The sequence below is a fragment of the Paenibacillus sp. FSL W8-0194 genome (genome assembly GCF_037969745.1).
Classification (GTDB): Bacteria; Bacillota; Bacilli; order Paenibacillales; family Paenibacillaceae; genus Paenibacillus_AQ; species Paenibacillus_AQ cookii.
On record NZ_CP150205.1, the window covers coordinates 1,222,844 to 1,280,514 of the forward strand.

The following is a 57,671-nucleotide window of genomic DNA, read 5'->3' on the forward strand; positions in this document are numbered from 1 at the left end:
AGGGTTATGAGATGGCCCGCTTCAACGACGGGCGTTACCTTACCGTTTTCAAATACTCCGACGTGTGGAAGTCCTATTCCGTCACCTGCATTCCCGAATCGGCGGTACTCGGACCGATCCAGACGTACAGACGATGGTTTTTATGGGCATGCGGCCTTGCGGTCGGGGTAGGGGCGTTTTTCTCCTATTCGCTTATCAAGCTGATGTACCGTCCGTTAATGAGGCTGATCCACGGTTTCAAACGGGTGCAAAAGCTGGAGCTTATCCCGCTGACCATCGATCGAAGGCGGGACGAATTCGGTTATTTGTACCAGGCCTTCAACGACACGGTCCATTCGCTGAAGACGCTGATCGAGCAAAATTACGAGCAGCAGATCCGGAACCAGCGCTCGGAGCTGAAGCGGCTGCAATCGCAGATCAATCCGCATTTTTTGTACAATTGTTTTTTTGTGCTGTGCAGGCTGATCAAGTCCGACAAAAAGGAGAAAGCTTACCAGTTTTGCCTCTATATCGGTGAATATTTCCAATTTATTACGAGAGATGACGAAGATATTATTCCGCTTGAGCTCGAGATCCAGCATTCGCGCACTTACGTCGACATGCAAACCGTTTGCTACGGCGATCGCATCCAGGTCCGTTTCGAAGCAGCGGCGCTTCCGCTGCGGGTTCCGCGCCTCATTCTCCAGCCGATTATCGAAAATGCCTATAAACATGGCATCGGCGGGATGGCGGGCAGAGGCGATCTCCGCGTTTTCAGCGAGCAGAGGAAAGACCGATTCACGATCTGCGTCGAGGATAACGGGAACAGCCTGGACGAGGAGAAGCTGGAACAATTGCGGATCCGATTGGCCCATGCCGGGGACCGCATGGATGAAACGACGGGGCTGATCAACGTGCATCGGCGAATTCAGCTTCATTACGGAAAGGAATACGGGCTTGAAGTATCACGATCTTCGCTGGGCGGACTGAAGGTGCTTATACATCTTGGCATGGAATAAGGAGGAATCGGTTATGCGTAGGCTTTTGATCGTAGACGATTTGCCGATCATCGTTGACGGTTTGCTGGAATTGTTCCAAACGACGGAGCATTTGGAGCTCGACGTGTTGAAAGCGTATTCGGGCGAAGAAGCGCTCCAGTTGATGCGGGAGGGGCCGGTCGACATCGTCATATCCGACATTAAAATGCCCGGACTGGAAGGCATCGAGCTGTTGCAGATCATTCAGGCCGATTGGCCTACCTGCAAGGTGATTTTCCTGACGGGATACAACGACTTTCATTATATCCGGAGTGCGATGGCTTATGGAGGATTCGATTATATCCTGAAGGTGGAAAGCGACGACAAGATTATCGCTTCCGTGGAACGGGCCCTCGAAAAGCTGGAGGAGGAGGGAAAACACCTTCGGATGCTGGAGCGGGCCAACAGGCGGATGCGCGAGGCGCTCCCCCTGCTTCAAAAAGAGTATATCTGGGACCTGCTTCAAGGCAAGCAGGAGACTCCCGAGGAGCTTGCGCGCCATTTCGAGGAGCTTGGCATTTTGCTTCGGGCGGACCGGCCCGTCCTGCTGCTGCTTGGAAGGGTGGATACGTGGAAGGAATCGTATACGCCCATGGACAAAGCGCTGCTCCTCTACGGCATTCAAAACATTGCGGAAGAATACGCCGGAGCCGGCATGACATGTTATTCCTGCGTTTACGAAAACTCCCGCATCATATGGCTGCTGCAGCCTTGGGAGGAGGAAGGCGCCGGGGAGCCGGATGCCTGGAAGGCGGGATACGGACATATCAGCGGGTTGCTGGACACCATTCAGCAGACCTGTCGGCGGCTGCTGAGCGTGTCGGTATCTTTTGCGATCAGCAGCGAGCCGACGGCGCTGCCTTCCATCTCGGAGCGCTTCCATTTGCTGAAATATTGTTTCGTCTACGGGCTTGGCCTATCCCCTTCCGTCATCGTCTCCGACGTGGATTTGCTGAAGATGCAGGAAGGCGAGGAAGGCAAAAACGATTACTGCCATCATGCCCGGCTGCAGCTGCTGCAGCGCTGCCTCGAAAACAAGCACCGGGAAGAGTTCAACAAGCTGTATCTTCATCTGACGTCGGTCTGGACCGACGATGCCCATGCCTATGGGCGCAAGATGGAGTTGTATCACTCGATGGCGGCGATGTTTCTGTCGATGATGGACCAGAATGAAGAGTTCAAGCAGGAAGCGTCAAAAACCCTGGACACGATGCTGCTCTACCGGAAGGATGAAGGCATCGCCTGGCCGGACGTCAAGCAGTATTTCTGGAATTTGGCCGACTGTTATTTTGCGAAGCAGGAGGACCAGGGCGAGGAAGTGCCAAGCGATCTGGTCAAACGGGTGCACCGTTACATCGAGGAGCATTTGGCGCGCGACATCTCGCTGATTGCGATCGCGGAGCATGTCGGGCTCAACCCTTCCTATCTTTCGCGGTTGTATAAGCAGCTGACGGGAATCGGCTTGTCCGACTATATCAACGAATACCGCAACCTGAAAGCCAAGGAATGGCTGCTGAACAGCACGATGAAAGTGGGCGAAATCGCCGGGGAGCTCGGCTACAATTCGGCTTTGGCGTTCATCCGCTTTTTCAAAAAGCAGAACCAGGCGACGCCCCAGGAATACCGGCTGCAGCGTCAGGCAAGGGAAGTCAACAATAGTATATGAATGTACGGAAATGTCTCTTTCGGGCCTTGCGCATGGTGGCGTACAATCAGGGCATTGCATCACCATAACGAGGAGGAACCCGCGTGAAGACATTAACAGCCGTATTGCTTGGAGCAGGGAGCCGGGGACGGTATATTTACGGGCCTTATGCCGAGAAACATCCGGAGGAATTAAAAATCGTCGCGGTCGCGGAGCCCCACGAGGAGCGCCGGCGGCGGATCGCGGAAATCCATGGTATCGCGCCCGAAAACGTCTATGCGTCATGGGAGCAGGCTTTCGCAAACGGGCGGATCGCCGACGTCATGATCATCAGCACGCTGGACCACCTGCATTTTGAGCCGGCGATGAAGGCGCTTGAACTGGGTTATCATATTTTGCTGGAGAAGCCGATGTCGCCCGTGCCTGAAGAATGCATCCGGATCGAGCAGGCGGCCATCGCCCGCAAGCGGGTGCTGACGGTCAGCCACGTGCTGCGCTATTCGCCGTTTTGGTCCGGCATCAAGCGCTGCATCGAAGCCGGGGAAATCGGCGCCGTCGCGACGATCCAGCATGCGGAATTCGTCGGCTACCGGCATATGACGCACAGCTACGTGCGCGGCAACTGGCGGAATTCGGCCGAAACGAGCCCGATGATTCTGGCCAAGTCCTGCCATGACCTGGACATCATTTCCTGGCTGATCGACCAGCCGTGCACCAGCGTCAGCTCCTTCGGATCGCTGCTGCATTTCCGCGAGGAGCATGCGCCCGCCGGTTCAACCGACCGGTGCACGGACGGCTGCCGGGTGGAAACGGAGTGCCCGTTCTCGGCGCTGAAGCTGTATAACCAGCCTCCGGAACATCCATGGGCACGGTACATTACGCATGACCTGTCCCCCGAAGGGATCATGAAGGCTTTAAAGGAGGGGCCGTTCGGGCGCTGCGTTTACCGCTGCGATAACAACGTCGTTGACCACCAGGTCGTCAACATGGAGTTCGCGGGCGGGGCCAACGCGACGTTTACGCTGTCGGGCTTTACCGAAAGGGAAGTGCGAAGCGTACGGATCATGGGCACGAAAGGCGAGATCTACGGCGACATGGAGGAAGGAACCTATACGCTCCGCCGCTTTGCCGACGGGGAGAAGATCGTATTCCATTGCGGCGTTACCGGTGACGGCCACGGCGGTGGAGACGAGCGGATGGTCGCGGATTTCCTTCGCCAGGTGCGGGAGCACGGGGACGGCTCCGGCGCGGCGCTCACTTCGGCTACGGCTTCGCTGCAGAGCCATTTGATCGCGTTTGCCGCGGAGGAATCGCGGCTTCACGAAGGGAAATCCGTCAAACTGGCGGAACTCGTTCAGCGGGCGACGGCCGGTTCCGATGAGATGTTAGGCCTTCCGTCATAAAATTTTAAGGAAACTTGAAGGTTATTTTCATCTAATTTTAAGAATCGGCTTCTATAATGAAGCCATACCCCTTTTATAAATATATTTCTTGTGCCCTGGAGTCCGCTGCTCCGGGGTATGTTTTTATATGCGCGGCAACAAAAAAAGAGCCTCCGATTCGGTCGAAGGCTCTTTACTCTATTTATTTTGCAAATCGATTCTAGCTCTGTCTAATCGCCAAGCTCCTTGCCCATCCCTTTGAGGAAGCGCAGGCCGAAGCCGATGGCGCGGTTGACGTCGGGATCCTTCAAGGCGCTCATCAGGGAAAATACGGTCACCTTTTTGTCCTGCGGCTTGCTTGCTTCCTCGAGCCCTTTGGCCACGCTGCCGAGCAGCTTGGAGGTCTGTTCCGGGTCGATCTGGGCCAACGCTCCGGCCGCCGCCATCCCGTTGTTGATCATGTTCGTCACTTCGGGGCGCTTCAATTGATGCAGGGCGATTTCGGCGACCTTGGCTTTCGCTTTCAGAAGCGCCTCGGCCGCTTCCAGCACGCCGCTGCCGTACAGCTCGCTGAGAACGTCGATCGCTTTGTCGATCGCCTGTTCATGCTCCGCCAGGGAGTCCTTGAGCTGGTCGAGAGACTGTTGTTTGACTTCTTCTTCGGTTAAAACTTTCTTTTTGATAAACGATATAGGTTCGGCCATGTTCGTTCCCCCTTCCTTTAGTCCACAAGAGAAACATAATCCGGACGGCTCCATTTGCGGTGCACTTCGACGCCGTTTTGCGGATGCCGCTTTTTGTTGCGCGGATTGTTGAGCGGCAGCGGGCTCGCGCCTTTGACGTTCAGGATTTGCATCCGGACTCTCGTCTGCTTGTAGGCAGGCGTATGCGTGCGGACGTCGACGGCACCGCCCGTCAGCAGGTTGACCGCCGTCTCATGGCTGGTGGAATGCATCGGAACGTACACTTCGTTGCGGTGCACGCGGTCCGTCACGAGGGCCTTCAGCTTGATCGCGCCGTACGGCGATTCAAGGCGCACGAGCGATCCGCTTTCGACGCCGCGTTCTGCGGCAAGCTCCGGCGAAATTTCCACGAACACCTCCGGCAGCTTCGCGTTGATGCCATGCGATTTGTTGGTCATGTTGCCTTCATGGAACTGCTCCAGCAGGCGGCCGTTGTTCAGCACGAGATCGTATTCGGCCGGGAATTCCACCGGCGGGATGTAATCGACCAGCGAGAAGCGCGCTTTTTTGTCCGGGAAATGGAATCCGTCGGTATACAGCAGCGGCGTATCTTCGCCGGTCGGCGAACCCCAGGTGAAGCTGCCCCAGCCTTCGAGCACCTCGTAGCTGGCTTTGGCGAAAAACGGCGTCAGGCTGGCCATTTCCGCGAAAATTTCGCTCGGATGGGTGTATCCCCAATCAAAGCCGAGGCGTTTGGCAATTTGCGTCGTGATCCACCAGTCCGGCTTGGAGTCGCCGAGCGGCTCGAGCGCCTGATACAAACGCTGGACTCGGCGTTCGGTATTCGTGAAGGTGCCGTCCTTCTCCAGGGAAGGGGTGGCAGGCAAAATGACATCGGCAAACTGCGCGGTTTGGGACAGGAACACGTCCTGCACGACAAAAAAGTCGAGTTTGCTGAGGAGATCCTGCACATGGTTGGCGTTCGAATCCACCCAAGCCATGTCCTCCCCGACCAGATACATCCCTTTCAGCTCGCCGCGCTCCACCGCGTCAAGCATCTGGATGTTGTCCATGCCCGGTTTCGGCGAAATTTTGACGCCGTACGCCTGCTCGAAACGTCCGCGGGCTTCGTCGTTCGATACATGCTGGTAGCCCGGCAGCCATGGAGGAAGCGTGCCCATGTCGCAGGCGCCCTGCACGTTGTTGTGTCCGCGAAGCGGGTACGCGCCGGCACCCGGACGCATGTAGTTGCCCGTCGCCAGCAGCAGGTTGGAAATCGCGGCGGACGTATGCGAACCGGCAACGTTTTGGGTAACGCCCATGCCCCAGCAGATCGCGGTTCCGTCGGCTTCATGGATCATGGTCGCGATCGAAATGAGCGTCTCTTTGGAAATGCCGGTTTCTTGTTCCGCGAATTCCAGCGTGAATTTCTCAAGCAGCTGCTTGTATTCGCCGAACTGATGGACATGCTGCTGCACGAAAGCTTCATCATGCCAGCCCTGGTCGATCATGTATTTCGTGACGGCGCTCAGCCAGACGAAATCCGTGCCTTGTTTCGGACGGATGAACAAATCGGAGCGTTCCGCCATTTCATGCTTGCGCAGATCGGCTACGATCAGCTTCTGGCCATGCAGCTTGTGGGCGCGTTTGATCCGCGTCGCCAGCACGGGATGGCCTTCCGCAGGCGCGCAGCCGATCAGGATGACCAGCCCGGCCGAAGCGATGTCTTTGATCGATCCGGCATCGCCGCCGATGCCGACGGTGGACATCAGGCCGTCCGAGGCGGGCGACTGGCAGTAGCGGGAGCAGTTGTCGATATTGTTCGTTTCGAACACCTGGCGCGCCAGCTTTTGAATGACGTAATTTTCCTCGTTCGTGATTTTGGAGGACGAGATGAAGCCGAGCGCATTGGAACCGTATTCTTTTTTGATCCCGCCGAGCCGTTCCGCAACGAGCGACAACGCTTCGTCCCAGGTCGCTTCCACGAACGCGTCCCCTTGGCGGATGAGCGGCGTCGTGATGCGCTCTTCGCTGTTGACGAAATCCCAGCCGAATTTGCCTTTGACGCAGGTCGAAATCGCGTTGACCGGCGCGTCGTGGGACGGCTGGATTTTCAGGATTTTGCGGCCTTTGGTCCACACTTCGAACGAGCAGCCGACGCCGCAGAACGTGCATACCGTTTTCGTTTTGCGCGTTCTCGTGTCGCGCATCGCGGCCTCGATTTCGGAGATGGCGAAAATGCCGCTGTATCCCGGTTCCACCTCTTTGACCAGATCGATCATCGGATCGAGGATCGGCTTGTCGATCGCGGTCATGAACCCGGCTTCGCCCAGCATCGATTTTTCCATCAAAGCGTTGCACGGGCAAATCGTGACGCATTGTCCGCAGCTGACGCAGGAGGAATCGTTGATGGATACGCCATCGTCCCATTTGACGCGCGGAATGTCCGCTTCCCAATCGATCGACAGCGTTTCGTTGACCTGAAGGCTTTGGCAGACCTCGACGCATTGTCCGCAGGCGATGCACTGGTTCGGGTCATACCGGTAAAACGGATGGGACATGTCGACCTCGGAAGGGTCGACCTTCGGCCGGTAAGGATATTTTTGATGCTCGATTTCCATCATTTCCGCCGTGTTGTGCAGCTTGCAGTTGCCGTTGTTGTTGTCGCACACCGTGCAGTACAGCAAATGGTTTTCGAGGATCCGGTCCATCGCTTCGGTTTGCGCTTCTTTCGCTCGTTGCGAGGAAAGCCGGACGTCCATGCCGTCCTCGGCTTTGGTCGAGCAGGCGCGTTTCAGCTGGCCGTTGATCTCGACGATGCACGTATCGCAGGTCTGGATCGGATCGACCTCGGGAACGTAACAGATTTGGGGATGCGACATGCCGGCCAGGTTAATGGCTTCGAGCACCGTCATTCCTTCTTTGACTTCGACCTGTTGTCCGTTCAAAGCAATGCTTACCGTTTGTTTGCTCACGAAAATAACCTCTCTTCCCAACATTTTTTCCTGGAGTTAACGGAAGACTTCGGGCGCTTGTATATGCATACAAAAACATGCAGAATTTTGTCTCAAAAGTTCCGCAAACAAAAAACTCCACTAAACCCGGTCCGCTAGTTCTGGTGCGGCAGGTTGTAGTGGAGTAACCGATTAGCAATGGCCTACTAAACTGATCATTCCGTTATGAAATTAACATGCAATGAAAAAACTCACGTCTCGCCATGATTATACTACTTCCGCCCGAAAAAACAAGGTTGAAATATTCTGTACAATGTCCCTAAGATTTAGTATAGTGTTAAACTTGTGATGAGGTGATTAGGGATGAAAAAGGAAGTTGCGTTTAACGACATCATCCGGAAAGTCCGGAAAGACACGTTTGGCAAAGGGCCTGAACGCATTCATACGACCTTCGTCGAAAACATGGCGATCACCCGGATGTACGGGAATTTTACCCCTACCGAGAAGTTTATCGCGCAGACGCCGGAAGGCAAAAAGATGGTGCACAGCGCCAGAACGCACATGATCAAGGATTTGTACAAAGACCAGGTGCCCGAAGGGCTCGAAGAGCTTTGCGGCTCCCGGCTCGTGCATCTGTTCACGGATATCAAAGTCGATGAAGACGTGGCAATTTCCGTGTTCATGTTCGAAAAAAATATAGAGTGAGGAAGTGGCCGGCATGAATGCTGTGACGAAAGAACGGGGGAGCATCATCCGCTTCGAGCAGGGCCGGATCGCGCAAAAATCCGATCTCGTCGTCGCCGAGCATCCCGTCACGATCAAAATCAACGGCGAGGAATTCGCCACGCTCGTCTGCACGCCCGAGTACATCGAGGATATGGCCGTCGGGTATCTTGCGTCGGAAGGCGTCATTGCCGGCATCGACGAATTGCAGGAGTTATGGGTGCAGGAGGAGGAAGGGTTCGTCCACGCGACCGTCAGCCGCTGGAGTCCGCTTCACCGCCAGCTGTACAGCAAACGTTACGTCACGTCCTGCTGCGGCGCCAGCCGGCAGGGATTCGTTTTTTTCAACGACGCCAAAACCGCCAAGCGGCTGCACGACGTACCGGTCGAGCTGTCTTTTGACGACGTTTTCAGGCTGGTGCGGCAGATGCAGGAAGGATCGGAGACGTTCAGCCGAACGGGGGGCGTCCATAATGCTGCCCTTTGCGACAGGCAGGGCATTTTGCTGGACCGGATGGACATCGGGCGCCATAACGCGCTGGATAAAATTTACGGTTACTGCCTCAGGCGGGACATTCCCATGAACGATAAAATCATCGTGTTCAGCGGGCGGATTTCCTCGGAAATTTTGCTTAAGGTCGCCAAAATCGGCTGCGGCGTCATCCTGTCCAAGTCGGCGCCGACGGCGCTTGCACTGGAATTGGCGGAGAATCTGGGCATTACAACGGTCGGCTTCGTGCGCGGACAGTCATGCAACGTGTATACGCATCCGCAGCGCATCATCGAATGCCGGCCGATGCTGAATCAAAATACGGCAGATGCAGAGCGGCCGGACGCGTAAGTCCGGCTGCCGCTGGCACGCGAAATGGAGTGAGAGCATCATGGAAACCAGTGATTATTTCAAACGAGCGCTCCGGGACCTGCGGATTTCCGTGACGGACCGCTGCAATTTCCGGTGCCGTTACTGCATGCCGGAGGAGGTATTCGGCAAGGATTATCCGTTCCTGCCCCGGGAATCCGTGCTGTCGGTCGAAGAGACGGTAAGGATCGCCAGGATTTTCGCCCGGCTCGGCGTGCGGAAAATGCGGATCACGGGCGGCGAGCCGATCCTGCGCAAGGAGCTGCCGGAGATGATTCGCGGCATTGCCGCCATCGAAGGGGTGCAGGATATCGCCCTGACGACCAACGGAAGCCTTCTGGCCAAACAAGCCGCGAAGCTGCGCGAGGCGGGGCTGATGCGGGTGGCGGTCAGCCTCGACGCGCTGGACGACGAGACCTTCATGGCCATGAACGGCGGCAAAGCAAGCGTGCGCCAGGTGCTTGAAGGGATCGATGCGGCAGCGGATGCCGGGTTGGCCGTCAAAGTGAACATGGTGGTCCAAAAAGGCGTCAATGAGCATGCCCTGCTGCCGATGGTCCGCTATTTCCGCGAAAAAGGCCATATTTTGCGCATGATCGAATATATGGACGTCGGCAACACGAACGGCTGGGACTTGAAGCATGTCGTGAGCAAAAAGGAAATGCTGGAGCGGATCGGCGCGGAATTCCCGCTGGAGCCTGCCGCCCCCAATTACGCGGGGGAAGTGGCTTCCCGCTACCGCTTTGCGGACGGCAAAGGCGAGATCGGGATTATTTCCTCCGTCAGCGACGCGTTCTGCCGGTCCTGCACGAGAGGCCGCTTGTCGGCGGACGGCATGTTCTACACCTGCCTGTTTGCCACGAAGGGGCATGACCTGCGGACGCTGCTGCGTTCGGACGTTTCAGACGAGACGATCGCCAAGGAGATCGGTTCGATCTGGGAAGGGCGCCATGACCGTTATTCCCTGGAGCGGGACGAGGCCAGGCAGAAGCGCGACGGGGCCAAGGTGGAGATGTCCCGGATCGGCGGCTAAAACGTTTAGAGGACAAAAAATCTTGAAGTTCACATTGTTGACAAAAATAAAACGTATGTTATCATGTGTTATGTCAAGCAAATGAAGGGGTTGTAGGCATTGCAGCCGCTTTATTTGAACGATTGAACGTGTGATTGATGCTCCTATAGGATGCGTGTAGGAGGATTAACCGGCACAAATCTTTCTTTTCGGTTCTGGCGAGAAGAAAGGTTCGTGGCGGTTTTTTTGGTTTTCCCGTTAACGCTGCTCTGGTAAGCGTTTTCGGACAACGAAATGGTATTCAGTTCAACGAAATGGTATGGAGGTATGCAGCATGTCGTTTTACACACCGCAACAAATAAAGGAAATCGCGGCCGAAAACGGGGAAAAGAAAGCCAAAATCCCCGTCTCCTCGGTGCTTGTCCTTGGTTTTTTGGCCGGGGCTTTTATCGCTTTGGGATTTCTGCTGGATATTCGCGTCATCGGCACGGCGCCGAAAGAATGGGGTTCGGTCGCGGGCTTTTTGGGAGCGGCGGTGTTCCCGGTGGGGCTCATCTTGACCGTGCTCGCGGGCGGGGAATTGCTGACGGGCAACATGATGACGCTGCCGATGGCTTGGTTTTCGCGTAAAATCGGGTTCGGTGCCGTGCTGAAAAACTGGGTTCTCGTCACGGTCGCCAATTTTATAGGGGCGGTATTCGTCGCTTATTTTTTCGGCCATGTCGTCGGTTTGACCGAAGGCGCTTTCCTTGCCAAAACGGTGGCCATCGCCACCGGGAAAGTGCATGACAGCTTCGGGCAAGCGTTCATATCGGCCATCGGCTGCAACTGGCTCGTATGCCTTGCGGTGTGGCTCGCCTATGGCGCGAAAGATTTTGCCGGAAAAATCGTGGGCATCTGGTTCCCGGTCATGGCTTTCGTCGCCATCGGCTTTCAGCACGTCGTCGCCAACATGTTTGTCATTCCGGCCGCGATTTTTGCCGGGCAAATGACGTGGAGCCAATACTTCCCGAACTTTGCGGCCGTCTTCCTCGGCAATCTGGTCGGAGGCATCGTCTTCGTGGCCGGCGCCTACTTTATTGCTTACCGCCAGCCAGCAAACGCAGAGGCGCTGACGATGAAGGAAGCTCAAAAATCGGCGTAAAGCGACTTCACGTTCAGCTTTAAGGTTTGAATAAACTTCAGCACCGCCATCACAGCCGGTTCTTCCTTGCTTTGCAGCAGGGACAGATCCCGGCTGATTTTTGTTCCCCGGATCGGAATTTCCTGCAGTTCCCCGCTTTCCAGCTCCTTGCGGACGACCCAGCGCGACAAAAGGGCGATGCCCAACCCGCAGCCGACCGCTTCCTTGACCCCTTGGCTGCTGTTGAACACGAAGCTGCGTTTCACGGCAAGCCCCCCGTCCTGGATCAGCCTGTCGCTGTAGGCGCGCGTGCCGGAACCCGTCTCCCGCATGACCCATACCTGATTTTGAAGCCGGCCGAAATCCACGCTTTTTTCGGAAGCGATGGGGTGGTCCGGCGCGGCGATCAGCACCATCTCGTCTTTCATGAAAGCCGTCACCTTCAAGTCTTTCGCATCCACCTTGCCTTCGACCAGGCCGATGTGGAATCTGCCTGCGCGAATATCCTGCAAAATATTGCCCGTATTGCTGATATGGACCTGCACGTCCACCAGCGGGTACAGCTGCGCATATTCCGCCAGCACCCTCGGCAAAATGTATTCGCCGATCGTAAAGCTCGCTCCCATCGAAAGGGAACCCGTCACTTCGTCCCGGAGCATATGGATATCTTCCTTCGCTTCGTCGTACAAAGCCAATATTTGCTGCGCTTTGAGAAATAATATTTCTCCGGCCTCGGTTAGCTTCACGAGCTTCGGGGAACGGTGCATCAGTTTGGCTCCCAGCTCGTTTTCGAGGTTGCGGATATGAAGGCTGACGCCCGGCTGGGACAAGTTCAGCAGCTTGGCAGCCTGCGAGAAGTTCCTCTGCTCAGCCACCGTCACAAACACTTTTAATGTATCGGTAATCATCGGGATCTTCCTCCAGTGTGGTTCGGGATGATCGGTCATCCCTGATTTACGCATCGTCTTCGTCTTTTTGCTTCTTCCCATAAATCGTAATACATAGTTTGCATTTTGCAATAAATAAATTGCGTTCTGTCCGGTTATGAGTTTGCAATACCCCCAGGTATAAACTTCATTTCGCAGATGAACAATACCAAAAGAATTCCGCATCTTCCCAATGATAAGTTTTCCTCATGATAGGGATAGCAAATCGGTATTTCCCTTCCCCGCCGGCCGACTTTATAGTGAGCGTATGAGAACACCGAGTGAAAACAAAGGGGATGCAATGCCATGATTTCAAGGGAATCTGCGGCTCCGCGCAGAAAAAGGAACACAAACGCATTTATGTTGGGGATCGGCCTGACGCTCATTTTATCTTTGCTTGCCAAGGGGCTGTCGCTGCTTCCGTTTCTGAGCATTATGGGTCAGCTGGTTCTGGCCATTATTCTAGGCATGATCTACAAGGCGGCTGTCGGCGTGCCGGAATCGATTATGCCGGGTGTAGGTTTTTCCAACAAAAAGCTGCTTCGTTTCGGTATCATCCTGCTGGGGATGCGGCTGAATTTGGTGGATATCGCCCATGCCGGGCCAAGGGTCGTATTGATTGCCGCCATAAATATTACGGTAACGATCTTCGTTGTATACGGACTGGCGAGACTGTTTAAAGTGGACCGTCCGCTGGCGCTATTGACGGCATGCGGGACGGCCATTTGCGGCGCCGCCGCGGTTGTGGCCATCGCGCCGCTGATCAAAGCGAGAGAGCAGGAAACCGCCGTCGGCGCGGCGACCGTCGCGATCCTCGGCACGTTGTTTACGCTGCTATATGTCGGGCTTTACCCGTTCCTCGGGCTGACGCCTTCTGCGTACGGCGCGTTTGCGGGCGGCACGCTGCACGAGGTGGCGCACGCCATCGCGGCAGCGGCTCCCGGCGGCAAGGAGGCGGAGGATATGTCCGTTATCGTTAAGCTAACCCGGGTCGCGCTGCTGGTTCCCGTCTCGCTGTGCGTCGGATATTGGGCAAGCCGCAAGCAGGAGGGGACGGCGCAAAAAAGCAAAATACAAATCCCATGGTTCGTCCTCGGCTTCCTGCTGATGAGCGGCGTCAATTCGCTCGGCATCATTCCGCATGCTGTGACCGCGCAAATCATCAACCTCGCGTATATCCTGATCGCCATGGCGATGGCAGGACTTGGCCTGAACGTGGATTTTGCCTTCTTCCGCCGCAACGGGGTCAAACCGTTTGCCGCCGGAGCTTTGGGATCCGTCGTGCTCGCCGGCCTCGGTTTATTGCTGGTTCATGTGCTGGGGTTCGCATAATAAAGCAGCGTAAAAAACATCAAAACGGCCGCCGTGATCCGGGGCCGTTTTTTCATGTCCTGCGTTAGGCTTTCGTTTCTATTTGAAGAACGTCCGCATGTTACTCCGTCTCGTCGCCGTCAAAGCCGTTGATCAGGTCGGTACCATGCATATCCTCGATGGTCGCCACGGGGTCGACGGGGCTGTCCATTTGGATGTCGTCCGCATCGGGCACGTCTTCCAGCTCGGTATATTCATCCCCGCTTTCTTCGCCGCTTTCATCGGCGCCTGCCTCGACGGCTTGCCCGGAGGTTGTCTCCCGACGGCCGCCGAGCTCGTCGCTCATGTCCGAATGGACATAAAATTCCACGTCGGCCGCGTCAGGTTCCGCGGAAATGCTTTGCGCCGTTTCGGTGTTCACGTCGCGCAAATCGTCCGCGGGCAGGCCGTCCTCGGCGGGATGGTCCCCGGCATTTTGATAACGTTCATAGGTCCAGTCGGCTTCGGATTTGTAAGGTTCGGGCATTCGCTTCATCTCCTTTTCATGAAATGGTTCCATGCAATGGTCTGGGATTCATATTTACCCTTACCCGAAACGGACGGAAATAAACCTTAAATTGGGTTCGGGCTGTAAAATGCCGCATGCCTGCCGGACTTCCGAACCATTTCGGTGTCGGGAAATTGCGCAAAGTTTTGGAATCGAACATAATGAACCCAAAGAGATATTGCGGAATGCCCGGCGATTTTGTCGGTTGGCCTTACATCATTCGAACCAATTTGGGGTGTGTCCTATGAAAATATCGTTGCAAAAGCTCATCATTCTACTGGTTCTCGTCATAGGAAATTTCCTCGGCGCCATTTCTTTTTCGGCTGTGTCGGCTTCGGCCTCGGGGGAGGGGGATGCCCGGTGGGAGTGGGAGTTCAAATGGAGCCCGCCGCTTTCGGAGCCGGACCAGAAAGACGGGGGCTGGCGGCGGCTTGATTCGCTGCGGGAGCTTCCCCGGCCCGCCCATCATGACAAAGAGGCATGGTACCGGACCGTCGTGCCAGGACTGCCGGAAGGCACTCCGGCATTGCTGCTGAAAAAGGTCTACGGCGAACGGATCGTGATTTATCTAAACGAACGAAAAATTTACGAGCAGGCCCGCAGCTATATGTATGACGTCCATAAAATTTTGCTTCCGTTGCGCCCCGAAGACGAAGGGAAAACGCTGCAGGTCCAAATCGTGTCGGAGAAAGAACGGAACCGGATCGGAATCGGGGGGGACGTTCTTTCGGGGGATTACGCGTCGCTGCTTAAGCAGTACGTCCAATCCAATATGGACGATTTGATTTTGGGCAGCTCCATGGTTTTCCTCGGCGTCATGATGCTGATTCCCGCTTTGTTTATGCGCAAAAGCCATTTGGCCTCCTGGCTGGCGTTAACGGCCGTGTTGACGTCGATCGGCGTTTTGATTTTGACTTATTCGCCGCTGTTATACAGCCTGTTTAACCGATACGGACAGTGTTTTTTGGTCATTTACGACATGGCGCTGCTGACGCTGCTGCCGGCAACGACTTTTTTCTTCGAAAAAACGGTCGGCACGGGGTATAAACATCTGATCCGGCATTTCCGGAAATTCCAAGTCGTTTATTCGGCTTTTTGTCTCGTTTTACTGGCCGTTAACGTTGCGCTCCACGACCGGCTTATCGCCATTTACGACCTGTTTTCGGTCAAAACGCTCGGTTACCTGATCATTCTGCAGGTCGTTCTGCTGATTGCGAGCTCCATCGGGTATACGGCCAAAGGGAACCGGAACGCATTGATTTTTACGCTCGGGTTTGCCGTGTTCGGCCTCACCGTCATGGTTGAAATGGCCTGCTATTTGGGCAGCGGGGGGAAATACGAGCTGTTTTGGTGGAAATGGGGGGTGCTCGGGTTTGCGATCGCACTGATCGCCGTGCTTGGCCAACGGTTTGCGCAAAACCACCGTCAGATTCTCATCTATTCGAAGGAACTGGAAAGGTTCAATACGGAGCTTCAGCGCTCGGAGAAAATGGAGATCATCAGCGAGCTTGCGGCGTCCGTCGCGCATGAGGTGCGCAATCCGCTCCAGGTGACGCGCGGGTTCCTGCAATTGCTGGAAAAAAAGTCGGGAAGCAAGGAAAAGGAATATCTGAACCTCGCTTTGGAGGAGCTTGACCGCGCTTCGGGCATCATCACCGATTTTCTGACCTTCGCCAAACCGGAAATCGACCAGGTTCAGCTGCTGGACCTGGCCGACGAGTTCCGTCATATTGAAGGGATTCTGATTCCGATGGCGAACTTCCAAGGGAGCAAAATTACGTCAAGAATTCCGCCAGGCTTATATGTTCAAGGGAATTCTTCGAAATTCAAGCAGGCCTTTATCAATATCGTCAAAAACAGCATTGAAGCGCTGCGGGAGGAAGGACAAATCCTGATTTGGGCTTACGCCCAAAAGCATGAAATCGTTATCCATATCCAGGACAACGGCGAAGGCATGGAGCCCGCCGAACTTGCAAGGCTTGGCGAGCCTTATTTTTCGAACAAAACGAAAGGCACCGGCCTCGGGCTGATGGTCACGTTCCGAATCATTGAAGCGATGCAGGGGCGGATCGAATTCAAGAGCGGCAAAGGGATCGGAACGGAGGTCGTCGTCCGTTTCCCGAAAGCAGACGGGCCAAAAGGGTAAAGCAGCGGCCGGGACCGCCTTGGACCTTACACCAGAACCTCCTCCGTGCCGCCTCCCCGCAAGTCCAGCCATGCCAGATAAAGGCTGATCGTGGCCGCGATCAAAAACAAAACCGCCGCAACCAGGGCAAGCTCTTTGGTAGCGCGTTGGCTAAGGAAGTTATTGCGTTGGCCGGGGGAGCCGTTACGTTGATTAAGGGAGTTATTGCGTTGATTAAGGGAATGATTTCGCTGGCTATTAGAAGCGTTGCGCTGACTGACGGAGGCATTGCAGTTCTTTCCACGCATGGGTACAGAACACTCCTTTCATAAACCTTGATTCAACCGGATAAAACGCATAACGTACTCACAGTAGATTATGTTCGGCAAGGGGATGCAGTTCCCGCAGCGGCTTAAATTGGACGAAGAAAAGCAAAAAAGCAGAAGAGCTCCTTCTGCTTTTTTTCATGGCATCACGGAAGCATCCGACAGATAGAAGCCTCCTGCTCGCCTGTCTGCTCCTTCCATCAGGCTTTGCCAAGCGCAAAGCTGACGATCAGAATGATCAAAACGATGGACGTGATAACGACGTACAGCTTGTCGCCTTCCCGGACAAAAACCCAAATCGAAATCGCGACCCGCAGCACCGGCGTAAGGATCAGCAGCATCAATCCCACCGTGATCACGGCATAGGGCTTGAGCTCGATCAGACCGCGGAAAATGTCCGGCAGATCGTGCGGGTAAGTGTCTCCGGGGTACCCGCTTCCGCCCTGAATAAAAAGCAGGATGAGGCCAAGGATGATGACGGCGGCGCTGATGATAACGCCGATCCGGAGCCAGCGGCTGACGGCAAGTTCGACGTCTTGAATTTCGCTGTTTTCGTTCATGCTACAATGCCACTCCTTCATAAATCATTTGAAACGCGACATAAAGGAGCACCGGGATAAACAGCATGCGGATCGTTTTGCTCTTCATCCGCTGCATGATCTGAGCCCCGATCGTAGCCCCCGCAAGTACGCCAAGGGCGACGGGCCCGGCAATATGCGGATCGATATCCCCGCGCAGCAGGTATACGCCCGCGCTGGCGGCGGCGGTGACTCCCATCATGAAGTTGCTCGTCGCGGTGGAAACCTTCAGCGGCAGTTTCATGAACACGTCCATCGCCATGACTTTAAAGCTGCCGCTGCCGATGCCAAGCAACCCGGATACGACGCCCGCGCCGTACATGACGCCGAACCCTCCATACACATTTCCTACATTATAAGTGATTTGCTCTTGAGCCGCTTTGTCGTAATAGCTTCCCCCGAGCTTCAGCTTGGCGGCGGCGGGATGCATGGCGATCTGCTCCTGCTGGCCGCCTTTTTTTCTTTTGATCATATTGACCGCCGAATAGACCAGCAGCAGGCCGAAAATGATATACAGAAGATTGGGGGCGATCAGTCCTCCGATAAAGGCGCCGGTAATGGCGCCGACTGTCGTGGCGATCTCAAGGAACATGCCGACGCGAAGATTGGTGATGCGGTCGCGTATATAAGCGATCGCCGATCCGCTCGACGTCGCGATGACGGAAATGATGCTGGCGCCGATGGCATGCTCGATGCTGACGCCGAAAAGCAGCGTCAAGGCCGGAGTCACGATGATGCCCCCTCCCAGCCCCAGAACGGATCCGACGATGCCGGCCAAAATGGAGATCAGAAGGATTTCCAATGAATACATGACCAAGGTAGAACACCTTCCTCTCGATAAAAATGAACCCGATTGCTTTTTCCTCCGTAGTGCTTGTAAACTAGGAAGTAGATTGATTTGACAATCGAATCGATTACCGGTTTATTATACAACGATTGTAAAATAATTAATATACAATCGGATGTTTTAATTGCGATTTTAATTACATTGTAAAATACCGGCAGCCGTTCCGAAGGAGGCTCGCTAACATGGAAGAGGAGGAAGACCCATGCGATTTAAACAATTGGACGAAAAAGACGAAATGATCCTCAAACATTTGCTGGATAACGGCAGACTGAGCCACGCCGAGCTCGGCAGGCTTGTCAATCTGACGCGCGCGGCCGTCCGGGAACGGGTGAACCATCTGATGGAACAGGGGATCATCGACAAATTTACCGTGACGGTCAATCCGATCAAAGCAGGCAAAAACATGTCCGTATATTTTAACATCGACGTGGAATGGAGCCGGCTGGAAACCGTCGCCGAGCAGCTGCTTGGCGACGAGGAAATTACGAGCGTATATCAGATGAGCGGCGGCCCGCACCTGCACGTTCATGCCTTGATGGACGATCAGGAGCACGTCGAGCGCTATCTCGCAAGGCTTCGGAAGCTGGAAGGCATCACGGGCGTCCACAGCGAATTTTTGATCAAAAGGTTCAAGGAGCGGGAAGGCCTATTGATTTAATTTCCCTTTGTCCTCAGTATTTCCGACTTGCAGGGGTGATACCCGAAGAATGATTTTCGTTTGCCTAAAAGGCGGGTTCATGAGAGGAGTGTATAAAAATATGAAAGAAGATTGGGATGAAGACATTGATCTGCAAAAGGAACTGCAGAACATCGAAGCATGGGAGAAGGAGCAGAAGCAGGTCTTTTTCTGGGAGAAGCTGAGCCGCCTTCCTTTTATGCTGCTGGACAAAGTCACGCCGAAGCTGATCCGCGATAAGCTTGGGGATTTGCTCGGGGAAATGGGAAGGTTTATGCAGACCGGCGGGCAATATCTCGTTCAGCCCAAAAGCGTGCTCAAGCTGCTTGAGCAGAATCGGCAGCAATATAGCGGAACTTTGGCGGCAGGGGGAACGATTGACGAACCCCAAGGCGGGCTTACGCTGGAACAGGCGCGGGAGCTGCCGCTTGCGATCATGGACCGGACGGCGGAGGAGCTGATCCGCGGACGCGTCAAATTCGCAGCGGTGCAGGGCGCGACGACGGGCGTCGGCGGCGTGTTTACGCTGGCCGCGGACATTCCCATGGTATTGGGCTTGTCGCTGAAGGTGCTGCAGGAAATCGCGGTTTGTTACGGTTATGATCCCCGCACGGAGCAGGAACGGATTTTTATCGTAAAATGCCTTCAGTTCGCTTCCGCCGACGTCGTCGGAAAAAAAGCGGTGCTGGAAGAGCTTGCGCTGTTCGAGCGCGAGGACAAGGAGCTTCAGGTCTTTTCCCAAATCCAGGGATGGCGGGAGGTCGTGCAAACGTACCGGGACAGCTTCGGCACGAAAAAGCTGTTTCAGCTCATTCCGGTAGCCGGCATGATTTTCGGCTCCATCAGCAATAAAGAGACGATCGGGGACGTGGCGGAGGCGGGGAAAATGCTGTACCGCAAGCGCAGAATTTTGGCGCGGCTGAACCAAAAAAAGGCCATCAACGATTCGGATCGTTGATGGCCTTGCCCGCGGGATCAGGATTTCGTTTCGTCGCTTTCGCCGGACCACCGGTTCAGCTGCTGGTCGGAAGGAAGCAGGAACGTCAGGATGCCCAGGAGCGGCAGGAAGCTGCAAATGGCCATGACCGTATTGACGCCGGCCAGGTCGATCCATTTGCCGAGCACAAGCGCCCCGAGGCCGCCCAGCCCGAACGCAAGACCGGTAATCAGCCCCGATACGGTGCCGATTTTGCCCGGAAACAGCATCTGGGCATATACGACGGTGACCGAAAAGCTGGAGAAGACGATCAGCCCAAGTAGCGCAAGGAGGACGCCGACGCCCCATAACCCGACATGCGGCAGGAGCAGCGCCAGCGGCGCGGCAAGCACCATCGAAGCAAAAATGACGTTTCGCTTGCCGATCCGGTCCGCGACCGGACCGCCGAAGAAGGTGCCCACGGCTCCCGCGCCAAGGAACAGGAAAATGAATATTTGCGCGTCGTCGACGCTGAGTCCGAAATGATCGATCAAATAAAACGGAAAAAAGGTACTGATCGAAGAGCTGTACCAGGAACGGACGAAAACCAGCACGACAAGCATGACGATCGCAAATCTGACCTTGGTGCGCACCTCGGGTTTCAACCGGCGCGCTTGCGCCTTTTTCTTTACCTGGGCTCCGCTTTGGAGCTTGCGGCCGTACCATCTGGTGATGTACATCTGGACGGCGATGCCCGCTCCGGCGACAAGGGTGAACCAGATCGACCCGAACAATCCGAGCGGAATGAAAATCCACATCGTCAGCATCGGAGCGAGGGACTGGCCGGCGTTGCCGCCGACCTGGAAGATGGACTGGGCCAAACCTCTGCGCGAGCCGGAAGCCATATGGGCGACTCTCGAACCTTCGGGGTGGAAGGCCGCCGAACCAAGGCCGACGAAGACGACGGCAATCAGCACCGCCGGATAAGATTCCGCGAAGGCAAGAAGAAGCATGCCCGTAAAGGTAAATCCCATGCCGATCGGCAGCAGCGCAGGCTTCGGCTTGCGGTCCGCAAACCAGCCCACCACGGGCTGCATGATGGAAGAAGTGAAATTTATGGCAAAGGAAATCCAGCCGATTTGCGTGTAGTTCAAATGCATCGAGCTGCGCAAAATCGGGAAGATCGCCGGTATGACCGACTGAATCGAATCGTTGAACAAATGAACGAGACTGATCGCAATCAGGATGCGGAAGACGGTGGCGCCGGCGTCGGTGCCGGCCAGAGGCTGCCGTTCTTTTTGCGGCGCGGCGGTATTGACGGTTGGAACTGACATGTGGACCTCCTGATCTCATCGAATGGATAAGGAGATTATATGACAGATAATGGGTAGGCGTATACCCCTTACTTGATGATGACCCCTCCGAAAGGAATCACCTCGCGCAAAATCCGCTTGAAAATATGGTCCTGATCCATCTCTTTTTGCAGGCGGCTTCCTTTGGGTCCCGCATGGAACAGCACCGTTCCGCTGCCCGTCATTTTCCATTGGTAGTTCATGTGCTGGCTGGCCAGGGTGTTGCCGTATACGGTCAATTCCAGCTTGGCGTTTTCGGGATAAGCGACGAGGCTGCGGGCATCCACGTAAAGCGGTTCGCTTTGGCGAAGTTCGGCTTCGTACACCGCGCCTTCCGTCAACAGCCCGATCGTGCCCGCGCCCGAAAATTTCATTTTGACCGCGTCTTTCGTGATCAGCATGTTTTTGATGTGCAGAATCCGCGCCTGCATTTCGATGCCCGAACTGTAAAAGAAAATGTTGCGGAAATCGTACAGCAAATCGCTGCCTTCCCGAAGCTCCACCGCTTTGACGGCAAACCCGGGCGGCAGGGCGGCGGTAAACTCGCACGGTCCGCTTAGATCCGCCTGAATCAGCTTCTTTTTGCGATACATGCCCTTGACGTTCATCAAACGGTCGCTGCGGCCGTCGGAAGGCCCGCGGTACGTAATGATTTGCTCCGGATGAAGAATATGCACGGTTTCGCCGGAACGAAGCGCAAAATCAACGGCTTGGCCGACTTCTCCCCCGGATTCCCGGATATCGATATTCAAAAACGCTTTCCCCTTTCTGGTGCGATCCGAGGCTACCGCCGCACTCGGCGGTTCGAACGCCGCATCAAGAACCTCAGTACGCGTATCCCGATAAAATACCCTGCCACAAGCAAAATGACGGCAATCAGCATCGTTTTGAATTTTCGGGCTTTGGCGTCCTTCAGATCGCTTTGTTTCTTCAGCTCGTTGACGGTTTCGGCCAGCTGACGGTTTTGCTGCACGAGCTCCGCGTTTTGCTCCTCGAATGCCTTGGCGCTTTCTTTGGCCCGATCCAGCTCGTCCAGCGTTTGCCGATAGCTTTCCTTCAGTTCGTTGACTTCCCCCGGCAGACCGGAAAACTTCTCAACGCCATTATAGAAATCGTTAAAATAATTGGCGCTTGCGGGAGGCGGAAAAAGAGCCGGGCCGAAGAAGAGAATCAGAAATAGGACGGCGAATTGCGGCAAAGCGAAACCGTTGCGCCGTTTTCTTTTGGTCATGATTACACCACCTGATGCATAAAATGGAACAAGCCCCGGTTGTTTCATTCCAGGTTCGCCCGTTTAAAAAAATATCGTAAAGAAGCGGATACCTTCCCTTCCAGGATGGATCCCGCTTCCCATTCCAATGTTAAAAAAGCTTGTACACGTTTGTACATAGACAGCCGATATCCCGCAAGGCCTGCAGGCGCTGCGCGATAGGTTCGCTAAGAAGAAAAATCGTCAAACGCAAAAGGAGAGATCGTTATGGAAAAAGAACACCAATACAAAAAAATGCTGATCACGGTAAACGGCAAACCTGTCGGCAGGGAGATCTGGATCGACAAGGTCACTTACGCGCCGGTAGCGGCGAACCCGCTAGCCGACAAGGCGTCCGGTACCGGAACCGGACCGGTGGCGGGCTGAAAGCCTGCCTTCGTTTATAGGAATGATCCAGCCCTTTTTTACATCATATCATAACCGTGCGTAAAAGTCCGAAATCCGAAGGGATTCGGGCTTTTTTCGGTGTTTTTGCCGAAATGGGCCGAAAGTGTGAAGTTTGCTGCGCGCCCGGCAAAATAATATTTTTATTTCAACCCATAGTTACACAATTCGACATTTATTTTTGTGTAGTTCTTATATACTATAATGGGTATTGAGTAGGTCTTTTTGCGCATCTGAGCAAGGATGGGGGGGAATTAAAAATCGCCAAATATCTTCGCTGGCTGTTGAAAATATGCTAACATGAAAGAAATATATCATGCGAACATACGTTCCATGACATAATGATGTCAGTCGATCTTGGTACGATAGAAAGATGACATGAAGAGGGGTGAAATCCTTGCATTCAGGTATTCAGGAAAATTTTACATGGAACCGGAGTCATATTCTTGCAAGCGGCTCCAATACAGTCACTTTGTTGGTTGAGTGGTACGGGGGATCCTTCCGCCAATCCAGAAGAAGAAACACGCCCAAACTGATCGCCCAAGATGTGCAGCTGCACTTATGGCTTGAACCGCAAGTTGCTTTGGTCCGCATCCACGGAGCGAAGGCGATGAAAAACCTGGGTCAATCACTCATGATTCCTCTTGGTCATCTGTATGACGGCGTGAAGCAGTTTCTGGCCATCGAGCTTGCCCTTCAGCCCCAAAGCGCCGGCATGCATGGCGTTTTGGCCGCCCAGTGGAAATTCAAAGAAAAAAACAAGGAACGGATCAAGGAACTTCCTGTGAAGGAATTATATATGAACTACACGTACCATACCGGATTGCTGCAACAGCCAGAGAGCTTTCATGTCAGGAAACACGTCATGCTGTTGGAAACCCAAAGCATTTTGAAGGAAGCCATCCATTTGTTCGAAAACGGCGACATCGAACGCGGGGAATGGCTGCTGCGCCGAAAAGGGGACGAGATGCTGATCGAAGCGGCGCGCCATACGGACGAACGTTTGCTGGAAGAGGCGGACATGCTTTATCAGCTTAGCGAGCATTATATCGGGACGTACCGGAATCATAAGGTTCTGAAAATCAAAAATGGTTAGCCCCCTGTTTTCGAAGCGCCTGCGGTTGACGTCAGCGGCCGTAAGCGGGATCGGATTTATCAGGCAGGATTCACTTTGCTGCAAGTCGAATGGACTACATTACGCAAAATGGATATGAGTCTAATTTACTATACGAGCTAGGAGAATCCACATGACTGACAGATTGATTCGATTGATGCGTATCATTACTCTCGTTCAAGCCAAACCGGGCATTTTGGCCAGAGAGCTTGCGGAGAGGTGCAGTACCACCGAACGTACCATTTATCGCGATATGGAAGCGTTAAGCGCCATGCATATACCCATCACTCATCTCGGATACGGAAAAGGTTACAGGTTTATCGGCAGCTTTGCCTTGTATCCGCTTGATTGGACCGAAGAGGAGCTTCAATCCTTTACGGCGCTGGCGAAGGTGATGCACCAGGTCAAGCCGCTGCTCCCCGGCGGATTTGAAGGAGCTTACGAAAAGGTGATGGCAGCCCATCACAAACAACGGGCGGAACGACTGGAGACCGAGCTTGACGATCAGGACAGTCTCATGGCAAAAGGGGCCTGGAACGAGGAAACGGAGGAACAGTCGCAATATCTTATCCCGATCTTGTTTGCGACGTTGTCGCAGCAAATCATTCAAGCGGAATATTACGTTCCCGAGCGAAACGAGCTTCTGTACGGCAAAATCGATCCGTATATCCTTGTTCCTTGGCAGCACCGATTTTACCTCGTGGGACGAAATCATAATACGGGAAAACTGTATACCTATAGGTTAAAATATTTTGCGCGGGTCGTCGTGCTGGATGACGTTTTTATCAAAGTACATACCAATATGCAGCAAGAATGGCACCCACATTTCCGAGGAAATGAAGAGAAAGAAACGGTAGATTTTAAGATAAGACTCACCGCTGCGGCGATCCCCAAATACAAGGAAAAGGAATCGATCATTCCTCTGGCGCAATCGGAGGAGAAAGACGGGAGCGTCATCATCGACGTCACCGTCGAAGATGTTCCGGGCTTTATGAGCTGGCTGTCCCAATTCGGATCCGAGGCGGAGATTATCGAGCCCGCGCAGTATCGCGAAATGATGAAACGCGAATTGAAAAAATGGCTTGCGGTATATGGCTGAATGACGATGATAGGCTTTTTGGCGCGAACGATCGGGGACATGCCGGCATTTAAAACCGCCACAGCCGACAGGCTGGCCCCAGTCTCTGGCTGACTCCCTCCATTCCATGCTCCTGCAAGGGCCGACTCAATGCCCCCCACGTCTACTTCGCGTCCTTCTTCCCGCAGCTTTGAACGGTTCTTTCTCCTTCAATGAGAATCACGGCCGCTAAACGGGGCTTTCTTCCATAAGGAAGCATGCCGCCGAAGGCGTGTTTTATGGCCCGGGAAATAGGATGGGGTTGGAGCCTTCGTTTGGCCTTGTTTGGCTGCGAAGACGCAAAAGGAGATGGCGGCGGGTTTTCCTTTTAATGGTTTTATATGTTAAAATTTATAAGAGCAGGACATCGGGATACATAAAGCTTGATTCGGTAAACGCGCAGGAAAAAGGGGGAGAGGAACTTGCGTTTTTTCTTGTCCGGGAAATCGCCGGAGGAAATGGAACAGGAAAGCAAAAATAGCTTGAATCTGCGCATTAACATGTTTTTTTTCAGCACGTTCATCATTTTTTGCGTCGTCATCGTCCGGCTTGCGGTCATCCAATTCGTGGAAGCGCCGACGCTGACCGAAAAAGAAGCGAACCAGAATACGAAAAACATTCCGCTCCCGCCGGACCGCGGGAACATCCGCGACGCCGCCGGGGTGAAGCTGGCTTATTCACAGCCGGTCCAATCGCTGTATATTACGCTGATGAAGGATTACAACGCCAATTCGGATAAGGGAAAGAAAAACCGTCCCGAAATCGAGGATATGGCGAAACGGATGGCGGCCGCGTTTAAAACATTCGGAAACCCGGGCACCAAGCCGATGACCCCAGAAGATGTGATCGAAGCGATGGATCTCGAATCCAAACGGGACAGCGGTTATACGCCTCGGCGGATAAAATCGGATCTCAATAAAAAAGAAATCCAATATTTCATGGAGCATAAATCCGAGTTTCCGGGCATCGAAATCATCGAAGAAACGCTGCGGCATTACGATCCGCAGACGGTGGCCGTGCAGACCGTGGGTTACGTCAAATCGTTCAAGCGCACGGAAAGCCTGAAAGCGTACGACAAGGCGCGGCAGGATAGCAAAGACGGCACGAAACCCGACGAAACGTACACGAAAGACGAGCTTGTCGGGTTCGACGGGGTCGAGCTCTCGTTTCAGGACGAATTGAGAGGGAAAAACGGCTATAAGGTCGTATCGGTCAGCTCCGCCAACATTCCGGAAGAAGTGGTGGACATCGTGCCGCCGGTCAAAGGAAATGACGTATGGCTGACGATCAATAAAGAGGTTCAGCTGAAAACGGAACAGGCGATCAAGGACCAGCTGGAGTGGCTCCATACCCACCCGGTATCCGGCAGAACGCATCCCGAGGCCGTGACCGGCTACGCGGTGGCCATGGAGGTCGATACCGGCAACGTCGTGGCCATGGCCAGCATTCCCGATTACGACACGAACATTTGGAAGACGGGGGCGTCCTCCACGGAGGACTTCAATAAACTGAACAACAATTATCAAAACGGCGCCATCACGCCGCTGAGCTCCGGCAAATCGAAGCATGAATTCGATTCGGCCGTCCTGCTCGGCTCCACGATCAAACCGCTGAGCGTACTGATCGGGTTAAAGGAAAATCTGTTTAAGACGACGACGCCTTATACTGATACCGGAGAAGCCTTTTTCGGGAAAGAGGGACATCAGGCGCGCGTCCAAAACTCCCAGGGGCATGCCTATGGTTATTTCCGCACCCCTGCCGACGCCATTGAAAATTCTTCGAACGTGTTCATGGTGGATATGGTCGGCAATGCCCTGTACAAAAAGTACGGCAAAAAAGGCGTCGACGTATGGAACAAATATATGGAGGAATTCGGACTGGGCGTCGCTACGGGGATCGACTTGCCGAACGAATGGCTCGGGAAAAAAGAATACGGCACCTCGGAGGACATCCCCAAATCCGTCGGCAGCGCCCAAGCCGCGCTTGTGTACGCCTCCTTCGGCCAAGGCGGGAAATATACGCCGCTGCAGCTCGCTCAGTATACCGTCATGCTGGCGAACGAGGGGGAACGCATCAAGCCGCAGATCGTCAAGAAAATTACCGACGCAAACGGGAACGTCGTAAAACAGACCAAACGCGAAGTGTTGAGCCGTGTCCAATTCGATCCTTCGTATTGGAAGCTCATCCGCAGAGGGATGAACACGAACGTCAGCGCCGCCTTCGCCGGTTTCCCGTACGATTTTGCCCGGAAAACCGGTACCTCGCAGCAGGCTTCGAGGGAAGACGGACTGATCGACAACGGCGTGTTTATCGCTTACGCTCCGCGCAACAATCCGAAGCTGGCGGTCGCGGTCGTCGTTCCGGAGGGCGGATTCGGCTCGCAAAGCGCGGCGCCGATCGCCCGCAAAATATTCGACGCCTATGATGAGGTGTACGGCCTCGACGGCGTGCCGAAAAAGCAGCTGCAAAACCAAGCCGGTTTGGATACCGCGGGAAAACAAGATAGCAACAAACAGCAGTAAGTCTGCGCGAGGCAGCCCGGAACGTCCGGGCTGCCGTTTTTTTCTTGCGTATGTATGCATCTCCCATAGAGCAGCGGGGCTCCCTGGCTTCAATTCACGGGGATACGTCCCTTGAAAAAAGGCATTCCGGCTTGCGCAAAAAGGCCTTCCGTGTCGAACGGTAGGGAAAGATGCCGAGCACCCTCCATCTGTGCTAAAATATGAATGTTATTTTTAGACGAGGATTTTTCGAAAATCCGAACCGATCATGTTCAGGCAGAGAGGAGGGAGGCCGGTGACCGAATATACACCGGACAATCCGGAACAGGAGGAAACGAAGAAGAAAGGAAATTTGAACTTAAGGATCAACCTGTTTTTTTTCAGCACGTTCATCATTTTTTGCGTCATCATTATCAGACTCGCCATTTTGCAGTTTGTCGAAGGGCCTACGCTCACGGAGAAGGAATCCAGCAACATCGTCAAGGACGTGCCGCTTCCGCCGATTCGGGGCACCATCTATGATGCAGCAGGCGTGCCGCTGGCTTACTCGACCCCGACGCAATCGCTTTACATTACGTTAATGAAGGATTACAGCCAAAAAAACGGCAGCAAAAACCGTCCCGAAGCGGAGCAGATCGCGCAGCGCCTGCTGGACGTATTCAATAATTACGGGGATCCTGCCGCTGAAAAGATGACGAAGCAGGACATCATCGACGCCATGGACTTGGATTACAAAAAATACGCCGGTTATTCCCCGCGGCGGATCAAAATGGATTTGAGCCAAAAGGAAATCGCCTATTTCAGCGAGCATAAATCCGAGTTTCCCGGCATTTCGATCGAAGAGGAAAGCGTCCGCCATTACGATCCGCAGACCGTTGCGGTCCAAACGATCGGGTATATCCGCACGTTCAGCGGTTCGAAGAGCCTGAGCAAATATAAGGAAATCGACGAAAAGCAGCGCAGCAGCGACGTCACGCCCGATCCCGGCCTGGTGTACACGGAACCCGAATTCGTCGGCTTCGACGGACTCGAGCTGATGTACCAGGACGAGCTTCGCGGGAAAAACGGCTATAAAAAAGTGCCGATCAACCCGCGAAACTTGCCGGAAGGCGTGGACGAAGTCGTTCCGCCGGTCAAAGGCAACAACATTTACAGCACGATCAACAAACAAGTGCAACTGGCCACGGAGCAGGCGATCATGGATCAGCTGAGCTGGCTGCATACCCACCCGGTGTCCGGGCGTACCCACCCGAATGCGACGACGGGGTTTGCCGTCGCGATGGAAGTGAAGACGGGAAATGTCGTCGCCATGGCCAGCATGCCGGATTACGATGCAAACGTCTGGCAGACGGGCAGCGTTTCGCCGGACAACTGGAAAAAAATCCAGAACATATACTTGAACGGAACGATCCGTTCGTTTAATCCGGGGAAAAAAGGCGACCATCCGGAGTCGGTCGTCCTGCTCGGTTCGACCCAGAAGCCGCTCAGCGTGCTGGTCGGCTTGAATGAGGGCTTGATAACGACCAATACGTATTATCAGGATAAAGGAGCGGCTTACTTCGGCAAGGAAGGCCACCAGACGCGCGTGCAAAACTCCGGAGGCCACGTGTACGGCGGCATGGACCCGGCGCGCGCGATCGAAAAATCCTCCAACGCGTTTATGGTCGATATGATCGGCAAAAGGCTTTACGACAAATATAAGGACAATAGTATCGAGATTTGGGACCAATATATGACCAAATTCGGGCTTGGCGTCCTGACGGGCAGCGGCCTGCCGGGCGAATGGAAAGGACGCAAGGAGTATACGAACATCAAACAGGCGGGCAGTGTCCAGTCCGCGATGGCGTACGCGTCGTTCGGGCAGCAGGGGAAATACACGACCCTGCAGCTGGCGCAATACACGGTTATGTTGGCCAACGAAGGCAAACGGCTGAAGCCGCAGCTTGTCAGCAAAATTACCGACGAGAAGGGCAACATCGTCAAAACCTTCAAGCCTGAGGTGCTGAACACGGTAAGTTTCCCGAAATCCTACTGGAACGAAATCCGGCGCGGCATGAAAAGTGAGGTCTCCGCTTTTGGCGACTTCCCTTACGATTTTGCCCGGAAGACGGGGACATCGACGCAGCAGGTCGGCCACCAGCTGGTCGATAACGGCGTGTTCATCGCCTATGCGCCGCGCGAAAATCCGGTCTTGGCCGTCGCGGTCATGATCCCGGAAGGCGGCTTCGGTTCGCAAAGCGCCGCGCCGGTCGCGCGGAAAATATTCGACGCCTACGACCAGGTTTACGGCCTGGACGGCGTGCCGAAAGGAAATGCAAACAACCAGGCGGCAAACGGAACGACCGGAACGACGAACGGCGTCCAATAAGCCGGCATTCGATCTTCTTTTGAACTCATTGGATCGTTATGATCTCGAGGGCAGGATTCGGGGGCACCCGGACCTGCCCTTTTGCATGCCTGCCGCTTGCAGCTTTCGGAAGGGCCCGGGCAGAGCCTTTAAAAACACTTTTGTGGCCCCAAGCGGCTTATGGTAAAATGTCCGTATGTGTGTGTGAAACGTGAAAATGCGTACAAATAGGAGGAGCGATATGAATACGAAATATAAAATGCTGGCGCTGGACATGGACGGGACGCTGCTGACGGGCGACCAGACCATTTCGCCGGACACGGCCGAGTGGATCAAGCGGGCGAAAGAAGAAGGCGTCCACGTATGCCTCTCGACGGGAAGAAGCTTCGAGAGCGCGCTTCCTTACGGGGAGGAACTCGGACTTTCGACGCCGATGATCACGGTCAACGGCAGCGAAGTGTGGCGCTCCCCGCATCGGCTGCACCAGCGCTCGCTGATGGACCCGAAGCTGATCTCGGATATGCATGCCATCGCGGTCGCCGAGGACTGCTGGTTTTGGGCCTACTCCGTGGAAAGAGTCTATAACAAGGATCACTGGACGGATTCCATCGAAGGGAAGGAGTGGCTTAAGTTCGGCTACCATACGGAGGATGACGAAGCCCGGCACCGCATCCTGATGCGGCTGCAGGATATGGGCGGCCTTGAAATCACGAATTCTTCCCCTCATAACCTCGAGGTGAACCCGCAGGGAATCAACAAAGCGTCGGGGATTCGAACGGTGTGCGGCTTGCTCGACATCGACATGAGCGAGGTCATCGCCGTCGGGGACAGCATGAACGATTTGGCCGCCATCCAGGCGGCCGGGCTTGGCGTCGCCATGGGCAATGCCCAGGAGGTCGTCCGGGAAGCCGCCGATTTTGTCACGTCGAGCAACGATAAGGACGGCATCGCGGAAGTCATTCGGAAATTCATTTTTCATATGTAAGGATTCCGCAGCACTCTGATACATCAATTCCAAAGTATCCGGGCGGATACGAATGTCAAAAGGAGATCAAGCAATGGCTGTACTCGGATGGATTCTTATCATCGCCTTGTTTGCCGTCGGGATGGCCGGGACGATCGTTCCCGTGCTGCCCGGGGCAATCGCCATATTCGCAGCCTTTTTCGTTTACGGATGGTTTTTTACGTTCGAGCATTTTGGCGTGTGGTTTTGGATCATCGAAACGCTGATCATCGTCGTGCTGTTTGTCGCCGACTATGCCGTCGGCGCCTGGGGGACGAAAAAGTACGGGGGCGGAAAGCTGTCCGTCATATTAAGCACGATCGGCGCCATTATCGGACCGTTTGTCATCCCGGCGTTCGGGCTGGTCATCGGTCCGTTTCTCGGGGCCTTCGTGGGCGAGCTGATCGACGGTTCCTCGGTATCGAAGGCGACGAAGGTCGGCTTCGGCACGCTCGTGGGGCTGTTCAGCAGCATGGTCATGAAAATCATTTTGCAAATCGTCATGATCGTCGTGTTTATTATTTGGATTGTATGGGCCTAGGGGACAGGCTTTTATTTTTGTTCCATGGCCGTTTGCATTGCGGTTATTGGCAATCAGGGATTTCGCTAATCCCGGCAATCTGCTCCATGGGGGTTGCTCGCTGGGGGAAAGAAGGGGAAACAGTTTGGCTAAAAAAGAATCGTTTATCAAAGGTACGCTGATCCTTGCCGCCGCGGCTCTGGTGGCGAGGGTGCTGGGGCTCGTGCAAAGGGTGCCCCTGGAACATCTGCTCGACGAAGTCGGCAACGCTTCGTTTTCGATTGCCAACAACGTCTATCTGATGCTGCTCACCGTGGCGACGGCGGGCATTCCGAGCACGCTGAGCAAAATGGTGTCGGAACGTTACGCGCTGAAGCGGCCCGGCGAAGCCCGCCAGGTCTATCATGCGGCGCTTTGGTTTGCGGTGGCTGCCGGCGTGATCATTACGGCGCTGCTTTATATTTTGGCTCCGTATTACGCGACGTACGTCTCCAAACAGCCCGAAGCGACGCTGGCGATCCGGGCCTTGGCGCCCGCGCTGCTCCTGTTTCCCGCCATCGCCATGATGCGCGGTTATTTCCAGGGGCGGAACAACATGACCGCAGGCGGCGTTTCGCAAATCGTCGAGCAGTTTGCCCGGGTCGGGGCCGCCATCATTATCGCTTATATCATGCTCAAAGCCGGGTACAGCGGAAGCTGGATCGCCGCAGGCGCTTCCTTCGGAGGCGTGCTCGGAAGCATCGGGGCGTTTGCCATCATGCTGTATTACACGGTGAAAATGCGCCGGCAGGACAAGGTGCTGATGCTCCAGGAAACCGTCGATCCTAAGCTGCCGCTTATGAGGATTTATCGGGATATTTTTACGTTGTCCATTCCGATCGTTTTATCGTCGCTGACGGTGCCTGCCGTGAATTTCATCGATTCGTCGATCGTCAACCCGCTGCTGATCGGGCAGATCGGGGAAGCCAAAGCGACGCAGGTGCTCGGGATTCTCGGCCAGCGCGCGCAAAGCATCGCCGGCATCCCGCCGATCCTGGCGATCGCGCTCAGCACGTCGCTTATTCCGATCATTTCGTCAGCTTTTGCCCGCAAGGATCAGGAGCATTTGCAGCAGCAGATGACGCTGGCGCTGCGCATTTCGATTTTGACGGGGATGCCGATCGTCATCGCGCTTTGCACGGCTGCCTATTCCATTAACGGGCTGCTTTTCAGCAGCCTCGACGGCAGCTGGATCATCATGCTTCTGACGTTCGGCACGATTTTCCAAATCACGATGATGACGACGAACTCCATCCTGCTTGGCGTCAACAAAGCGAAGTTGTCGATGGTGAACGTGATGGTCGGGATTTTGGTGAAGCTGGCGGGCAGCTTCCTGCTGGCGCTCGTTATCGGCATTTACGGCATCATCGCCGCTACCGGGCTTTGTTTCCTGGTCATTACGCTGCTGAACCTCCGCCAATTGAAGACGATCGTGCCGTTTTCCATCCTCGGCCAACGGTGGCCTGGCTTTTTGGCGGCCGTCATTCTGACCGCGGCGGTCGGTTACGGCCTGAACGAAGCAGGAATTCAGCTGACCCGCATCATGCCGGACCGGCTGGCGTTCCTGATTACCTGCATCATCGTCGGCGGGGCGGTCGTCCTGTTGTACCTGGGGCTGCTGATCATGCTCGGCGTGCTGCGGCAGCACGAGCTTGCCGGCTACCCGCGCAAAGTGCAGAAGCTGCTGCGGCCGCTGATGCGCCTGCAACCGGCCAGGTACAAGTCCGCCGATTCCCAGGGACAGTAAGCCGAGGCCTGACGGTCATTGCGTCGCGTCCGGCCGCCCCGGAGCGGCATCGGCGGAAACCGCGCGTTCCGTATCATGCGTTAGCGCCGCCTTTTGTACGGCAAACCGGTGCGCATGCGACATTTCGATCAGCACCGGCCGTTTCGGCCGCGTGAGATGATCGAGCGCTTCATTGGATTTGAACCAGTCGTAACGGGTAATCGGCTCGTACGGCATATCATGCCATACCTCGGCAAGCGAAGGGCTGTACAACCGCTTGTCCGGCGGCAGCCATTCCCGTTTCAGCAGCTCTGCGCTCTCCTGGGGAGAGTTCAGGGCTGTTTTTTTGTCGTCCGTAAACAGCTTCGGCCAATATTCCTGGCGGGAGCCCCTGTGGACCACGTTGGCGGCAAACGCCTCGACGCCCGCGAGCACGTCTTGGTAACCGAACAGCATGGCATACAGCGCCTTGCCGAATTCGATCCGTTCGTCCAGGTCGGCAAAATGCTCCAAAATCAGCCCGACCATGCCGCGGCAGCCCTGCTCCCCGTCGGCGCTGCCTTCGCCTTCGCCGGAAGGGGGGAGGGGCGCCTCCTCCGGCGATTCGGCTTCGGCCGGGGGCGCAACGAGCATCGGAAAAAGGACCTGATTCATCTGGAAGGCGCTGTTCATCGCAAAAAAAGGATGCCGCAAAACCCGCTGCTGAAAATAACGGTTTTGGACGACCCGGCCTTCGATGTAGTTTTGCTCGTTGATGATCAGGCCGACGGCGAGCAGCGCGCTGTCCCGCTCGATCCAAAAGCGTTCCCAGAACGGGCGCATGAAAGCCGAAACGCGAAACTCGGGCAGCAGGTAGAACAGGCTTCTTCCGAGCTTCCGGCTGCGGGCGTAGAGCATCAGCTGGGGATAGGCATCCAGAAAAATGAGCGCGTTGCTGCGCTCCAGCATTTGATAAATATCTTCCTGAAGCTCCGCCGGAATCACGTCGGAAAACAGTCCGCCCTTCAGGTCGGTCATGTTCCAGCCTGCATTGCGGGATACCATATGGGCCAAAAAGGACCAATGCAGCTCCGGGTACTCGCGGTAGCACTCGTAGTACGCCCTCGTCCGGGTTACGTTGCTGCGCGAGGCCTCCAGGGCAGCTTCACGGATCGATTGGACGGTTTCAAGATCCTCCGCCGACAACGGGGCCGGCGCTTCTTCCTTGCCGAAATCGCCGCTATGCATCCGATTCCGGTCGGCAAGCTGCCGCTTGAGCTGATCGCGGATGCTGTGGGCGGCCGATTCCCTCCAGCCCAGCGGCCTGCGGACCTTAATCAGCTCCTGCGACGCTTTCCAGCAAACATATTTGCCTTTGACCGCTTCGGCCGCCGTTTGAGGCAGCGTTTTGGCCAGCCGCATGAACCCTTTGAACGTTTGTCCGTCCACCTTTTCCGACACGGGTTGCCTCCTCCTTTCTTCATAAAATCCCTTATTCCCAGTATGTCTCAAAAATTTGACTTCCACTCCATATTTTGATTCACTAAGGGTAGGATTTTGCAAAATCCGGAAGAAAAAACGAATCGATTGTTCAGAAAGGACTGATTATAGATGCAAAAAATTACGTCCAAAGCCGAATTTCAAGTCGCGACCCAGTCACCCCGTTTGACGGTGGCCGTGTTCAAAGCCGATTGGTGCGGGGACTGCAAATTCATGGATCCGTTTATGCCCGATGTGGAAGAGAAATTCAAAAATGAATTGACTTTGGTCGAGGTGGACGTCGATAAAGTGGACGATGTCAGCCAGGAGCTGAACATTCTTGGGATTCCGAGCTTCGTGGCGTTTACGGATGGACGCGAGCTCGTCCGCCTCGTCAACAAGCTGCGCAAGTCGCGGGAGGAAATCGAAACCTTCCTGCAGCGGGCCGTCGAGGTATATCAAGCGATTCATAAGTAACAACCTTTACGGCACCGCTTTTGCCTTCACGCAAAAGCGGTGCGGGTTTTTCTGCCGAATCCGTAAGCCTTAAGGGCGGCTTTGTCTTTTTGTCACAAAATGGCTATATTTCGCGATGGTATATCAGGTATAATAAATAGGATTGGTAATATACGGGCGCTTCAGGGAAATGAGGCGTTTTTACTTTGATTCTTGCGGGTGAGATATTTTGAATACAAAACAATTGAAATGGCTGAGCTACCTGACTTTTATCGTCATGTTTTTCGCAACGTTCGGAGGGACGGTCGTCACCAAAACCGATTCCGGGCTTGGATGCGGCCACGAATGGCCTTTATGCCACGGGCAATTCATTCCCGCGCACACGATCGCTTCGCTGATCGAATATTCGCACCGCCTGGTCAGCGGCCTGGCAGGGCTTACAGCGGTGGCCGTCGTGGCGGCCTTTTGGCTTTACGCCAAAAACCGCAAAGATCTGCGCGTCTATTCCGTGCTGACGCTTATTTTTGTGATCGTGCAAGCATTGATGGGGGCGCTCGCCGTCATTTATGACCAATCGTCCGCCGTGTTAGCGCTTCATTTTGGATTTTCGCTCATTGCTTTCGCCAGTTCGCTTATGCTTGCCCTCGGGGCCCGAAAAATGGACCGGGAAAAGCAAACGGATTCTCCCGAGGATCAACCGGCCGTTTCGCCCGGCTTCCGTACTTTTGTATGGTCGATTACGATCTATTCGTACCTAGTGGTCTACGTCGGGGCTTACGTCAGCCATACAAGCTCGGCCGGGGGTTGTTCCGGCTGGCCGCTGTGCAACGGGCAATTCATTCCGACGCTCACGGGAAGCGTGGCCATCGCGTTTGTTCACCGGTTAGCGGCATTGCTGCTGTTGATCGCCGTCGTGGTCATGGCTGTTTGCGCGTTTAAGCTGCACCGGAACAGCAGGGAGATTCGAACGCTCGGAGGCGCCGCCGCCGTATTGTGCCTTCTGCAGGTGTTCAGCGGCGCGGGCATCGTGTACACGCTGGGCAACCCCGAGGTTTACATTTTTGCGGCGCTGCTTCATAACCTGCTCATTTCCTCGTTGTTCGGCGTCCTGTGTTATTTGAGCGTACGGGTATGGCAGCTCGGCAAAGAGCCCGTCGAACAACTGAAGCCTGCATCAAATGTGTAAGTGCAAGGCATCATAAACATTTGCCTACAGCAAAGTCCGCGAGTTTCGTCTTCGAGGGCTTTGTTTGGTCTTATCAAGAATGGACGTTATCCGAAACTATACGCCGGGAGAGAAGCCCATGCTGCGAACACTGCTTGGAGAAATGCCGCGCCAGAACAAGGGACGGATTGGGGAAGCCATGGATGCGATGCACCGCACCATCGGGCTGCTTCAAAAGGAAATGGACAAAAACGACGACCCGAGCCATGATTTCCGGAAGCTGGACATATGGACGCGGGGGCTGGTTTCCTCATTGGACGAGCTGGAACAAAGCTTGTTTGCCGCCGCCTTTTTCCGCAAATCGGTCAAGGCCGGATACGTCGACGACATGAACGTTCAAGAGCAGACCGAATATGCAAGATACGCCTATTTTTATAAAAACGGCTTTATCCGCGTCTTTTCGGTTTTGGATAAGCTCGGCACGGTGCTGAATGAACTTTTTGACTTGAATACGGCCAAAGTGAAGGAGCATTACTCGTATTTCACCGTCCTCCGCAGGCTCCGGGAACTGGAGCGCAGTCCTGAACTGGAGGGCGAACTGAATTCCGTCAAAAACGAATACCGCGACGCGCTGAACGTGCTGCGCAAACGGAGGAACGCGGAGATTCATTACATGAACGCGGAGATGCAGGACGACCTGTGGCAGCGGCATCAGGGCCTGCATGCCAAAGTGGAGCTGGAGGACCTGGATCAGCATTTGGAGGATCTGCGGCAGGGGCTTGACATGGTCTGCAAATCGTTGATCGCGGTATACCGGTATGCAGGGAGACTGTGGTCCTAAAATCCAACAAATTTCCTTTTGACAAGAAGCGGAAAAGTGATTATACTGAATCACGTGAAAAAATAATATTGTTTGCATACATTTTTTCTTATCGAGAGAGGCGGAGGGACAGGCCCGATGAAGCCCGGCAACCGATTCGAGAAGCGGCCCCGCGAGGCCAAAGTCCCGAATGACATGGTGCTAATTCCTACAACTGCAGGCATGCGCTGCAGATTGGCAGATGAGAAGAGGAAGCGACTTCGAATAGAAGAGCCCTTTTTGATTCCGTCAAGAGGGCTTTTTATTTTGTCTACTTATGTCGAAGAGCGGCATTTCATTGATAGATAGGACGCAAGGCTTAAGCTTTAAGAAAGCAAGGAAGGAGAGCTTCGGATTGATTGAATTGAAACAAGTAACCAAAAGATACGGCAAAGGCACGAAGACGACGGAAGCTCTATCCGGCCTTAACCTTTCCATTAAAAAAGGAGAGATCTTCGGGGTCATCGGACATTCCGGCGCCGGCAAAAGCACGCTGATCCGCTGCATGAACCTGTTGGAGCGGCCGACGTCCGGCGAGGTATGGGTCGATGGCGTGGATTTGACCAAACTCGGCAAGCAGCAGCTGCAGACCAAGCGCAGGGAAATCGGCATGATTTTCCAGCATTTCAATCTGCTGAGCTCGGCGACCGTCTACGACAACATCGCGTTTCCGCTGCGGCTCGCCCATGTGGATAAAGCCAAAATCGCGAACAAAGTGAACGAACTCCTTCAGCTTGTCGGGCTGGAGGATCACCGCGACAAATATCCGGCGCAGCTGTCCGGCGGCCAGAAGCAAAGGGTCGGCATTGCCCGCGCGCTGGCCAGCGACCCGCAGGTGCTGCTGTGCGACGAAGCCACATCGGCTTTGGATCCGCAGACGACCGATTCCATACTCAAGCTGCTGCTTGACATCAACCAAAAATTCAACCTGACCATCGTCCTCATCACGCATGAGATGCATGTCATCCAAAGCATTTGCGACCGCGTCGCCGTCATTCATCAAGGCGGCATCGTGGAGGAGGGGGCCGTGGCCGAAGTGTTCCTGAAGCCGCAGCATCCGGTGACCCGCGAGTTTATCCTCGGCGAGGCGGGAGAATCCGCCCAGCTTGCGCTGCAGGCGCCGCATGACGGTTCGTCCAAGCTATGCAAGCTGACGTTCCTGGGGGAAAAAACATACGACTCGATTTTATCCCGGACGGCAAGGGAAACCGGCGTCGATTTCGCGATTTTGCAGGGGACGATTTCGAAGATCAAGGACATCCCTTACGGCCAGCTGATCGTTCGGCTGGAAGGCGAGTCCGGGCCGATCGAGGAAACGATCCGGAAGGTTCGGGACGAAGGTTTGGACGTGGAGGTGTATGACTGATGTTCGGTATTGATTTTTCGCTGCTGGATTGGAACGAAATCGGCGTAGCCAGCGCGGATACGCTGAAAATGCTCGTTTCCTCCGCGGTGTTTACGTTTATTCTCGGCCTGCCGCTTGGCGTGCTGCTGTACCAGACGTCGCGATCGAACACCGGCTGGGTGCGGATCGTCTACAACGTGCTGTCGGTCATCGTCAACATTTTGCGTTCCGTGCCGTTTATCATCCTGATCGTCGCTTTGATCCCGTTTACGACATGGATCGTGGGCGTATCCTATGGAGTGCTCGGGACGATTCCGCCGCTGGTGATCGCGGCCGCGCCGTTTTTTGCCAGACTGGTGGAGACCTCGCTGCGCGAGGTGGACCGGGGCGTGCTGGAAGCCGCGCAGTCGATGGGCGCTTCCACCTGGCAGATCATCATGAAGGTGCTGCTGCCGGAAGCCAGACCGGGCCTGCTTGCAGGCATTACGATCACGGTCGTCACGCTGGTATCCTATACGGCCATGTCCGGCATGGTCGGCGGCGGCGGGCTTGGAGACCTTGCGATCCGTTACGGTTATTACCGGTACGAGAAGGAAGTCATGATCATTTCCGTGCTGTTTATGATCGTTTTGGTGCAGGTGCTGCAGATGGCCGGGGACCGGCTCGTCAAGCATTTTACGCGCAAATGATAGAAGGGTAATTCCATCCGAACCTTCGGATGTCGGGAGAGCTTCGGCGCCTGCATGTGGTTTCCGCTACAAAGGAAAGACATGCGCCAAGTTCTCCAATCATAAATCTTATTAAGTCGATCAATTAAAGGGGGATTTAAAATGAAAAAAGGATTGTTTGCATTGCTCAGCCTCATTCTCGTGGTGGCGCTCGCCGCTTGCGGAAACAAAAACGCCGAGGAGAAACCGGCGGCAGGCGGGGAAAACAAAGGGACGGAAGCCAAAACCGTCACATTGACGGTGGGAGCTACGGCCGTACCTCATGCTGAAATTTTGAAACATATCCAACCTGCACTTGAAAAAGAAGGCGTAAAACTGGAAATCAAGGAATTTTCCGATTACGTGCAGCCTAACGTTCAAACGTTCCAAAAGCAGCTTGACGCAAACTTCTTCCAGCATAAACCGTATCTTGACGACGAAAACAAAACCCGCAACATGGATCTCGTCCCTGTCGTAGCCGTGCACGTGGAGCCGCTTGGCGCGTATTCCAAAAAGGTGAAATCCGCGGATGAAATCAAAGACGGCGCAGTCGTCGGCATTCCGAACGACAAAACGAACGGCGGCCGCGCGCTGAGCCTGCTGGCGAAAAACGGGCTGATCAAACTGAAACAAGACAACATGATTCAAGCCACCGTCAAAGACATCGTGGAAAATCCGAAAAACATCAAAATCAAAGAACTTGACGCCGCCATGCTTCCACGCCAATTGGACCAATTCGATCTGGCGGTCATCAACACGAACTATGCGCTGGATTCCGGCATCGATCCCGTGAAAGAAGCGCTGTTCATGGAAGACAAAGATAATCCTTACGCGAACATTCTCGTAGCCCGCCCGGACAACAAAGATTCCGACGCGATCAAAAAGCTGGCTGCGGCGCTGACTTCCGACGACGTCAAAAAATTCATCGAAGACCAATACAAAGGGGCCGTCATTCCGGCATTTTAATCGCTTAAGCCGATGACCATCCATTGGAGCATACCGCAACACGAAGATCCGCGGAGGCGTTCATGCCTTCGCGGATTTTTTATGCTTCCCATGGGCTGCGAACCTTTGCAGAAATTCCGAACGCTGCCGCCTTCAAGTTGCTGGGAAGCCGTCCAATCTTCTATACTAGAAGAGCAGGGAATACATAACGAATCGATGAAATACGGTTATAAATATGAGGATTTCGCAAAAATCCGGATACATATTGAAACTTGGAAAGGGTTTCCGATGCCCATGGAGGAGGAGCAATGTTGAAGGATAAAATCGCCTTGATTACCGGAAGCGCAAAAGGGCTTGGAAAAATGACGGCGCTCACGCTGGCCGAGCAGGGTTGCGACATCGCGCTCAACTACGTGCACAGCCGGCAGGAGGCGGAAGAGCTCAAACAGCGGATCGAGGAGCTTGGAGTACGGTGCATTGCCGTCCAGGCGGACATTTCGGAGGCGGCCCAGATCGAAGAGCTGGTGCGTCAGGTGGAATCCCGGCTGGGAAGCGCGGATATCGTCGTCAACAACGCCGGACCGTTCATCCGCGAAAGGAGATTGTTTGCCGAATACGCGAAGGAAGAAATCCTGTCGCTCGTCCAGGGGAACCTGGTCGGCACGATGCTGCTGGATCATCTCGTATTGCCGGCCATGCGGCATAAAAAATGGGGAAGGATCATCCATTTCGGGTATGGCCATGCGTCGGAAGCAAGGGCCTGGCCGCACCGGGCGGTATATGCCGCCGCGAAAACGGGCCTGGTTTCGTTCACGAAGACGCTTGCGGTGGAAGAAGCACCGTTCGGCATTACCGTCAACATGGTCTGTCCCGGCGACATTCGCGGAGACAACAAGGAAAAAACGATTGCGGAGGTATCCGGCCTTTCGGACGGAGAAACGCCCCGGGGAAGGCCGGGAAGCGGGGAAGACATCGCCCGCGTCATCCGTTATCTATGCCATGAGGACTCGGATTTCATCACAGGCAACATCATGGACGTTTCCGGCGGGCTGGACCCGATCCGTCCTTGGATCGAACCGGCCGGCCCCAAATCATGAGCAAAAAAAAGAGTCCTGCGCTTCCGGTTAGAAGGCAGGACTCTTTGCGTTTGAAGATATGAAATGGGATTAGAATACTTGAATAACGTCGTTGATTCCGTCGACTTCCTCAACGAGGGCGCGTTCAATCCCGGCTTTGAGTGTAATGGTGGAGCTTGGGCAGCTTCCGCATGCACCCATCAATTTCAATTTCACGATGCCGTCTTCCACGTCAACCAGTTCCACGTCACCGCCATCGCGCTGAAGGAACGGACGAAGCTTATCCAGCACTTCCGCTACCTCATCGTACATGGTGCTTTGTGCGTTATCGCTCATTAGTTTCAACTCCTTTCCTGTAATGATTATTATATTACAAAACGAGCCAAAATAAAATGGCTATATCTGCTCGGAACGCATGAACGGCATTGATATTTTGTTTTTGCCCCGCTAAACTAAGGGAAGTTCATTATTCCAAGGATTAAGCACAATCCTGATATTCATTCATGAAGCAGGTGATGTCAATTGAGACCCATTATCGAGTTTTGCACGAACAACATGCATTTCGGAACCGATGAAGTCATGGAAAAGCTGGAAGAAAATCCGGACTATGATGTGATAGAGTACGGCTGCTTAAGCAATTGCGGCCAATGCGCCATGATGCCGTTCGCCATGGTTAACGGCGAAATCGTCGACGCCGACAGCGCGGACGAGCTGTACGAGGCGATCATGGCCAAAATAAAGGAGCTCGAGGCTTGGGACAGCCTCGAGCTGGATTAGCCGAAATGGCGTTTGGACAACCAGAGTACCCCGCTCTTCAGGATGCGGGGTACTCTTCCTTTTACGGAGGTTTTCCCCATCAATCCGAAGCCCGCTTTGCTGCCGAGCGAACCGAGCGTGCCCTTCAGGCGGATTTTATGGATTTTCGGCGTATCTCCCCGCCAAAGGGCATGGATCACTTCCGCCACCTGCTCGGCTTGGGCGCCGGCGGCCTGCGCGCTTGGCGCAAAAGGAATGCTCGCGCAGTCCCCGATCACGTAAACCTCCGGATAATCCGGAAGCTGCGAATATTCGTTGATCAGAAGCCGCCCGCCGCGGTCTTTCGGCAAATCGAGATCCTGGACGACCTTGACCGGCTGAATGCCTCCGGTCCAGACGGCCGCGTCCGTATAAATCGCCTCGTCGCCGTTGTACACCGCTCCCTGCTCGACGCGCGATACCGAGATATGGGATCTCGTATTGACATCATGATCGCGGAACCACTGCTCCACGTAAGCGGAAAGCGTGGAAGGGAAGGCCGACAGCACCCGGCTGCCCCGGTCGAGAATCGTGATGTTCAGGTCGGGACGGCTCTCGCGAAGCTCCGCGGCCGTTTCGACGCCGCTCAAGCCTCCGCCGATGATATGAACCTGGCCGTACGGCTTGATGTCGTTTAAGCGCTGATACGTTTTGCGGGTGCTGGAAAAGGTCTGGATGCTGTTCGTATACTCCTCGGCGCCCGGAATGCCGTGATAACGGTCCGTGCAGCCGAGGGCAATCGCAAGATAGTCGTATTCGATCGGTTCGTCCTGATCCATATGAACCAGCTTCTTCTCCAGATCAATCGACGTCACTTCGCCGTATCTTTTGGTCAGCTGGTTATGCTGCGGGAACTGGATCCGAAGATCGAAATCCGAAGCCGTTCCGGCCGCAAGCGCGTAGTATTCCGTTTTGATGCCCTGGAACGGCATCCGGTCGACCAGCACGATTTCGATATCCGCCGGAAGATTGCCGTTCACCAGGCCTTCGATCATCGCCAGGCCGCCGTAACCTCCACCAAGGATGACAAATTTTCTCATTAAGTCCGTCTTTCCTTTCTTTTGCATCGGGATTAAGGATTGGCGCGTTTGCCCCCAATTGCCCTACTCATATACTTTGATTTCATTGTAGAAAGTATCCCGTTCCACCGGAATCCGTCCTGCGCCTTTGATCAGCCACACCAGTTCGTTCCGGGTCAGGCCTTCAGGCGTCAGCGCTCCCGCCGCATGGCTGATGCGTTCCTTGAGGATCGTGCCGTGCACGTCGGAGGCGCCGAAGGAAAGCGATACCTGCGTCAGCTGCGGGCCGATGTTGATGAAGTAAGCTTTGATGTGATCGAAGTTATCGAGCATCAGGCGGCTGATGGCGATGGTTTTCAAATCCTCGTAGGCCGAGTTGCGGCGCATGATGCCGGCGTTTTTGTTTCTAGGCTGCATGGAAAGCGGGATGAACACCAGGAAACCGTTCGTTTCATCCTGAAGCTCGCGGATCTGCATCATGTGGCGGATGCGGTCTTCGTGCGTTTCGATGGCGCCGTACAGCATCGTCGTATGGGTTTTCATGCCCAGATTGTGCGCCGTTCTGTGCACTTCAAGGTAACGATCGACGTTGGCTTTGTCGACCTTCATTTTTTTGCGGTATTCATCGGACAAAATTTCGGCTCCGCCGCCCGTCAGCGACTTCAGTCCGGCCTTTTGCAGCTCTTTCAGCACTTCTTCGATGCTCAGCCCGCTGATCCGCGTGTAAAAATCAATTTCCGCCGCGGTATAGGCTTTCAGGGTCACGTCCGGGAAGCGGTTGGTGAGCGCCTGCAGCGAGTCGACGTAATATTGGAACGGCATATGGTGGTTATGGCCGCCGACGATATGGAATTCGCGGACGCCCGGATGGATGTGCTGCTCCACGTATTCGATCATTTCCTGGCCGGTCAGCGTATAAGCGCCTTCATCGCCGAGGTCTTTGCGGAAGTTGCAGAATGCGCATCTGGCTTCGCACACGTTGGTGAAATAAAGGCTCATGTTTTCGATGAAATAGACCTTTTTGCCGTTTTTGCGCAGGTTGACCTCATTCGCCAATTGGCCGAGCGTCAGCAGGTCATCCGTTTCATAAAGAAATACGCCATCCTCGAGGTTCAGGCGCTCCCCGTGGCGTACTTTTTCGGCGATTTCTTGCATTCTCTTGCTGGTATTCGATGTTACGATCATGGACATATCCATTCCTCCTGTTCATGTAATGGGTTGCGGCTTTGCGTCGAAAAACACAAAAAAAATCCGCTCGTCGGAAGGTGTCCGGCTTCATTCAATCAAGTCTTGAAATAACGGCTTGTCAATGCGCTCGAAAGGAGCAAAGGCCGGTTAAGTATGGGCGGCAGATCTGCTTGCCTGCGTCATGGATGTAAATGTTTTTTGTGAAAAAAATAACAAAAAAATATGGCAGACCATTGTCCTGTTGGTGACAAAATTCCGACAAATGCCTTTCCCCTGTCACCCACCCTATTATAAACCGCACATTCAGGCTCCGCAATACGGTAGGGAGGAAAAAAAAGGTCGGTATTTCCTGGGATGAAGGCTGGGGTCACTTGAGAGGATACCGTTTGTGGAGTATACTGAGCTTAAGTAAGCGTCTGCTTACGATACCGGTTTTGCTAAAAAGAAAGATCCGAGGGGCATGGCTCCGCAAAACTTTTAGGAGGGTGACTTATGATTCAAATCAGCGATTCCGCTTCCGATAAGCTAAAAGAAATGCTCGCCGAGCAAGAAGTGCCGGATATGTTCCTTCGTTTGGGCGTGCAGGAGGGCGGCTGCAGCGGCTTTTCCTACGCGATGGGATTTGACGACGAAGAAACGGAAAACGATGTATACATGAACGTCAACGACTTGAAGGTCGTCATCGATAAGCAAAGCCTGCCTTTGATCAACGGACTTGAAATCGATTATGAGGATGCAGGCATGAGCGGCGGCTTCACGATGCACAACCCGAACGCCACGGCTACCTGCGGCTGCGGAGCTTCGTTCCGTACGGCCACGAACGCTGGCAAGCCGGCGCCGGAAGAATGCTGATCCACAAACCAATCCCGCTCGTCCAAAAGGGCCCGCACCGCTTCGTATGAAGCATGGCGCGAGCCCTTTTTGCGTTGTCCGTTCGTTTTCGGGTAGTGTCTTGCGTCAGGATGCCGGGACAATGAAGGTGTGGTTGACCATCAGCACGATCATCGCTGCCGCGAGGATGGAAAATACGATGCAGCCGGTTCCCAGTCCCTTGCGTTTATCTTTAATGAACTTGAATCCAATGGCGAAAATGCCTACGGTAACGGCAACCAGCGTAATCGACATGCCGATCATGGCAACCCAGTACAATATCTTGAAAAATTCAGCCACGGCGTTAGCTTCCTCCCTTTGTCACATTCAAATCCCATTATATCCGATAAAACGATAGACGCCAATAGAACTATTATGGCTCCATGCTTCCGTTTTTACTCCGCAATCCCCCGTTTTCCTCCCATATACACCGTTTATGTACAAACATACAGGAGAGGAACGCCTCCGGCGAGTATGCTAAAAGATAAGAGTGAGAAAGGAGGCGGTACAAGTGGGGGGAAGACAGCTGGCTAGCAAGTGGCTGAAAACCGAAGCGCTGCTGACAGATCCCGAAGTAGCCCCTTATATACCGCAAACCAGAGGACTAAATAGGGAAAATCTTTATTCGATGTTGGAATCCTATGGATTTGTCGTCGTCAAACCGATCGTAGGGGGCGGCGGATACGGCGTGATCAAAATAAACCGGTCCGGCATGGGTTACAGCATTACGAGATCATCGCAAACGAGCCGGTATGCCAATTTTAACGACATGTACCAAGCGCTGCTTCGGGTCAAGGTAAGGCGGAAATATTTGATCCAGCAGGGCATTCATCTGGCGCGCATCCAAGGCCGCCCGATCGATTACCGCGTGAAATATGTCAAATCCGGAGACCATTGGGAGTTCAGGGCGATGGTAGGCCGATTGGCCAGACCAGGGCTGTTCGTTACCAACCTGTGCAAGGGCGGGCGTTTGCTGAGCTGCAGTGAAGGGCTGCGCAGATCGCTGCCCCATATCTCTTCGGCGGCCAAACGGAATGAAATGCGCCATCTGACGCGAAAATGCACGGCCATTTTGGAACGCCATTTTCCCGGCATCGGCCAGTTGGGTTTCGATTACGGGCTGGATTACAGCGGGAAAATATGGATTTTCGAAGTCAATACCCGACCCCAGTAAAACCTATGAAACGGAAGACCGCCGATCATAGATTCAGAAAAAATATTTTTAGGGCTGTTGATAATTCATCCTCCTGTGTATAAGTGTTATCCCCAAAATCCACTGCATTTTTATTGGTATTACGACACTTGCTAACAAATTATACACAGGATTTCCACAATAACCTGTGGATATTGCGAACGCTTGTTCCGATGTGGAATGTTTGATATGATAGATTCGAGGAAAATAAAGGAAAGGATGTGAAAGGAATGGCTATCTTGACGGATGAAATGCTCCTTGATTCTTATCATGCAGCTGTTGAATTGATGCTTGACCGGGACTTCATCACGCTGCTCCTGGCTGAGATTCATAAACGGAATCTTGAAGCTGATCCTCCGGGCATCGTTCACTAAGCGACGGGAATCCCATGCACATCCATCGTTATTTCCTTAGACATGCAGCACAGTTGTACCATTTGACGGCGTTGTGGAGGTGTACATTCTATTATCGAAATACATAGAGACGACATGAAAAAAAATGGCTCTTCGCTCTACTGGGTGGGTAGAGGCGCAAATATTAGTTTTATAACCCTTCCGCCTCTAAGAGAATTTCAGAGATTGAAACAGCCCTCAAGAAGAGCACTTGACCGCTGTTTCAATCTCTGAAGCGTGGTGTTAAGGCGGTAAGGGTTATTGTGCTCGGCGTGCTCCGAGCGTTGGAAGTCGGAGCTTATTCGCGGTCATGTAGACCATGGCGATCAGATTTTCTACGTTGCGGTAACCTCTGGCTCGCCGTTTGGCTGCTTGCACCAGACCATTAATACCTTCGAGCAAACCGTTCGTCATCTTGCTGTGGAACCAGCGTAATATGCCTTCCTCATGTTGCTTGATCGTCTTGGCTAAGCTAATCATGGGTGAGAGCTTTGATCGAGTGGCCCAGCCAATCCATTCCCGCAAATACACATCCGCCAAAATATGCGGGGTAGTCCAGAGATCCTGTAAGGCCAGCTTAAGACGGTAAGCCCGCCCAGTCTGCAGGTTGCTGTCCTTTAGGCGCAGTAAGGTTTCTTTCTGCTCCGCTTTGAGGTTTGCTTCGTTCTTCAACCAGATGTATTTCGTTCGCTTCAGTTCTGGCGTTTGCTTCTGCTCTTGAATTCGAACCTCATCTAGGGCTTCGCCCACCAGCTTCATCACATGAAATTTGTCAAAGGTGATCTCGGCATCAGGAAAATATTCCTCAATGCCTCGGATAAAGGCGGGTGACATATCGCAGCATACTTCTTCAATCTGCTGCGCGGCAGCACCTTTTGTTGTCAGATACGACTTAAAGCGCTCCAACGTATCCATTCCTTTGCCTTCAGTTGCAAACAGCACGGTTTTGCGATCAACATCAACAAACAGGGTAATGTAGCGGTGCCCTCGCCTAGATGACGTCTCGTCAATCGCAATCCGTTTCACCTTGGATATATCAAGCTCTGCCATCGCTTTATCGACGTAGTGATGGAAGATGCGCCACATCCGTGTGTCATGTTCTCTCAGCTCACGGGCTGCCGCATTGACGGGCATTTCCGCCATCAATCGCATCGCCCATGCTTCAAAGAGCAAAGTGAAATGAGAAAGCGGTCTGGCCCACTTCACCGATACTTGCGTTATCTTGTTACACGCCTTGCATTTTACTCGTGGCATTCTGGCGTGCATATATGTTTTCCAATTCCAGAAGTCCAAGTGTCGCCAGGTCTTCTTCTCGGAGTCATATGCTTTACAAGCGATCCCGCATAAGGGACAAGCGAAGGTTGCTCCTCGTGCAAAGTCGATAAACAGGTGCCAAGCTTGATCCATATCGTCAAACTCAACATGCGTCAATTTCCATGGTTCTTCCAACTGTAACGCCACTTTGAACATCTCTGAAATCATATTGTCACTACTGCTTAATGTAGTCCACACTAGTCATCCCGCCCTATTAATCATCTTACAGAGCAGTATTGACTAAATTTCTATTAAGCAGACATTAGCCATGAACTATAGCGAGGAAGCAAAAAAATGAGGGTACCCTTACCGATTGGAAGTTGAAGCGTTCCAAACGTAAGGATACCCTTTTTTTGTATATCTATTTGGATAAAAAGGCTTCTACAGCTTCATGTTGCTGCTGTGTCCAGGGGACAGCTTGGCGTCCGGATCGATATAGACCTTGGCATTGTTGACGGCCGTCGGCGCCTCGCCGAAACCGACGGCGATCAGCTTAATTTTGCCCGGGTAGGTCGTAATGTCGCCGGCGGCGAAAATGCCCGGAATGTTCGTTTCCATTCTCGAATCGACGACGATCGAGTTGGATTCGATCTGAATGCCCCATTCGGCGATCGGGCCGAGCGTCGACACGAACCCGAAATTGACGATCACGTCATCCACTTCGATCTCTTGCGTTTCCTTGGTTTTGACGTGGGTCAGCGTGACCTTCGTAATGGCGTCTTCGCCGTGCAGCGCCGTGATTTCCGTCGGCGTCACGACGCGCACCTTGGATTTCATCAAATTTTCGACGCTGTGCTCATGGGCGCGGAATTTGTCGCGGCGATGCACAAGCGTCACTTCTTCGGCAATCGGCTCCAGCATGAGGGCCCAGTCAACGGCCGAGTCGCCGCCACCGGTCAGAAGCACTTTTTTGCCTTTGAATTGCTGCAGATCGTTCACGAAATAGTGGAGGTTCGCTTTTTCGAATTTCTCCGCGCCTTCGACTTCAAGCCGGCGCGGCTGGAATGCGCCGACGCCGGCCGTAATGATGACTGCCTTGGCGTGGTATTCCCCTTTATCCGTCGTCACGACGAAATGACGCTCGTCCCGTTTGACGAGGGAAGTGACCTTCTCCTCCAAGCGCACGTTCGTTTGGAACAACTCCATTTGCTTGGATAAATTGTCCACCAGTTCCTGTGCCGTTACCTTCGGAAATCCGGCCACGTCGTAGATGTATTTTTCCGGGTATAGCGCCGTCAGCTGCCCGCCAAGCTGCGGCATGCTTTCGATCAGCGTGACCGAAGCCTGACGCATCCCGCAATAAAAGGAAGCGAACATTCCCGTAGGACCTCCCCCAATAATGAGCAGGTCGGATATTTCAACACCATCGGTATGTGATGTCATGTTTTATATTGCACCTCCGCGTTGTTATCGAATGATATAATCTATGAATATCGAAAAGAAATCATCTTCAAAGAGATCAGCAACCCCAATCGCAACTCGAACTTGGACAAGCGGCCTGCCTGCTTCGAAGCGCTTCAATCGACGCTTTTCTTATTATAATATATCCCGGCCGCCGCTGGAAAGTGAATTCGTCTGCCTTGGCCATGGCGAACAGAGAATGGGAGGATTTACGGAGGCCGCTTGTTTCCGTCCGGAAAAAGCGGCTTCGGACGCGGATTTCAGGCCCAAATAAGACTTGATCTTTTGCCTGAAACTAGCTATCATTTCAATTGTGCATTACCATCTTTTTGTCGAATTTCGGACATTTTTTTCCTGCTTTTTCTGCTTTTCTAATTGACCGCTGATAAACGTTTCCCGCAGCCGTCAGAATCAAGCGGAATCCATATCCCATTCGATAACCGGGATCGCGATACATCACGACAATAAAAGTGTATAATTTCACAATAAGTTTTGTAATGTATCACAAATATAGATATAAGAATCAATTTCATAAACTTAACAACGGCTCTAATCCCGAACGATATATAGATCGAAGCAGTTGAACCGTCTATATATCGTTTCATTATTGCGCTTTTAACCATGTGGAATTGATTCATACAACAAAGGATTTGGAAGGAGCAAGATGATGAGCAACATTCCCAAGATCGTAATCCTCGGCGCGGGATACGCAGGTATTCTGACAGCACAGCGGCTCCAGAAAGAATTGAATTATAACGAAGCCGACGTCACGCTCGTGAACCGTCACGATTACCATTATATTACGACCCATTTGCATATGCCTGCTGCAGGCACGGACAGCGTTGAAAATACACGGGTTCCCATTTCGAAGCTGATCGACGAATTTAAGATCGACCTGGTCAAGTCTTCCGTGCAGGAAATCCGCCCGCATGAAAAAAAGGTCATTTTAGAGGACGGAACCCTTTCTTATGATTATTTGGTCATTTCCCTGGGCGGCGAATCCGAGACCTTCGGCATTCCGGGATTGGCCGATTATGCGATGACGATCCGCAGCATCAACTCGGTGCGCCTGATCCGCAAGCATATCGAATACCAGTTTGCGCTTTACAAAAACGAACGGCATCCGCAGCATCGCCTGAACTTCGTCATCGGCGGAGCGGGCTTCAGCGGGATCGAATTCGCGGCGGAGCTTGCGGACCGGATTCCGGCACTGTGCAAAGAATACGACGTCGATCCGGCGCAGGTGAACATCTATAATGTGGAAGCCTCGCCGACCGCGCTGCCCGGATTTGCCCCCGAGCTCGTCGAATACGCGATGGACGTGCTGAAGCGAAAAGGCGTGACGTTCAAACTGGGCGTTGCCATCCAGGAATGCACGCCTGACGGCGTTCTGCTGGCTACCGGCGAAGAAATCAAAGCCGCGACCGTCGTTTGGACCGGCGGCATCCGCGGCAACCATATGATCGAAGCAGCGGGATTCGAAACCGCCCGCGGCCGGGTGAAGGTCGACGAATATCTTCATGCCCCCGGCCATGACAACATCTATATTATCGGTGACAATGCCCTCGTCTTTAATCCGGAAGGGCGGCCTTATCCGCCGACGGCGCAAATCGCCATGCAGCAGGGCGTATGCTGCGCGCATAACATCGTCGCGGCCATCCGCAACCAGCAGCCGCGCAAATTCGTGTTCCAGAACAAGGGCACCGTCGCTTCCTTGGGCAAAGGCGAAGGCATCGCGGTCGTGGGCGACAAGCATTACAAAGGCTGGAAAGCCGCGCAGCTGAAAAAGCTCGTCGATTTGCGCTATTTGTTCATCATCGGGGGCATTCCGCTGGTGCTGAGGAAAGGAAGGTTTTTGTAAGGATGCGCCACTGCAGTGTTCAAGTCCGCTCGCTTTTGACGAGGGAGGAGCTGGACCGGTATAATGCGCTGATGGAAGTGGGAGGTTATTTGGAGGACCAAAACCGCTATGACCTGGCATACGCCGTGCAGAAGGAAATCGATATTTTGATTTTGCCTGCCATCGAAAGGCTGAAGGAAAAAAGCCGCGACCGCGACCGGGCTACCGCCGAATTTCTCGAATCCCTCAAAAACGCCGGGCAGGAATCCGAATGATGCTCTTTTTCATTATAAAAAAGCTTGCTTCCGAGTAAAGGAAGCAAGCTTTTTGCTGTTGTTTATACTTTGAGCATATCATCAAACGATTCGGGCGTGAGCAGCGGACCGACAAAAAAGCTGCCGAATTCGCCGAACCGCGCGCTGACTTCGTCAAAACGCATTTCATACACGAGCTTCTTGAATTGAAGCGCGTCGTCCGCGAACAGCGTAACGCCCCATTCCCAATCGTCGAAGCCGACCGAACCGGTAATGATTTGCTTCACTTTGCCGGCATAGGAGCGGCCGATGAGCCCGTGGCTGCGCATCATGTTCCGGCGTTCTTCCATGTCGAGCATGTACCAGTTGTCGCTAAGATCGCGTTTTTTGTTCATCGGGTAGAAGCAGATATATTTCGTTTTCGGAAGGATCGGCTTCAAACGCGCGACGACATGCGGATTTTCCATCGGATCGCCGCCGCCTTCCCCTGCCAGATAGTTGCTCAGCTCGACCACGCTTACGTAAGAGTAGGCTTTGGTGGTGAAGCGGGCGAAGAGCGTTTTATTGAATGCGGTTTCCACCGCGTTGAGTTCTTCCAGCGTTTCGCGCAGATGCATCAGGACAAAGTCCGCTTTTTGTCCCACGATGCCGTAAACGGCCGTGCTGCCTTGTTTCGCGGATTCGACCTCGGACCATTCCTTGAAAAATTCCTGGAGCTCGTCGAGCGCCATAGCGCGTTCTTCGTCGTCCGCGGACTTCCAGGCCGTCCAGTTGATGGAACGAAAATCGTGAAGAGCGTACCAGCCTTCTAAAGTGGATGCTGCTTCGTTCATTTTATCGATCACTCCCAAGTTTAGTTGCTTTAACACCTTCTTCTCATTGTATCCCAACCGCAACGGAAAGAGCAAATGAAGTCACAATCTATTCACGTATTGTTCGTTGCTTCGTGACAAATTTTCTAGTAAACTTACTATCATAAAATAAGAAGCGTTTTCGTTAGCGATATCCGCGCACCGCGAGCGGGTCATAGAGAAGAAGAGGTGACAGGTTAGCATGCAGTTTATCCCTGTATTGGTGCTGATGGTTTTGTTTTTTATGATGATGTTCGGGATCGGCTTCATCTTAAATATGCTTATGAAGACCACTTGGTTTCCATCCTATTTGTTTATTATCGTGATTTTGCCGATCGTCGTTTATTCGCTTTGGGACCGGGGGGACACTTCGTTTCTCCATTACCTGGGCTCCTTCCGTATCGTCGATTATTTGACGGGAGTGGCGGGGCTCGTAGGGGCGATCGTCAGCGGCGTATCGATCCAAAAGCTGCGCAAAAGCGGATTCAAAATGTTTTAAAGGCAAACGTAAGGCAGGACAGCTCTCCGGCAGGGGGGCTGTTTTGCTTCATTTAGAGCTGGCTTGCTCCGCATCCCTGATCAAAACTTGCTCGTCGTCAGCTCCATGCTTGAACCGGGAAGGGGAAGGGAAGTTGAAAGGAAAATCCTGTCTTGCGCTGCTTGCAGCGGTTGTCATGTTGTACGTTTGGATCCCGGAAAAGGGGGAGGCCGAACCGGATGCCGTACCGGTCCGTGACGCGGTCGAAGCCTTGGGAGGAAACGTGCTGTGGGTGAAGGAGGAAAAGGCGGCCAAAGTGTTGTTGGGAAACCGGAAATGGAGCATCAGGCCGGGCAGCGCCCGGTCCGAAATCGACGGCCTTCCGCTGGACCTTCCGAAGCCTGCTGTTCTGAACAGGGATGGCAGGCTGTATGTCCCCGTGTCCGCTTTTCATGAGGCGCTGGGCGTCCAAATGAATTTTCGCGACGGACGGTGGAGGGCGTCGGAAGCCGATCCGGCCGGCCTGGGGATGTACTGGATGCGGCTTTTGCAGCTGGGGGAATACGGCGAGGCGAGGGACATGATGAGCCCCGGTTTGGCGAAGCTGTTTCCGGCCGATGTCCTGGAGCGGTACAAAAAGCATCTGGAGGAAAGCTACGGCTCCTGGACGCTGATCCAAGCCGGCTCAACCGAAAACCGGGTGCACCGGAACGCGGTTTTGTCCTATCAAACGCCGCGCGGCCGAAGCTTCCGGATGGAACTGCGCTTCGGCCGGGACGGGAAGCTGGACGATCTGGCGCTGCTTCCGAACGTTTCCGACCGGTACCGTCCCCCCTCCTATGACGCTCCCGACCGATACCGAACCGAAAACGTGATCGTCGGGACCGCAACCCTCCCGCTTCCCGGAACGTTGACGCTGCCTGCCGGGGCCGGGGAGAAGGTGCCTGCCGTCGTCCTCGTCCACGGTTCGGGCCCGAACGACGCGGACGAATCGTCGGGAGGCGGCAAAATGTTCCGCGACATCGCCGTCGGGCTCGCCCGCGAGGGAATTGCGGTTCTGCGCTATGCCAAACGGACATATGAATATCCCAACCGTTCCTTGACGCCTCATTTTACCGTCCGGGAGGAAACGGTCGAAGACGCTCTGTCGGCGGTCGCTTTTCTGCGGCAGGACAAGCGGATCGATCCGGACCGGATATTCGTGCTGGGTCACAGCCAAGGCGGCATGCTCCTCCCTGCGATCATCGAAGAAGATCGGGGCGGCTCCATCGCCGGCGGGATGCTTTTGTCCGCTCCCTCGGGAGCGCTGGAGGATTTGATGCTTTCCCAATACGAAGGCATTTTGAAGCGGGCGGAAGAAGCGGGAGAAACCGGGGCGGAGCTGGAGCGCAAGCAAGCGAACCTGCATACGTGGCGGCGGGCGGTGGACATGCTGCACGACGACCGTTATTCCAAGGCGCGTTTGCCGGCCGATTTTCCGCTGCCTAACGCCTATTGGTGGTTCGATATACGGGAATACAGCGGCCCGATGATCGCCCGCGAACAGGACGTGCCCCTTTTCATTCTCCAGGGGGGCAATGACGTGCAGGTTCCCCCCTCCAGTTTGAAGGTATGGAAGCAGGCGCTGGGGACACGGACGAACGTCAGCTGCAAATTATATCCCGGGCTGAACCATATGTACGCTTTGTACGACCGGCCTTCGACGGGCGACGAATATCGATTCGCCTCGAACGTTCCCGAATTCGTCATCCGGGATTTGGCAGACTGGATTCATTTGGGGATAAAATAATCGTCGAAATATATCGGAGCGGGGATTCCTTTTATGATAGAATAGAGAAAGTCTACGTTACGATGGGAGGAGCCAAAATATGCACATGAAGAGCCTGCTGCATTTTACGGAAAATCACAGGTTTTGCGTTTATCGTGATTTTTGTTTAAGCAGTCTGGACAGCAGGATGCTCAGCTCGGTTTATCAGCCCATGGTCGGAGCCTTCGCCATCAGTTTGTACCATCTGCTGTTTCAGCAGATTCCTATAGAGAAATTGGGTTATTCTCCGCTTGAACAGCAGCGGCGCCTGTTTTTGACCCTGGGACTCGAGCCCAGCGAAAAAGGCCGCCGGTACCTGATCGAGCAGGCCTCGCTTCTGGAAGCGGTCGGGCTGCTTCAAACCTGCCGCATATATATGCCGGAGCAGGAGGATTACGTTTACGAATACGAGCTTCAGCAGCCATTGTCGCCGGCCGAATTTTTTAATACCCAGCACCTGACGCTGCTGCTTCGGGACAAAATCGGCAAGTTTGCGGTGCTGGCGCTCCGCGAGGAGCTTTGGGCGCGCGAACCGGAGGAACTGTCGGGACCGGGGGGAGGACATAAGGAAAACATCTCGCTCGCGTTTTACGACATTTTCGAGCTGAACACGCATGTCATCGATTACGAGCTGGAGCAGGCGCTTTCCGAGGTGTCTTCGGCAAGGCAGCCGGGGGTTAGGGTTCATGCGGACGAAAATGCGCTGAATTATGCCGACATCATTCTCCGTTTTCCGAAAGACTCGGTCAACCGGACCCATGTCGAAAAGCTCCGCTTCAACCATGAGCAGATGGGGGTCCTGAATTACGTCGTGCATAAATACGACCTGAGCGTGCAGGATTTATGCCGGCTGCTGGACGAAGACGGGGCGTTCGCTCCCGACGGCAGCGTCGCGCTTGAAGAGCTTGAGCGCAGGGCCAACCTGCAATTCCGTCAGGATAAACGGCGCCAGGAGCAGCGCGAGGTGTATGCCGGGAAGGTGGTAGCGCTCAGGCAGCCTGAGGATCCGGCGGAGCCGGCGCCGATGGAACATGCGGTCGAAATGGAATATTACGTGGACGTTCCGGTCCAGTTCCAATCCAAATGCGACATCCACCAATACAACATGATGCTGCGCAATGAACCTTACACGCGTCTGCTGAGGACATTTTTTCCGGGGGCGGTGCCGGACAACTTTTTCGATATTTTCGAAAAGATCGACCACAGCTACAAGCTTCCCGGGGAAGTCATCAACGTTCTGATCCATTATTTAATGTCCTTATTGACCTCGGGCGGCAACGAGCAGCGCATCAACCGCAATTTCGTCGAAGCGATCGCTTCCAACATGCTGCTGAAGCAGGTGAACACGTACGAAAAAGCCGTTCAATACATCCGCGACCAATCCAAGGTGAAAGGCAAGCAGGCGGCCGCTTCCGGGGGCGGAAGGACCCGTACATACGGCAGCAAGGCGGCCAGGTTAAAGCCTGATATCCCGATTGCGCAGGAGAGCGGGACCGCAAACGCCGTCAGCGAGGAAGAATTCGAAGAGATGCTGCGGATGGCCGCCGAAATGCAGGCGAGCAAAAACAAGTGACTGCATCGTGCATCACTTGACGGGAAGGAGGAGCATACAAGTTGGAATCGTTAGGCCAAGTGTTAAAACAAATGAACGGACCGTCGTTTTTGCAAAGATCGCAGGCGATTTTCGAGGACCTGCTTCGCGATCCGATCGTCAAGGAGCTGCGGGCCGAACATCCGGAGATGGACGAAGACCGGCTGCGCGCCAATTTGCCGCGACTTTACCAATACGTCAACGACCGGCGCAACTGCCAAAACTGTCCGGGGCTCGACAGATGCCCCAACGATTTCGAAGGCCACTACTCCAAGCTGGAGATGGCCGAGCAGAACGGGCGGCGGGAATTGGTCGAGCGCAAAGCCCCGTGCGCGCTGCACATCGCGAGACAAAACGAAGAGAGAATCAGGAAGCGGATCCGCAGCTTTTACGTCGATGAACGGGCGCTTGCGGAAGGGTACAACGAAGTGGAGATCATGGGGAAAGACCGGCTGCGCGCGCCGGCGGTCAGCCATGTTTTCCGCTATATCCGCGAAGTGAAGGAGCAGGGGCTCACGCCGAAAGGACTGTATTTGTTCGGCTCCTTCGGGACGGGAAAAACGTTCCTGATGAGCTATCTGCTCCATGAGCTGGCGATCGCGGGTTACACCGGCGTCATCGTCTACATGCCCGACTTCGTGGAAGACCTGAAATCGATGCTTCAGGACAGCCAAAAGCTGAAAGAAACGGTGGAGGTCATGAAAAACTGCGACCTGCTCATTTTCGACGACATCGGAGCGGAAAATTTGAGCCCGTGGGTACGCGATCATGTGCTGGGAGCGATCCTCAATTACCGGATGAACCGCAAGCCGACCTTTTATACGTCCAATTACGATCTGGCGGGCCTGGAAAAGCATCTCAGCTTTACAAGCAAGGACGGAGAGGAATTGTACAAAGGGCAGCGGCTGATGGACCGGATTTTGCCTTTTGTCGACGAGGTGCATCTGCATGGGGAAAACCAGCGCCGGGTTCGTTCCTAAAAGGGGCCGGACATGCCCAACGAATGGAAAAAAGCCTGACCTTCTGCCGGAAGCGGCGGAAAGGCCAGGCTTTTTGTCATCGCTCCGTAACGAGCATGTTAGCCGGAGATCACGAACTTGATGATGACCATGATCGCGAAAATCAGGGTCATGAACAAAGCCATGCCCCCGAAGCCGTTCATCAGATCCATCAAGTCATTGCGCGGCTCTTCGTTTACGTGTTCCCGCGGGTCGTTAGCGTGCACGTTTGCATCCATGAATACAATGCCTCCTCAGGATGGTTTCACTTTATGTAAATGAGCGCGGTCATTGACACGGAAACCCGAGTTAACCTTAGTATACCCAAAGTCCAAAGAATTTGTAAAGAATATATGGCGAATACTTTAGGGTACAATAAGCTGGTTCACGCCGGTCAGGACAGCCGAAGCAAGATCTGTAATTAAGGAATTTACATTTCGGAAAAAATTGTGGTATACTAAAACTGTCCGCTAAGACATTTCAGTTGAGGATTTTCACAAATCCTGAAGTTTCGATGAAATTCAGCTTTTTATAAGGAGGAGAAATATTATGGCTATTGTAAACGTAACTGACCAATCCTTTAATGCTGAAATTGAAGGCCAAGGTACAGTATTGGTTGATTTCTGGGCACCATGGTGCGGCCCTTGC

General features: G+C 54.0%; 56 protein-coding genes and 1 riboswitch (2 of these 57 running past the window's edge). Of the genes, 37 read left to right on the top strand and 19 right to left on the bottom strand.

The genetic code is table 11. The annotated features are described in order from the left end of the window. The 3 genes from MKY58_RS05190 to MKY58_RS05200 all read left to right on the top strand — a co-directional run. Positions 1–998, top strand: partial view of a histidine kinase gene (locus MKY58_RS05190; RefSeq protein ID WP_339323736.1) — the 3' portion only. It extends 733 nt beyond the left edge of the window; the window shows 998 of its 1,731 coding nt (coding positions 734–1,731); its start codon lies off the left edge, out of view; the stop codon is at positions 996–998. Positions 999–1,011: 13 nt separating this feature from the next. After that, on the top strand, positions 1,012–2,682 hold the full coding sequence (locus MKY58_RS05195; RefSeq protein ID WP_339323737.1) for a response regulator: 1,671 nt from the start codon (positions 1,012–1,014) through the stop codon (positions 2,680–2,682). 83 nt (positions 2,683–2,765) lie between these two features. Further along, on the top strand, positions 2,766–4,064 hold the full coding sequence (locus MKY58_RS05200) for a Gfo/Idh/MocA family oxidoreductase (protein WP_339323738.1): 1,299 nt from the start codon (positions 2,766–2,768) through the stop codon (positions 4,062–4,064). Between the two features lie 209 nt (positions 4,065–4,273). Here the strand turns inward: MKY58_RS05200 and MKY58_RS05205 are convergent, their stop codons facing one another. Together MKY58_RS05205 and fdhF are read right to left on the bottom strand one after the other, a co-directional pair. Further along, positions 4,274–4,747, bottom strand: a complete 474-nt coding sequence (locus MKY58_RS05205; protein ID WP_036710951.1) for a DUF1641 domain-containing protein — start codon at positions 4,745–4,747, stop codon at positions 4,274–4,276. 17 nt (positions 4,748–4,764) lie between these two features. After that, the gene (fdhF, locus tag MKY58_RS05210) at positions 4,765–7,701 is read right to left on the bottom strand and encodes a formate dehydrogenase subunit alpha (protein WP_339323739.1); all 2,937 of its coding nucleotides are present in this window, start codon (positions 7,699–7,701) and stop codon (positions 4,765–4,767) included. 342 nt (positions 7,702–8,043) lie between these two features. Here fdhF and MKY58_RS05215 point away from each other — a divergent pair, with 342 nt between their 5' ends. The 4 genes from MKY58_RS05215 (at position 8,044) to MKY58_RS05230 (ending at position 11,418) form a co-directional block, all read left to right on the top strand. Further along, on the top strand, positions 8,044–8,385 hold the full coding sequence (locus tag MKY58_RS05215; RefSeq protein WP_339323740.1) for a DUF2294 domain-containing protein: 342 nt from the start codon (positions 8,044–8,046) through the stop codon (positions 8,383–8,385). Positions 8,386–8,398: 13 nt separating this feature from the next. Then, the gene (gene fdhD / locus MKY58_RS05220) at positions 8,399–9,244 is read left to right on the top strand and encodes a formate dehydrogenase accessory sulfurtransferase FdhD (protein ID WP_339323741.1); all 846 of its coding nucleotides are present in this window, start codon (positions 8,399–8,401) and stop codon (positions 9,242–9,244) included. A 40-nt stretch (positions 9,245–9,284) separates the two neighbouring features. After that, entirely contained in the window at positions 9,285–10,295 is a 1,011-nt protein-coding gene (moaA, locus tag MKY58_RS05225; protein ID WP_339323742.1) for a GTP 3',8-cyclase MoaA, read from the top strand. Between the two features lie 313 nt (positions 10,296–10,608). Beyond that, a complete protein-coding gene (locus tag MKY58_RS05230) occupies positions 10,609–11,418 on the top strand; it encodes a formate/nitrite transporter family protein (protein ID WP_339323743.1) in 810 nt (269 codons plus the stop codon). On the opposite strand, the gene MKY58_RS05235 is transcribed toward MKY58_RS05230, so the two are convergent. Further along, entirely contained in the window at positions 11,403–12,305 is a 903-nt protein-coding gene (locus MKY58_RS05235; RefSeq protein ID WP_339323744.1) for a LysR family transcriptional regulator, read from the bottom strand. The genes MKY58_RS05230 and MKY58_RS05235 overlap by 16 nt on opposite strands. A gap of 324 nt (positions 12,306–12,629) precedes the next feature. Between MKY58_RS05235 and MKY58_RS05240 the strand changes: the two genes are divergently transcribed. Beyond that, positions 12,630–13,655 (top strand): YeiH family protein, encoded by a 1,026-nt coding sequence (locus MKY58_RS05240; protein ID WP_339323745.1) that lies wholly within the window; start codon positions 12,630–12,632, stop codon positions 13,653–13,655. 100 nt (positions 13,656–13,755) lie between these two features. Here MKY58_RS05240 and MKY58_RS05245 read toward each other — a convergent pair whose 3' ends face one another. Beyond that, the gene (locus MKY58_RS05245; protein WP_339323746.1) at positions 13,756–14,160 is read right to left on the bottom strand and encodes a hypothetical protein; all 405 of its coding nucleotides are present in this window, start codon (positions 14,158–14,160) and stop codon (positions 13,756–13,758) included. A gap of 265 nt (positions 14,161–14,425) precedes the next feature. On the opposite strand from MKY58_RS05245, the gene MKY58_RS05250 reads away from it, so the two are divergent. Then, positions 14,426–16,327 (top strand): ATP-binding protein, encoded by a 1,902-nt coding sequence (locus MKY58_RS05250; protein ID WP_339323747.1) that lies wholly within the window; start codon positions 14,426–14,428, stop codon positions 16,325–16,327. A gap of 26 nt (positions 16,328–16,353) precedes the next feature. On the opposite strand, the gene MKY58_RS05255 is transcribed toward MKY58_RS05250, so the two are convergent. The 3 genes from MKY58_RS05255 to MKY58_RS05265 form a co-directional block, all read right to left on the bottom strand. Further along, positions 16,354–16,614 carry a hypothetical protein gene (locus MKY58_RS05255; protein ID WP_339323748.1) on the bottom strand — a complete coding sequence of 87 codons (261 nt, stop codon included), beginning with the start codon at positions 16,612–16,614 and terminating at the stop codon, positions 16,354–16,356. Positions 16,615–16,832: 218 nt separating this feature from the next. After that, positions 16,833–17,192 (bottom strand): DUF1634 domain-containing protein, encoded by a 360-nt coding sequence (locus tag MKY58_RS05260; RefSeq protein ID WP_212948228.1) that lies wholly within the window; start codon positions 17,190–17,192, stop codon positions 16,833–16,835. 1 nt (position 17,193) lies between these two features. Beyond that, on the bottom strand, positions 17,194–18,027 hold the full coding sequence (locus tag MKY58_RS05265; RefSeq protein ID WP_339323749.1) for a sulfite exporter TauE/SafE family protein: 834 nt from the start codon (positions 18,025–18,027) through the stop codon (positions 17,194–17,196). 232 nt (positions 18,028–18,259) lie between these two features. On the opposite strand from MKY58_RS05265, the gene MKY58_RS05270 reads away from it, so the two are divergent. Together MKY58_RS05270 and MKY58_RS05275 are read left to right on the top strand one after the other, a co-directional pair. Then, positions 18,260–18,715 carry an Lrp/AsnC family transcriptional regulator gene (locus MKY58_RS05270; protein WP_212948225.1) on the top strand — a complete coding sequence of 152 codons (456 nt, stop codon included), beginning with the start codon at positions 18,260–18,262 and terminating at the stop codon, positions 18,713–18,715. 100 nt (positions 18,716–18,815) lie between these two features. After that, positions 18,816–19,691: an EcsC family protein gene (locus MKY58_RS05275; protein ID WP_339323750.1), complete on the top strand. Its 876-nt coding sequence runs from the start codon at positions 18,816–18,818 to the stop codon at positions 19,689–19,691. 17 nt (positions 19,692–19,708) lie between these two features. Here the strand turns inward: MKY58_RS05275 and MKY58_RS05280 are convergent, their stop codons facing one another. From MKY58_RS05280 to MKY58_RS05290, 3 genes are all read right to left on the bottom strand, one after another. After that, complete coding sequence (locus MKY58_RS05280) at positions 19,709–20,983, bottom strand: MFS transporter (RefSeq protein WP_339323751.1); 1,275 nt, start codon at positions 20,981–20,983, stop codon at positions 19,709–19,711. A gap of 68 nt (positions 20,984–21,051) precedes the next feature. Further along, complete coding sequence (locus MKY58_RS05285) at positions 21,052–21,747, bottom strand: AIM24 family protein (protein WP_339325060.1); 696 nt, start codon at positions 21,745–21,747, stop codon at positions 21,052–21,054. A 38-nt stretch (positions 21,748–21,785) separates the two neighbouring features. Further along, positions 21,786–22,232, bottom strand: coding sequence for a hypothetical protein (locus MKY58_RS05290; RefSeq protein ID WP_339323752.1), 447 nt, complete (start codon positions 22,230–22,232; stop codon positions 21,786–21,788). 246 nt (positions 22,233–22,478) lie between these two features. Between MKY58_RS05290 and MKY58_RS05295 the strand changes: the two genes are divergently transcribed. The 8 genes from MKY58_RS05295 (at position 22,479) to MKY58_RS05330 (ending at position 33,043) form a co-directional block, all read left to right on the top strand. Next, a complete protein-coding gene (locus tag MKY58_RS05295) occupies positions 22,479–22,637 on the top strand; it encodes a hypothetical protein (protein WP_197069977.1) in 159 nt (52 codons plus the stop codon). Between the two features lie 415 nt (positions 22,638–23,052). Next, positions 23,053–23,751 (top strand): hypothetical protein, encoded by a 699-nt coding sequence (locus MKY58_RS05300; protein ID WP_339323753.1) that lies wholly within the window; start codon positions 23,053–23,055, stop codon positions 23,749–23,751. Positions 23,752–23,902: 151 nt separating this feature from the next. After that, the gene (locus tag MKY58_RS05305) at positions 23,903–24,868 is read left to right on the top strand and encodes a WYL domain-containing protein (protein WP_339323754.1); all 966 of its coding nucleotides are present in this window, start codon (positions 23,903–23,905) and stop codon (positions 24,866–24,868) included. 440 nt (positions 24,869–25,308) lie between these two features. Continuing rightward, entirely contained in the window at positions 25,309–27,408 is a 2,100-nt protein-coding gene (locus MKY58_RS05310) for a penicillin-binding transpeptidase domain-containing protein (protein WP_339323755.1), read from the top strand. 331 nt (positions 27,409–27,739) lie between these two features. Further along, on the top strand, positions 27,740–29,755 hold the full coding sequence (locus tag MKY58_RS05315) for a penicillin-binding transpeptidase domain-containing protein (protein WP_339325061.1): 2,016 nt from the start codon (positions 27,740–27,742) through the stop codon (positions 29,753–29,755). Between the two features lie 220 nt (positions 29,756–29,975). Continuing rightward, positions 29,976–30,719 carry a Cof-type HAD-IIB family hydrolase gene (locus MKY58_RS05320; protein ID WP_339323756.1) on the top strand — a complete coding sequence of 248 codons (744 nt, stop codon included), beginning with the start codon at positions 29,976–29,978 and terminating at the stop codon, positions 30,717–30,719. 73 nt (positions 30,720–30,792) lie between these two features. Next, a complete protein-coding gene (locus tag MKY58_RS05325) occupies positions 30,793–31,278 on the top strand; it encodes a DUF456 family protein (protein ID WP_036710908.1) in 486 nt (161 codons plus the stop codon). 124 nt (positions 31,279–31,402) lie between these two features. Beyond that, on the top strand, positions 31,403–33,043 hold the full coding sequence (locus MKY58_RS05330) for a polysaccharide biosynthesis protein (protein WP_339323757.1): 1,641 nt from the start codon (positions 31,403–31,405) through the stop codon (positions 33,041–33,043). A gap of 15 nt (positions 33,044–33,058) precedes the next feature. Here MKY58_RS05330 and MKY58_RS05335 read toward each other — a convergent pair whose 3' ends face one another. Further along, on the bottom strand, positions 33,059–34,462 hold the full coding sequence (locus MKY58_RS05335) for a DUF2515 family protein (protein ID WP_339323758.1): 1,404 nt from the start codon (positions 34,460–34,462) through the stop codon (positions 33,059–33,061). A gap of 150 nt (positions 34,463–34,612) precedes the next feature. Between MKY58_RS05335 and MKY58_RS05340 the strand changes: the two genes are divergently transcribed. From MKY58_RS05340 to MKY58_RS05370, 7 genes are all read left to right on the top strand, one after another. Next, on the top strand, positions 34,613–34,957 hold the full coding sequence (locus MKY58_RS05340) for a thioredoxin family protein (RefSeq protein ID WP_036710904.1): 345 nt from the start codon (positions 34,613–34,615) through the stop codon (positions 34,955–34,957). Between the two features lie 208 nt (positions 34,958–35,165). Beyond that, a complete protein-coding gene (locus MKY58_RS05345; protein ID WP_036710902.1) occupies positions 35,166–36,122 on the top strand; it encodes a heme A synthase in 957 nt (318 codons plus the stop codon). Between the two features lie 118 nt (positions 36,123–36,240). Beyond that, positions 36,241–36,942, top strand: a complete 702-nt coding sequence (locus MKY58_RS05350) for a Cthe_2314 family HEPN domain-containing protein (RefSeq protein WP_212948208.1) — start codon at positions 36,241–36,243, stop codon at positions 36,940–36,942. An 85-nt stretch (positions 36,943–37,027) separates the two neighbouring features. Further along, positions 37,028–37,169, top strand: a riboswitch (SAM riboswitch). Positions 37,170–37,315: 146 nt separating this feature from the next. Further along, complete coding sequence (locus tag MKY58_RS05355) at positions 37,316–38,326, top strand: methionine ABC transporter ATP-binding protein (RefSeq protein ID WP_036710896.1); 1,011 nt, start codon at positions 37,316–37,318, stop codon at positions 38,324–38,326. Beyond that, complete coding sequence (locus MKY58_RS05360) at positions 38,326–38,994, top strand: methionine ABC transporter permease (protein ID WP_339323759.1); 669 nt, start codon at positions 38,326–38,328, stop codon at positions 38,992–38,994. Before MKY58_RS05355 ends, MKY58_RS05360 begins: the two co-directional genes overlap by 1 nt. A 141-nt stretch (positions 38,995–39,135) precedes the next feature. Further along, on the top strand, positions 39,136–39,978 hold the full coding sequence (locus tag MKY58_RS05365) for a MetQ/NlpA family ABC transporter substrate-binding protein (RefSeq protein ID WP_339323760.1): 843 nt from the start codon (positions 39,136–39,138) through the stop codon (positions 39,976–39,978). A gap of 290 nt (positions 39,979–40,268) precedes the next feature. Next, entirely contained in the window at positions 40,269–41,054 is a 786-nt protein-coding gene (locus tag MKY58_RS05370; RefSeq protein WP_036710982.1) for an SDR family oxidoreductase, read from the top strand. 69 nt (positions 41,055–41,123) lie between these two features. On the opposite strand, the gene MKY58_RS05375 is transcribed toward MKY58_RS05370, so the two are convergent. Beyond that, positions 41,124–41,369, bottom strand: coding sequence for a NifU family protein (locus MKY58_RS05375; RefSeq protein ID WP_339323761.1), 246 nt, complete (start codon positions 41,367–41,369; stop codon positions 41,124–41,126). 186 nt (positions 41,370–41,555) lie between these two features. On the opposite strand from MKY58_RS05375, the gene MKY58_RS05380 reads away from it, so the two are divergent. Further along, on the top strand, positions 41,556–41,810 hold the full coding sequence (locus MKY58_RS05380) for a YuzB family protein (protein WP_036710884.1): 255 nt from the start codon (positions 41,556–41,558) through the stop codon (positions 41,808–41,810). Here the strand turns inward: MKY58_RS05380 and MKY58_RS05385 are convergent. Together MKY58_RS05385 and mqnE are read right to left on the bottom strand one after the other, a co-directional pair. After that, positions 41,807–42,868, bottom strand: a complete 1,062-nt coding sequence (locus MKY58_RS05385; RefSeq protein ID WP_212948206.1) for an FAD-dependent oxidoreductase — start codon at positions 42,866–42,868, stop codon at positions 41,807–41,809. The genes MKY58_RS05380 and MKY58_RS05385 overlap by 4 nt on opposite strands. A 63-nt stretch (positions 42,869–42,931) precedes the next feature. Further along, positions 42,932–44,038: an aminofutalosine synthase MqnE gene (mqnE, locus tag MKY58_RS05390; protein WP_339323762.1), complete on the bottom strand. Its 1,107-nt coding sequence runs from the start codon at positions 44,036–44,038 to the stop codon at positions 42,932–42,934. Between the two features lie 489 nt (positions 44,039–44,527). Between mqnE and MKY58_RS05395 the strand changes: the two genes are divergently transcribed. Then, complete coding sequence (locus MKY58_RS05395; RefSeq protein WP_212948203.1) at positions 44,528–44,887, top strand: iron-sulfur cluster assembly accessory protein; 360 nt, start codon at positions 44,528–44,530, stop codon at positions 44,885–44,887. Between the two features lie 105 nt (positions 44,888–44,992). On the opposite strand, the gene MKY58_RS05400 is transcribed toward MKY58_RS05395, so the two are convergent. Then, the gene (locus MKY58_RS05400) at positions 44,993–45,205 is read right to left on the bottom strand and encodes a hypothetical protein (protein WP_036710879.1); all 213 of its coding nucleotides are present in this window, start codon (positions 45,203–45,205) and stop codon (positions 44,993–44,995) included. Positions 45,206–45,416: 211 nt separating this feature from the next. On the opposite strand from MKY58_RS05400, the gene MKY58_RS05405 reads away from it, so the two are divergent. Beyond that, complete coding sequence (locus tag MKY58_RS05405; RefSeq protein ID WP_339323763.1) at positions 45,417–46,079, top strand: YheC/YheD family protein; 663 nt, start codon at positions 45,417–45,419, stop codon at positions 46,077–46,079. 248 nt (positions 46,080–46,327) lie between these two features. Then, entirely contained in the window at positions 46,328–46,471 is a 144-nt protein-coding gene (locus MKY58_RS05410) for a sporulation histidine kinase inhibitor Sda (protein WP_156124595.1), read from the top strand. A gap of 276 nt (positions 46,472–46,747) precedes the next feature. On the opposite strand, the gene MKY58_RS05415 is transcribed toward MKY58_RS05410, so the two are convergent. Next, on the bottom strand, positions 46,748–47,971 hold the full coding sequence (locus MKY58_RS05415; RefSeq protein WP_036715897.1) for an ISL3 family transposase: 1,224 nt from the start codon (positions 47,969–47,971) through the stop codon (positions 46,748–46,750). A 213-nt stretch (positions 47,972–48,184) separates the two neighbouring features. Continuing rightward, a complete protein-coding gene (locus MKY58_RS05420; RefSeq protein ID WP_036710874.1) occupies positions 48,185–49,186 on the bottom strand; it encodes an NAD(P)/FAD-dependent oxidoreductase in 1,002 nt (333 codons plus the stop codon). A gap of 685 nt (positions 49,187–49,871) precedes the next feature. Here MKY58_RS05420 and MKY58_RS05425 point away from each other — a divergent pair. After that, positions 49,872–51,065, top strand: a complete 1,194-nt coding sequence (locus MKY58_RS05425; protein ID WP_339323764.1) for an NAD(P)/FAD-dependent oxidoreductase — start codon at positions 49,872–49,874, stop codon at positions 51,063–51,065. Positions 51,066–51,067: 2 nt separating this feature from the next. After that, a complete protein-coding gene (locus MKY58_RS05430; RefSeq protein WP_036710873.1) occupies positions 51,068–51,319 on the top strand; it encodes a hypothetical protein in 252 nt (83 codons plus the stop codon). A gap of 62 nt (positions 51,320–51,381) precedes the next feature. Here MKY58_RS05430 and hemQ read toward each other — a convergent pair whose 3' ends face one another. Further along, positions 51,382–52,131: a hydrogen peroxide-dependent heme synthase gene (gene hemQ, locus MKY58_RS05435; RefSeq protein ID WP_036710974.1), complete on the bottom strand. Its 750-nt coding sequence runs from the start codon at positions 52,129–52,131 to the stop codon at positions 51,382–51,384. 220 nt (positions 52,132–52,351) lie between these two features. On the opposite strand from hemQ, the gene MKY58_RS05440 reads away from it, so the two are divergent. The 4 genes from MKY58_RS05440 (at position 52,352) to dnaI (ending at position 57,005) form a co-directional block, all read left to right on the top strand. After that, positions 52,352–52,648 (top strand): YuiB family protein, encoded by a 297-nt coding sequence (locus MKY58_RS05440; RefSeq protein ID WP_036710872.1) that lies wholly within the window; start codon positions 52,352–52,354, stop codon positions 52,646–52,648. Positions 52,649–52,781: 133 nt separating this feature from the next. Further along, a complete protein-coding gene (locus MKY58_RS05445; RefSeq protein ID WP_339323765.1) occupies positions 52,782–54,416 on the top strand; it encodes an alpha/beta fold hydrolase in 1,635 nt (544 codons plus the stop codon). Between the two features lie 79 nt (positions 54,417–54,495). Beyond that, complete coding sequence (locus tag MKY58_RS05450) at positions 54,496–56,007, top strand: helicase DnaB (RefSeq protein ID WP_339323766.1); 1,512 nt, start codon at positions 54,496–54,498, stop codon at positions 56,005–56,007. 41 nt (positions 56,008–56,048) lie between these two features. After that, on the top strand, positions 56,049–57,005 hold the full coding sequence (gene dnaI / locus MKY58_RS05455; protein WP_339323767.1) for a primosomal protein DnaI: 957 nt from the start codon (positions 56,049–56,051) through the stop codon (positions 57,003–57,005). 98 nt (positions 57,006–57,103) lie between these two features. Here dnaI and MKY58_RS05460 read toward each other — a convergent pair whose 3' ends face one another. Continuing rightward, a complete protein-coding gene (locus tag MKY58_RS05460) occupies positions 57,104–57,262 on the bottom strand; it encodes a YqzM family protein (protein ID WP_156124594.1) in 159 nt (52 codons plus the stop codon). A 310-nt stretch (positions 57,263–57,572) separates the two neighbouring features. Here MKY58_RS05460 and trxA point away from each other — a divergent pair, with 310 nt between their 5' ends. After that, a protein-coding gene (gene trxA / locus MKY58_RS05465; RefSeq protein WP_339323768.1) for a thioredoxin crosses the window boundary here: on the top strand, positions 57,573–57,671 show its beginning. The gene runs 219 nt beyond the window's last position; the window shows 99 of its 318 coding nt (coding positions 1–99); the start codon lies at positions 57,573–57,575; its stop codon lies off the right edge, out of view.

Bases quoted from the DNA above. Each gene is read 5' to 3' on its own strand.
- MKY58_RS05195 (WP_339323737.1), top strand. From the start codon at position 1,012: ATGCGTAGGCTTTTGATCGTAGACGATTTGCCGATCATCGTTGACGGT.
- MKY58_RS05205 (WP_036710951.1), bottom strand. From the start codon at position 4,747: ATGGCCGAACCTATATCGTTTATCAAAAAGAAAGTTTTAACCGAAGAA.
- MKY58_RS05215 (WP_339323740.1), top strand. From the start codon at position 8,044: ATGAAAAAGGAAGTTGCGTTTAACGACATCATCCGGAAAGTCCGGAAA.
- fdhD (WP_339323741.1), top strand. From the start codon at position 8,399: ATGAATGCTGTGACGAAAGAACGGGGGAGCATCATCCGCTTCGAGCAG.
- moaA (WP_339323742.1), top strand. From the start codon at position 9,285: ATGGAAACCAGTGATTATTTCAAACGAGCGCTCCGGGACCTGCGGATT.
- MKY58_RS05230 (WP_339323743.1), top strand. From the start codon at position 10,609: ATGTCGTTTTACACACCGCAACAAATAAAGGAAATCGCGGCCGAAAAC.
- MKY58_RS05235 (WP_339323744.1), bottom strand. From the start codon at position 12,305: ATGATTACCGATACATTAAAAGTGTTTGTGACGGTGGCTGAGCAGAGG.
- MKY58_RS05240 (WP_339323745.1), top strand. From the start codon at position 12,630: ATGATTTCAAGGGAATCTGCGGCTCCGCGCAGAAAAAGGAACACAAAC.
- MKY58_RS05245 (WP_339323746.1), bottom strand. From the start codon at position 14,160: ATGCCCGAACCTTACAAATCCGAAGCCGACTGGACCTATGAACGTTAT.
- MKY58_RS05250 (WP_339323747.1), top strand. From the start codon at position 14,426: ATGAAAATATCGTTGCAAAAGCTCATCATTCTACTGGTTCTCGTCATA.
- MKY58_RS05255 (WP_339323748.1), bottom strand. From the start codon at position 16,614: ATGCGTGGAAAGAACTGCAATGCCTCCGTCAGTCAGCGCAACGCTTCT.
- MKY58_RS05260 (WP_212948228.1), bottom strand. From the start codon at position 17,192: ATGAACGAAAACAGCGAAATTCAAGACGTCGAACTTGCCGTCAGCCGC.
- MKY58_RS05270 (WP_212948225.1), top strand. From the start codon at position 18,260: ATGCGATTTAAACAATTGGACGAAAAAGACGAAATGATCCTCAAACAT.
- MKY58_RS05275 (WP_339323750.1), top strand. From the start codon at position 18,816: ATGAAAGAAGATTGGGATGAAGACATTGATCTGCAAAAGGAACTGCAG.
- MKY58_RS05280 (WP_339323751.1), bottom strand. From the start codon at position 20,983: ATGTCAGTTCCAACCGTCAATACCGCCGCGCCGCAAAAAGAACGGCAG.
- MKY58_RS05290 (WP_339323752.1), bottom strand. From the start codon at position 22,232: ATGACCAAAAGAAAACGGCGCAACGGTTTCGCTTTGCCGCAATTCGCC.
- MKY58_RS05295 (WP_197069977.1), top strand. From the start codon at position 22,479: ATGGAAAAAGAACACCAATACAAAAAAATGCTGATCACGGTAAACGGC.
- MKY58_RS05305 (WP_339323754.1), top strand. From the start codon at position 23,903: ATGACTGACAGATTGATTCGATTGATGCGTATCATTACTCTCGTTCAA.
- MKY58_RS05320 (WP_339323756.1), top strand. From the start codon at position 29,976: ATGAATACGAAATATAAAATGCTGGCGCTGGACATGGACGGGACGCTG.
- MKY58_RS05325 (WP_036710908.1), top strand. From the start codon at position 30,793: ATGGCTGTACTCGGATGGATTCTTATCATCGCCTTGTTTGCCGTCGGG.
- MKY58_RS05340 (WP_036710904.1), top strand. From the start codon at position 34,613: ATGCAAAAAATTACGTCCAAAGCCGAATTTCAAGTCGCGACCCAGTCA.
- MKY58_RS05350 (WP_212948208.1), top strand. From the start codon at position 36,241: ATGCTGCGAACACTGCTTGGAGAAATGCCGCGCCAGAACAAGGGACGG.
- MKY58_RS05360 (WP_339323759.1), top strand. From the start codon at position 38,326: ATGTTCGGTATTGATTTTTCGCTGCTGGATTGGAACGAAATCGGCGTA.
- MKY58_RS05365 (WP_339323760.1), top strand. From the start codon at position 39,136: ATGAAAAAAGGATTGTTTGCATTGCTCAGCCTCATTCTCGTGGTGGCG.
- MKY58_RS05375 (WP_339323761.1), bottom strand. From the start codon at position 41,369: ATGAGCGATAACGCACAAAGCACCATGTACGATGAGGTAGCGGAAGTG.
- MKY58_RS05385 (WP_212948206.1), bottom strand. From the start codon at position 42,868: ATGAGAAAATTTGTCATCCTTGGTGGAGGTTACGGCGGCCTGGCGATG.
- mqnE (WP_339323762.1), bottom strand. From the start codon at position 44,038: ATGTCCATGATCGTAACATCGAATACCAGCAAGAGAATGCAAGAAATC.
- MKY58_RS05395 (WP_212948203.1), top strand. From the start codon at position 44,528: ATGATTCAAATCAGCGATTCCGCTTCCGATAAGCTAAAAGAAATGCTC.
- MKY58_RS05410 (WP_156124595.1), top strand. From the start codon at position 46,328: ATGGCTATCTTGACGGATGAAATGCTCCTTGATTCTTATCATGCAGCT.
- MKY58_RS05415 (WP_036715897.1), bottom strand. From the start codon at position 47,971: ATGATTTCAGAGATGTTCAAAGTGGCGTTACAGTTGGAAGAACCATGG.
- MKY58_RS05420 (WP_036710874.1), bottom strand. From the start codon at position 49,186: ATGACATCACATACCGATGGTGTTGAAATATCCGACCTGCTCATTATT.
- MKY58_RS05425 (WP_339323764.1), top strand. From the start codon at position 49,872: ATGAGCAACATTCCCAAGATCGTAATCCTCGGCGCGGGATACGCAGGT.
- MKY58_RS05430 (WP_036710873.1), top strand. From the start codon at position 51,068: ATGCGCCACTGCAGTGTTCAAGTCCGCTCGCTTTTGACGAGGGAGGAG.
- hemQ (WP_036710974.1), bottom strand. From the start codon at position 52,131: ATGAACGAAGCAGCATCCACTTTAGAAGGCTGGTACGCTCTTCACGAT.
- MKY58_RS05440 (WP_036710872.1), top strand. From the start codon at position 52,352: ATGCAGTTTATCCCTGTATTGGTGCTGATGGTTTTGTTTTTTATGATG.
- MKY58_RS05450 (WP_339323766.1), top strand. From the start codon at position 54,496: ATGCACATGAAGAGCCTGCTGCATTTTACGGAAAATCACAGGTTTTGC.
- MKY58_RS05460 (WP_156124594.1), bottom strand. From the start codon at position 57,262: ATGGATGCAAACGTGCACGCTAACGACCCGCGGGAACACGTAAACGAA.